We start from the raw sequence: 57,671 nt of genomic DNA, 5'->3' as shown, positions 1-57,671 counted from the left end.
TGGACTTCTGTTTCTTTACCGTCTTTGATTTTCCTGTAAAGTTTGAAGTAAATAGTTGGTCTTGTTTCACCTGCTTTTAAATCGCCTTCCCAAACTTTATTAGCTTCTACATCTATTTTCTGATAGGTATTTGTTACTGTAAAGCCTTTATCTATAGATCCAGTTATTTTGTTAGTATAATTTTTTGGAACATTTTCTTCTTTTACATAATATTCAAATTCCCTACCACTTGGGTCGTGTTTTGGAAGGTTTTTGAAGATATGAGACTGCTCATTATCTCCCCCATCTATTGTAATAAAGTCTTCAATTCCTTTCACTTTTTCATCAATAGTCTTTCCATCTAAAGCTTGACCTTTTCTCCAAAGTTTAATGGTAGTAGCCGGCTTCTTGCCTCCGTCCCAAACTTTCTTAACTGTAATATCTATAATATTTTTATTCGGAGTTTCAGCTTCTCCCGGTTTGACGTTTTTGTTTACCACGGTTAGGGTCTTTTCATAGTCTTTTTTATTATCAGTTTTTTCCAATTTTACTTTTATTGGATCTTTTGATAATTTTGAACTAGCCTTATCATAGTCACCTTCAACATAATAAGCTGTATAGCCTTTTGCATCTACTTCTTCGACAGTATATTCGCCGTCAAATAGATTTTCTAATACTTTTGTTTCGCCAGCAGCCAATTCAAATTCTTCTGTATATTCTGTTGGCTCATTATTTTTAGATCCATTTATCTTTGGTCCTGTAACTTTGAATTTAAACTTCAATGGATCTGGAACTGCCGTCCTGGTCATCATTGACTTTTTCTCAACAGGTTCGTTTTCTAGGACTTTTTTGATGGTTAGTTTGCCCTGTGGTTTTTCAAATTTCGCAACATAAGTGTAATTCTCACATACACCTTTATCTTTACCTAAAAGACCTTTTGATTGATCTTCTTGGCGTTCCCAACCTGCAAATTGATAGTCTTTATCAGGTACGATTTCTACACCTGTTTTGTCTGAATTATGTTCCATAGTATCAGGAACTGGGATATTAGAAAATTTTAAGCCCTTTACAACGTCGTAGGAAACAGTTTTGTCTTTACCACCTTCTTCGAGTTTGCCGTTTTCGCCAGCCTTGAAGGTTACTCTTACATAACCTTCTGGTGTTTTGCTATTTTCTGGCACTTCTATTATCCTTACGTCTTTATAATAGAAAGTAATTTCATCAGACCCTGTGCCATTGATGCCCTTAAACTCATTTGTATTCTCGTCAACATCAAAGAAAAGTTGTTGTTGTGGCTTTTCTCCCTCAGCTAGAACCCAGCCCGGAATTTTTTTGTAATTTCTGGCATCATAGTGACGGTTGCCGTTTATCACTTTTTCTTGTTCAATAATAGAATACTCTTTTATTATTTCTTTCTTTTCGGCTTCAGATGACGCCGCTTTTAGTTTTTCTTTGGCTCTTTCATCTAAGTAATTAACCTTATACTCACGCTTCCTAAAAGGCCTATAAAAGAATTTGAAGACATTATTTTTAAAATCAGGGTTTTCCTCCATTTTACCAGATTCTGGGTCTAAGATTTCCTTTGGTTCTACCCTAAGGGTTTGGAAGTAAGAGTTGTTTAAATTATTTACTCTTTTGTTGTATTCTTCATAAGTTGTTTTAAGTTCCCCTTGTAGATTTTTATCAAGTTCGTCATGGGTAGCTAAGATATAATCAGCATCCTGCTTATCCCCAGTAGTCGATGCCATATAGTTAGCCCTTACATTTTCTAATTTCTCTTCCAAAGGATTTTTCTTTATATTATTATCTAAGTTATATTCCTTGTCTAAGTTATATTCCTTGTCTAAGAAATAATGTTTAACCTCAACATCGACCCTTTGGTTTGGTACCCAAATTGCTTTTAGGTAGATTGGAGCTACAACGTCAGTACCAAAGGAGTATAATTCAGGGACCCCATATTTTTCTCGATATGATTTATCCTGTTCGTTAGTATAGTTGCCATCATCACCTTTTTTATAACGGATTACTTCCCAACCTAGAAAGTCATATCCTTTCTTTTTTGGTTTTTGAGGTTCTACTAGCTTTTGTCTTTGGATGACAGTAAAGATTTGCTTATCGCCTTCGTCATCTCCTTTTTTGGCGTAGGTGATTTCTTTCTCATCACCTATGTCACCTTCTTTTATTTTTTTTCTTTCTGTGGTGATATTTGCTTCATCTATTGAATCTAGTTTTCCCCCATCAGGGTCAAAGGTTACCTTCCATTTATAGTCAAGCTCGCCCCATATAGCATATAGGTTTACTGGGTGGTCAGGCATTTTTTCGCCCGGGTTTTCCCAAACCATCTTTTTGCCATCTGGATCAAGGGCCCAGCCCTTAAATACCATTTGGTCTGAAAGACCTTGTGGTCTTTTGACTCTCAATTTCCCATTTTTATCTTCTTCTACTAAATCTGTAAGGCCTAATTTTTGTAAGTTTTTTGGATTATCTAAAAAGTTTTTTGGATCTTCTTTGAAATATTCCTTATCTTTCCTTTCTAATTTTGAATCTACTAAATCTGGGCTTAGGACCTTTAGTGGAAATTCATAGAAGGTGTCTAATGAGTTAGTTTCATTAAATTCATCGTCACCCTTTATCACTCTTGGGTCGTAGTTAAACCTTAGAGGATACTTGTTACGTTTGTATTTGAAACGAAGGTAGCCATTTTGTTCAAATGCTTGACCACCTTCCTTTACGTCTCCAAATTCGTCGGAATCGCTATAGAAGACTGGTATAAAGTCTAGCTGGCCGATAGGGAGTTTGATTCCATTGTTGTTATAGTATGTCCCACTAGTGTTAGGGGTGATTTCATCACGCTCATCGTTTAGTTCACCAATTCTATCTTCATCAACACGGCCATCTTCCTCGCTTCCCTCTTGAATAGCAGGCCATGCAGCTTTAGGATTATAGCCATAAGGAGTAAAGCCTGTAACTATAGGGTATCTGTGGCCATAGTCTAGGGCATCTGTATCTGCCTTGGTCCTAACAAGGTCGTAGCGTATGATGGTTTCGCCATCCTTAAAGCCGTCCATCCAAAAGTCCATGTGGTGAGGGATAGATGGATGATACTGTTTTATACCAAAGGAAAGGGTTGTAAAATCGAATCTATCTAAATCGATGGTTGTGCCATCGCCCTTATCTATCTTCTTAGTATAGCCGCCCCATCTATCGTAGTTATCCATGTCCAGGAACTCATCTGCATTTAATCTATAAGGAGGAGTATCTAAGTGAAGAGGCCAGTTTGGATTAGCATAGTTAGGTCCCCAGCCAAAAGATTGGTAGCCAGGTGTGAAGCCCTTAGTTTGTTTAGCATCGTTTGGCCACTTATACATCATTTCATTAAATCTTGCCTTGTAGTGGTAAGGATTACCGGGGCCGCCCTTCATTACCGCTTTACCTTTTGATTCGTCATATCCCCAAATTTCAGGATAGAAAGTGTTCTCTTGTCTTTCTTTTTTAAAATAATTGGACTCAGTAAAGTATAGGTCATAGACTTGTCTGTCGTAGTAGATATTATAGACAGTTTGACCTGTTGGAGACACTGACTTTATCACATTTGGATTTTGAGGATTAGAATTTTCTTTGTCTGTTAGGTCTTTGTTGTAAACATAGAACTTGTTTAGATAAAGGTGTTTGTTAAAATTAAATTTATCGCCTTTCCATATTTTATCTAGACGATTTTGGTCTAGGTCAGGGAATTTTAATCCCTTTACAGGTTCCTTATCTAAATCTGGTTTATATCCTGCATCAGCATTTTTATAAACACGAGTGCCCATATAGTCATACTTTTCTAAAAGTGATGCACCATCAGCGTGGTCAGCCTTTTCTGTCCAAAATTGGATGGCGTAGTCAGCCTTTGATTCATCTTTCCATTGTGCTGTGAAAGTGACATCTTCTGCCGGCATGATTAAACCATCAGTTAATTCTGCTTCAGTAATTAAATCACTTGGTTTAATTGTGCCACCGTCTTTTTTCTTTATTTCAACAGATGGTTTCCAACCCAAAAATGTACTTCCTTCTTTTTTTGTAATGCTGTTTGCATCAATTTTTGGGATTTCTTGTTCATAGTAGATGGTACGGCTAGGAATTGATGTGCCGCCGTCGGTGTTAAAGTTGACATTGAAATGGGCACGGTTATAGCGGTATTCTAAGACAAAATCTGTCGCATTGTCCGGAACTTGCATCTCTATATAATATTGTTCAGGAACAAAGCCCTTTCTTTCTCCCTCTATCAAAGGCTCGACTCTTGTCTTTGAACCAGTGTTGCCATCTTTAGTTGTTACCTTTTCATGTTTTTTTATCTCACTTTCATCAACTTTACTTTCGTTTCCATCAGCATCTATCAAAGTACCATCAGGACTAGTTATAGTACCATCTGGGTTTGTGTACTTACAAAAATCTTCAAGTTTTTGGAAGATATGCTTTACCCTAAATTTATTTGACCTGCCTGGATAATTAAATTCTTGCTTTTCTTCATACCTAAAGCCATCTTTTTCATTACCAGTCTCATTTTTATTTTCTGCTGCATTTTTTATAATATCATAAGAAATTTGATAAGAATCAGTTGGTTTATTGTAACCAGAAAGGTCAGGTAAATTAATGGTCTTATTTACCTTAGCTTTTTCATCATCTGTTGCGGCCTCGCCAACACTTGCTTTGTAGGGTTGGTAGTTTACTACATATTTTGGATCTCCCTTATCATCTACTCCCCTTTCTACCAGATAATCTTTACGCAAGGTATAGATATTAGGTTGGTCAGGATTTTTTGTGATACTTTCTGCCGTTTCTCCTTCTCCAGGTTTTACTGGCTTTGCAGGAATATTAGCTCCTGCCACAATAGGGCATTTATCGTTATTACTAACCGATTTTGGCACCCCTCCAACCCCATCAGTCGCAAAAACCGGGGCGATATTTGATGCCATCGTGATAGTAGCTATCAAAAGCGCAATAAACTTTTTCGTTTTTTTCATATTTACCTCTCTTTTCACAATTTTTCTTTATCTTATTAGTTCTTTTTCTTCTTCAGTTCTATTGTCATCAATGTCAAAAGATTTAGAGTTGTTGTACCTATTAACCCATTCTCTTATTGTTGACGGTGCTGTGTCGTATTCTTTTGCTAATTTTCTGTATGTTTAATTTCCTTGGTTAAAGATTTCTACTATTTGCTTTTTGAAGCCTTCTTCGTAATGTCTAGCCAATGTAAAATCTCCTATGATCTCTTGTTATTTATTATATCATATTTCCATTTTGATAAATTTAAAAAGGTAAATATGATGAAATAAATATTCTTTTACACAAGAATCGTAAACTCATATTTATTATATCATATTCCCACTTTAGATAAAATTTTTCAATGTGAATATGATGAAATAAATACACTTTTATACAATACCCATAAAACTGTATTTATTATACTATGTTTTCAATTTATGTTTTTTTTTATGTAAACATAGTGAAATAAATATGCTTTTGCAAAAGAACTGCAAAACCATATTTATTATAACATATAATCAGAATTTTCACAATCTCCTAAGGCTACCTCATGTAGTTTTAGGAGACTTTTATAGTTTATACTCATTTCTTGGTAGTGTCAAGTTTTTTGTATAAATTATTTTAAATTTCTTGTAAAAACAAGTGGTCCTAAATTGCAAGAAAAAATAAGCTATGAGATAAATTTCTCACAGCTTATTTTTTTGCTTTTCAGCACTTTATTACTTATTATTAAAGGCAATTATTAAATTATTTTCTTCTTTTCTTAAAAGATACTGCAGATAGTGCTAAAGTAAGAAGTGAAAATAAAGAAGAAGTAGCTTGTACATTTGTTTTTGGCACTTTGTTTTTATTGACATCTTTATTATTGTTGTTGTTATTGTTGTTACTGTTATTATTGTTATTATTGTTGTTATTGTTGTTATTGTTGTTATTGTTGTTGTTATTATTTTCGCTATTTTGAACAACTATTGTAGTTTTTGTAAAACCTTTATTAAACTTAAACTTAAATTCATGAGAACCTTCTTTTAAATTCTTAGAAAAAGCTTCATTAAAACTTATAATTGTACTTCCTCTTTTTAAAGAGTAATTTGAAGGAGAAATAAGCTTTCCATCTAGATAAGCTCCTTTAAAATCAGTTACATCTGTTGAAATTCTAAAAGAAATTCTATTTTGTTTTGATTTATCAAAAACTTGATTTTTTCCTTTTAACACTTTAATATCTTTGTTTTCTGTATTTTCCTTTTCTTCTTGTTCTTTTCTTTGTTTTTCCTTTTCTTCTTGTTCTATTAGTGCATTAAGCGCCATGATTTGAGATTTAACTTTTTGTATTTCTTCTTTTAAAGATGAAATTCCTTTTGTTAAACTTTCCATTTCTCTTTTTGCTAACTCAACTTCTTTCTCTTTAGTATTTATAGCTTTTTCTAACTCTTCTTTTTTAGCTTTTAACTTTGTTTGTTTATCTAAAGAAGAATTAAATCTTTTAGTAAGATCTGCAATTTCTTTTTCTAAATTACCAATCTTCGTATTATTTTCATTTATAGCATTTGTAGTTTCTTCTTTAATTTTAACTAAAGCTTCCTTTTCTTTTTTAATACTTTGATTATTTTTAATTTCTTTATCTTTTTTAGCTTCTATATCTTTTGAAGATAAAAGTACTTGTTTCTTTTCATTATCAAAATTTTCTTTTTCTTTTGTTAGATTTTTAATATTTTCTTCTAAAGAAGAATTTTCTGTTTCAAGTTTTCTAGTTTCTTGTTCTAATCTATCAATTTCTGACTGTAGATTATTTTTTTCACTTTCTAAACTATTACTTTGTTGATTTAATTGTTCCAACTCATCTTTATAACTATTTTTTATTTCTGCTTCTTTAGTTTGCAATCTAGTAGTTTTTTCATTTTCAAGTTGTGATTGTTGACTTTTTTTATCTTTTATTTGCTTTTCAATTTCTTGTGCATTTGGAATTTGTTTTTCAGTTTGTTTTTGTTGTTGTTTTGTAACTAATTGTTTATTTAAATCAGCTATTTCTTGTTCTAAAGTAGAAATTTCATCTTTTACAGAATCAATTTTTCCTTGTAAAATAGTCATTTGTCCGTCTAATTGATTAGCTTCATCAACTTTTTGTGAATTTTTACTTAATTCTTTCCATTTTTCTTGTAATTGTTGGTATTGTTGTTCTAAACTTTTCTTACTTTTTTCTTTTTCTGTTTTTTGTTGAGTTTTAGTTTCTATATCTTTTTGTATATTTTTTATTCCTTGTTCTACTGCATTATTTTTATCTTTAATTAAGTTATTTTCTTCAGTTATTTGTGGAATAGTTTTTTTCTTATTTTCTAATTCTTCTATTTCTTTTTGTAAAGTAGCTATTTGTTGATTTATTTCTTTTTCTATCTTTTGTTTTTCTTGGTTAATCTTTTCATTCATTTCTTGTGTTTTTTGTTCGATAGCTTTTTTATTTTTAGATAAGTTTTCTTCTTTAGATTGTTTTTCTGAATTTAATTTATCAATAGCTTTTGAATTTTCTGTGATTTTTTCTGAATTATTTCCTTGCTTTTGTTTTATATTTTTTATTTCTGTATCTTTAGAATTTATTTTTTCTTCTAAATCTTTTATTGTCTTTACTTTTTCTTCTAAAGATTTATTAAACTCATCTATTTTTCTTCCAGATTCTTTTATTTTTGTTTCTTTTTCTTGTAAGTTTCTATCTGTTTTTTCTAACTCTTTATTTAATGTACCTTTTTGTTGTTGTAAATTTTCTTTTTCTAACTCTTTCTTTTCTTTATCTGAAGATAAAGTTCCAGAGTTTTGTAGTTCGTCATGATATTTGCTTTCTGTATTTGCTTTTTCTTGTTGCAAAGATTTAAGTTCATTTTGCAAATTAGAAAGTTTATTTTCATTAAGTTTTTTAGTTTTTGCTTCTAAGTTTTTGTTTTTTTGTTCTAAATCTTTTTTTAAATTATTTAATTGTTCATTATTTGTAAGTTTTTGTGCATGTACACTTTGTGTTACTAAAACTGCAGCAGTTAGTGATAATCCTATAATTTTTCTAGTTTTCATAAATTAATCTCCTTATTTTTTTATTTTATTTTTTAAATTTTATTTTCATTTTTTCATTAGCGGTATTATTTTAACAATAAAATATGAAATATTTATGAAATGAAAAAAATTTTTTTAAATCTTTCATAAAAATTAAGGTGCTACAGCTGAAAAAGAAGTCTCTTAAATTACCTTTGATAGTCTTTTGGAGTTCTTCTTTACTTTAGATGCTGACTATAGGAAAGACGCTGTGTAGCTTATGAATGATAAGACGATGCTTTTCCTGCACAAGCTAAAGGATTCCAATGGCAACTATATCGGAGTAGTGATATCAATCAAAATATAGAAAAATCGGCATAACTAGTATTTCTACTAATCACGCCGATAATTTTTTAAGAAATTAAATCCCTAATTTACAGCCCCTGAGAGGGTTTCTCCTCTTTTTTTGTTAAATTATTTTCTCTTTTTAAGAGCAAATACGCCAACAGTTGATGCGATTAAACTTAATATAATCGAACCTTGGCTTTCTATTCCCGTTTTTGGAAGTTTTGCCTTTTCTTCTTGTCCTTTTCTTTGTTTTTCCCTTTCTTCTTGTTCTTTTCTTTGTTTTGCCTTTTCTTCTTGTTCTAAACTAGCCAATAATAATTTTTTCTTTGCAACTTTTTCTCTTAGATTTTTAATCTCTATATCTAACTTTTTGATTTGTTCATCTATCTCTTTTATTCTATCTTCAAGTGCTTTTCTATCTAGTTTCACTTGTTTTAGTGATACTGCCATTGGCATAGTACTTTCAAGTCCCATTTTTTCTTCTAGTTTTGAAAGTTTTTCTTTTAGAGTTTTTATAGAAGCTTTAGCATTTTGGTACATTTCTTGTGCTTTTTTGATTTCTTGATTTAATCTTTCCAAGTCATTTTTGTTTGTCTCAATTTTCTTTTTAATAGCCTCTTTTTCTGACTCAAGTTTTTTTAGAGTTTGATCTTTATCTTTCAAAGCATCTAATTTCATTTCGTTATATTTTATGCTTTTCTTTATTTGTACAAGTTTTTCTTCTTCTTCAGATAAATCTTTCTTTGCTTTTTCTACAAGTTCTTGTTGAGTATCTCTTGCCTTTTTCGCTTCTTCTACTTGCTTCTCGAATTTTGGCTTGCTTGTATTTATATCCTTAATTTCTCTGTCTAGACGTTGAATTTCTTTTTCAAGGTTAGCTTTATCAGCCAATAAATTTTTAAGTTTTTCCAATTTTTCTTGATTTTCTTTTATTGACTTCTCAAAGTTCTCTTTTTCTCTTTGCCAATTTAAAAGAAGAGTTTCTCCATTCTTAACCTTATTTTTTTCATCTTCTATTTCTTTTTCTAATTTCTTAATTTGTGATTCCACATCGTTTGTTAGATGTTCTTTGCGTAATTTTTCTAATTCAGCCGTTTTTATTTTTATTTTATCTTTAGCTTGTCCAGATAGTCTTTTAGCGTTTTCTGTGCTCGTTTTATTTATTTCTAACTTTCTTTCAAGGTCTTTATTTTCATTATTAAGCTTATCTTTAATTGCATTTATATTATTTATAGCTTGTTCTGTAGCTTGTTTTTTCTCTTTTGCTTTAGCTATTTCTTTTTCAAAATTTTCTAAATCTTTCTTATATTTTTCTAAAAGAGCATTTTCTTTTACATAATCAGCTTCCTTTTTCTTTAATTCTTCACTAGCTTTTCCTAGGCTTTCCTCAAATTTTTTCTTTTTATCTTCACTAGCTTTTTCTTTTTTATTATCTTCTTCTATACTTTCTTCAAGGGCCTTCTTATCCTTTGCCGGATCAAGTTTTTTTATTTCATCTATCATTTGGTCTTTTGCCTTTAGATCTTTTGCTAAAGTTTCTTTTTCTTCATTAGCTTTTTGAAGTTTTTCTTTTAAAGACTCAAGCATTTTTTTATTTTCTTCTTGTTTACTTTCAAGTTCTTTGATTTTATTTTTTAATTCATCAATTTCCTTAACTGATTTGTCATTTCCCTTGGATAATTTATCAGAAATTTCAGATTTTTCTTTAAGCAATCTTTCTCTTTCATTTATTTTTTCCGATAATTCTTTTTCCATTTGTGCTATTTCTTTTTTTATGCTTTCAATTTTATTTTCAATCTTAGCCTTGTAGTCAATTTTTGTAGGATTTACCTCAACATTTTCTTTAGCCTTTGCCAAATCTACTTTTGACAAAAGTATGCTTGATGACAAGGCTAGAACCATTGCACATTTTTCTATTTTTTGTTTTTTCATAAACTAATCTCCTTAATTTTTAATTTTATTTTTATTTTTATTTTCATTTTGTATTTGAGGCATTATTTTAACAATGAAATATGAAATATTTGTGAAATAAATATAAAATGTTTATGAAATGAAAAAAATTTTTTTGAAATCTCGCTTGGATAATTATCGTAAAAAAGTGTTGTTATGTTTTTTTGTAAAAAAAGAGCATCTAAAACTAGATGCTCAAATAAATTTTACTAAAATTTCTTTCTGCTACCAGGTTTTACAAGTTCGATTTTTCCTTCTTTACAAAGTGGACATTCTTCTTTTTCAAAAGCTTGTACATTCAATGCGATTGCGGGAAAAAGTGGATATTCGATATTTGATTTTCCGTTTGTTCTATCTACGATTGATGCGATTCCTACAACATTGGCTCCATGTTCTTTTAATACTTTGATTGTTTCTAATGAAGATTTTCCAGTTGTAACTACGTCCTCAACCACAAGTACATTTTCTCCCTCATTGATGAAAAATCCTCTTCTTAATGTCATTACGTCATTTTCTCTTTCGGTAAACATGGCTCTAACACCTAATGCTCTTCCTAATTCGTAAGCAATTACGATTCCACCCATTGCAGGTCCAACTACTGCGTCAACTTTTATTTTCGCATCTTCTATTTTTTTCTTAATTACTTTACAAACTTCTTCTGCTTTTTTTGGATACATCAAAAGTTTTGCACATTGAACGTATTTGTCGCTGTGTTTTCCTGATGATAATAAAAAATGTCCTTCTAATAACGCTTCGCTTTCTTTTAATAATTCTAATACTCTTTGTTCCATAATTTTCCTCCTATACTAAAATTAAATAATCCCTCTTATTTCTTGTAAGTTTTTTATGTTTTGTTCTTTACAGAATTTTTCCATTCCCTCAATTATGTCAATGCAAACTTTCGGGTTGATGAAGTTCGCTGTACCGACTTGCACTGCTGTTGCTCCTGCCATAATAAATTCTATTGCATCTTTCCAATCCATTATGCCACCCATTCCAATTACAGGAACATCTACAACTGAGGCAACATCTCTAACCATTCTAAGTGCTATCGGTTTTATGCAAGCACCTGAAAGTCCTGCTGTTACATTGTCGAAAACTGCTTTTCTTTTATAAATATCAATCGCCAATGCATTGAATGTATTTACAAGTGAAAGGCAATCAGCTCCTGCCTCAACGCAAGTTTTTGCCATTTCTTTTATATTTTCGGCGTTTGGAGATAGCTTTACCATAAGGACTTTGTCTGTATTTTCTCTAACTTTTCTAACAATTCCCTCTGCTATATCGCATTTTATTCCAAAAGCCATTCCACCTGATTTTACATTCGGACAAGAAATGTTCAACTCAATTATTTTTATATTTGTCTTATTGATTAGTTCAACAGATTTCAAATAATCTTCTAGCTGTGAACCTCCAATGTTAGCCAAGATTTGTGTATCATAGCTTTCCATAAAAGGTAAATCTTCTTCAATAAAAGTCGGTACGGACGGATTTTGAAGTCCTATACTGTTCATTATCCCGGCAGGTGTTTCGTAAATTCTAATTCCCGTATTTCCGTCTTTTCCTGCAAATGTAAGTCCTTTTGTTGAGATTCCACCGAGTCTGTTTAAATCGATATACTCTGCATATTCTCTACCAAAACCAAAAGTTCCTGAGGCTGCGATAACCGGATTTTTAAACTTTACTCCACAAATATCCACTTCTAACATTAAAAATTCACCTCCTTAACTTCAAAAACGGGCCCCTCTTTACAGATTCTTTTCATTCCATTTTTTGTTTTACAGCTACAAGCTAAACAAGCACCTACTCCACAACCCATTCTGCTCTCAAGTGAAACATAAACCGGTATGTCAAAGCCTAAATTTTTAACGGAATTCATCATCGGATTTGGTCCACAACAATAAATTACATCATAATCTTCTTTTATTATTTCTGTTATGAAACCTTTATGTCCAACACTTCCTGTATTTGTTGCAATATATGTATTTTCTGTAAACTCCTTAAATTCTTCAGTAAAATATGTTTCATCTCTAAACCCTGCGTATAAATCAGTTTTAGCATCTAATTTTTTCGCCAAATACAACATCGGTGCAATTCCGATTCCTCCTGCAACAAGTGCAACTTTTTTGCCCTTAAACTCATCAATAGAAAATCCGTTACCTAAAGGTCCTAAAATTTCTATAAAGTCGTGGGCTTTCTTTTCGGACATAATCTTTGTTCCCTTGCCGACAACTGCATAAAGAAAAGTAAGCTTGTCATCTTCCATATCGCAGATGCTTATAGGACGAGGAAGCATGTTCCCGTCCTCAAAGCATTTAACCATATAAAATTGTCCAACTCTAGCTTTAAACTCTCCCTTAACCACCATTTTATAAATATCTGTGGCAATTTTTTCGTTTAAAATTATTTCAACTTTTTCGTATGATTTATTTTCCATAAATATCCTTTCTCATTTTTAAAACAGCCTCTCTAGTGTAGTGAGCAAATCTTTTTTCGCCGTCTTCAAATTTTTGGTAATATTTTATGATACCTCTTGAAGAGTTTACAACTCCGCCATTAAAGTCGTTCAAATATGTTCTAATGTCCTCTGCTTTTGCTCCTTGCGCACCATATCCGGGTAACAAGAAGAAAATATTTTTATATCTTTCTCTAATTTTTTTAGCCTCTTCGCTATGAGTTGCTCCAACAACATAGCAAAGTGGAGAATATCCACATTCTGAAGTTAAACTATCAGCAAATTTTTTAAGCTCATCTCCAACTTTAAAATAAAGTGGTTCATCTTGATATTCAAGACATTCAATGTCCTTTGCACCCTCGTTTGAAGTTCTAAGTAAAACGAAAACTCCCTTTTCCCCCGTCTTTAAGTAATCTAAATACGGAGTTATGCTATCCATTCCCATATATGGGTTAAGAGTGATGAAGTCTGCCTCAAACTCTCCTTTAAAATGCGCCTTTGCATATTCCTTTGCAGTACTTGCAATGTCGCTCCTTTTAACATCGCCGATACTTAAAAGTCCTTTTTCTTTAAGATATCTTAAAGTTCTTTGATATGCGATAAGACCTTCAAGTCCGTTTGCCTCATAGTATGCAATTTGTGGCTTGTAGATTGCAACAATATCGCTTGTTGCATCAATTATTTCCTTATTATATTCAAAAATTACATCAGAAATTTTTTCATATTTTTGTTTTATATAGTTTGGAATGTAGTCCAAATGACTATCAAGACCAACACAAACAAATCCTTTTTCTTTTACTGCCTCATATAATTTATCTATTATCATTACATTTCTCCTTTATATTTTATTTCTCCGGCTTTAATTGTCATAAGCACTTCTCCGTAAAGCTCCATTTTATCAAAAGGTGTATTTTTACTCTTTGATGCAAATTTACTTGAATCTACAACAATTTTTTTATTCTCATCAACTATAACCAAGTCTGCGTCATATCCCTCTTTGATTAAGCCTTTTTTAATTCCCATTAAATTTGCTCCACCGTAGGACATAACTTTTGAAAGCACTCTCATATCGATATTTCTTTCTTTTACAAGCTTTGTATTACAGATTGCAAATGCCGTTTCAAGCCCAACAAGTCCCGGACTTCCGTTTGCCTTATCCTCCATTGTATGTGGTGCATGGTCTGTTGCGATAGCATCAACAGTTCCGTCTAAAATTCCCTCTATCAAAGCATCTACATCAGCCTTTTCTCTTATCGGTGGATTAACTCTGTATGAATTATCCCAAAGTGCAATATGATGAGGAGTTATTTCACAAGTAACACGGACGCCCTCTTTTTTCCCACGTCTTACAGCCTCTAACGAATCAACCGTACTTACATGGCACATGTGTATTCTTCCATCAAGTCTTTTTGCAAGGTAAATATCCCTTAAAGTCATTAAGTCCTCTGCAATTCTGTAATCAACCTTTGAAAGTTCACTTTCGGCGTGAATCATAATCACCTTATCAAACTTTTTCGCCTCCAAAATCGCCCTATACATTGTAGTTTCAGAAAGTACACCTTTACCATCATCGGATAAAAATTTTGCATTTTCAAATTTTGAATAATCAACTAAATTTTCTCCGTCAAAGTTTTGAGTTACTGCAACAATCTGATTTATATCAACTAAGTCAAGCTCCTTAGCTCTTTTCATTATGTCGTTGTAAGTTTCAAGGTCGCTACAAATCGGTTTTGTATTTGCCATTGTGTTTACAGTTGTGTAACCACCTCTTAGTGCAGAAAGTGAGCCCGTCTTTAAATCTTCCTTATAAGTAAAACCCGGGTCTCTAAAGTGAACATGTAAATCTACAAAAGCCGGCATAACAACTTTTCCCTTAGCGTCTATAACTTCAAAACTTTCATCAAAACTTAAATTTTCTCCAATTTCTATAATCTTTCCGTTTTCAATTTTAATTTCTCCGAATTTATTTGTATCCTTATCCACTAAGATTGCATTTTTAATTATTTTTTTCACTATGTCCTCCACAAGTATATAAGTTATCACAATAATTACATCTGTAAATTCCCTTTTCTCTATTTACAAGCACAAATTTATTTTGCACATTTTCATGACAAGTTATACAACGTGGGTTTTTACATTTTAAAAAACCTTCAACCTTTTCAGGTAAAATCATTGAAAGTTTTTCTTTAATTTTTTCATTTTCAATTATATTTACAGTTAAAGTTCTGTCGATTAATCCCAAAATCGCAAGATCAACATCTATTACATTTTCAATTTTTATCATATCTTTTTTTCCATATTTTTTAGAATCGGCATTCATTATAAGTGCCACTGTGTAATCAGCCTTATCCAATTCTAAAAGTTTAAAAATTTCATAACCAAGACCAGGTTTAATATGGTCGATTACAATTCCGTTTGAAATACTATTTATGTTTAACATTATTTTACCTCCAATAATTTTAAGATTAGCGCCATTCTGATTATCATACCAAATTTAACTTGATTGAAATACTTTGCTCTCGGGTCAGAATCAACCTCAGTTGCAATTTCATTTACTCTTGGTAGTGGGTGAAGAATTATCATATCATCTTTTGCATTTTTCATCTTTTGATTATCTAAAATGTAAGTATCTTTAAGTCTTACATAATCAGCCTCATTGAAAAATCTTTCTCTTTGAACTCTTGTCATATACAAAATATCAAGCTTATCCATAACTTCTTCAATAGTTCTAACTTCTATAAACTCAACATTTTTTTCGTTTAGATACATTTTTATATATTCAGGAATAACAAGCTCAACAGGTGAAATGAAGATGAATTTATTTCCCCTAAACTTTGAAAGAGTCTTTACAAGAGAGTGAACAGTTCTACCAAATTTTAAATCCCCACAAAGACCGATAGTCATATTTTCCAAAGTTTTCTTAGTTTGAGAGATTGTAAGTAAATCTGTAAGAGTTTGAGTTGGGTGTTGATGACCGCCGTCCCCTGCATTGATGAAAGGAACAAGTGTTACTTCCTTTGCAAGTTCAGCAGAACCCTCATGTGGGTGACGCATAGCAATTATGTCTGAATAACAACCAACAGTTCTTATAGTATCTTGCAGGCTTTCTCCCTTAGTTGCTGATGAAACCTTTGGGTCAGGAACTGTTATACAACTTCCACCAAGTCTAAGCATAGCCGCCTCAAAACTAAGTCTTGTTCTTGTTGAAGGTTCAAAGAATAGAGATGCTAAAACTTTACCTCTACATTTTTCAGAAAATTTTTCAGGATTGTTAAAAATTTCTGACCCTAACTCCATAAGTTCAAGTAATTCTTCACATGAAAAATCTTCACTACTAACCAAATTTCTAAATTCTTTCATACATTTCCTCCTATTAAATTTATTTAATCATATTTTGTCATACATAAAAAAAGGAAATAACAAAAGTTATTTCCTAAAATTAAAATTATTAAAGACAAATATTGAATTAAAAGAAAAGCCGGTAATCCAACTTTTAAAAAATGAATTTCCGGCTAATATATTAAAATTATTAAAATGAGAAAATTTAAAACCAAAAACAGAAAAGTCGGTTAAGTAAGTCTTATTGATATTAGTAACCAATTTTTTAACTGTATTTGACATAAATTTTACCTCCGTTCAATTTTTCTTTGACTATTATACACCAATAAAATTATATTGTCAATACATTTTTGACAGTTTTTCAAAAAATAATCTAAAAAAAAATTATATCCCGACATTTCTATATTTAAGTAATTAAACACTTATATTCGATTGTAATCAAATCAATTTAAAGCAATGAAAAGTCCTCCATTTTCCAAATTTCTGTTACTATGTCTGTGTAAAAGTCTTTTTCGTGTGAGATTAGGAAAATTCCTCCTTTATATTCTCTTAAAGCTCTTTTTAGTTCCTCTTTTGATTCGGGGTCAAGGTGGTTTGTAGGCTCGTCAAGCATTAATATATTTGTCTTTTCATTTAATATTTTACAAAGTCTTACCTTTGCCTGTTCTCCACCACTTAGTACCCTCATTTGTGATTCAATATGAACAGTTGTCAACGAACATTTTGCAAGGGCGGCACGAATTCTAAATTGCTCCCAGCTTGGAAATTTTTCCCACATTTCATCGATTGGAGTCTTGTTGTTATCATAATTTTCCTCTTGTTTAAAATATCCGATAGATAAATTCTGTCCGAAGTGAACAGAGCCTGAAATAGCTTTAATATTACCTAAAATTGTATTTATAAGAGTTGTTTTTCCAAGTCCGTTTGCACCGACAATTGCAATTCTGTCGCCTCTTTCCATGCGAAGATTTAAGGGTCTGCTTATCGCCTTATCATATCCGATTACCAAGTCCTCTGTTTCAAAAATCAGCCTACTCGTTGACGGAGCAGTTTCAAAATAAAATTCAGGCTTTGGTTTTTCTCTAACAAGTTCAATTTTTTCCATTTTATCAAGTTTCTTTTGCCTTGACATCGCCATATTCCTTGTAGCAACTCTCGCCTTATTACGTTGAACAAAGTCCTCAAGCTCTTGAATTTCCTGTTGTTGCTTTTTATATGCAGACTCCAATTGTCTTTGTTTTAACTCTTTTAATCTTAAAAATTCGTCATAATCCCCAACATATCTATTTACTTCACAATTTTCAACATGGTAGATTAAATTTATTACCGAGTTTAAAAATGAAATATCGTGAGAAATCAAAATAAAGGCATTTTCATAGTTTTGTAAATATCTTCTAAGCCAATTTATATGTTCTTCATCTAAATAGTTTGTAGGTTCGTCAAGAAGCAAAATATCAGGCTTTTCTAAAAGCAATTTTGCAAGTAGAATTTTGGAACGTTGCCCACCTGAAAGGTCTGATGCAAGTCTTTCAAGCCAGTCTTTAAGTCCCATATTATGAGCAATTTCATCAATCTTGGAATCAATCATATAAAAGTCATTTGTTTCAAGTAATTCTTGAAGCTCGGAAGCCTCAAGCATTATATCGTCAAGCTCTTTACCAGTTAATTCGCCCATCTTCATATAAATATCATTAAGCTCACTTTCAACTTCAAAAAGATATGAAAAAGCAGATTTTAAAACATCACGAACAGTCATTTCAGAAGAAATTACAGAATGTTGGTCAAGATAACCGATTCTAACACGCTTTGCCCATTCGATAGTTCCTTCCTCAGCCTCAAGTTTTCCCGTAACAAGATTTAAAAAGGTACTCTTTCCCTCTCCATTCGGACCGACAAAACCGATATGTTCACCTTTTAAAAGTCTAAAATTTACATCTTTAAGTATTTGACGCCCACCAAAACTGTGGCTTAAATTCTTTACAGTTAAGATACTCATTTTTTTCTCCTTTGTATGTTATAGCTCTACATATTTTACCATATTTTTTGTATTTAGTAAAAATTTTAAGGACTGATTTAAAAGAAAGTATATTCCAACAAAAAAAGCCGTCATTTCTGACGGCAATTTTTTAAATTAAAGTCTTTTAAGCATCTGATCTTGAAAATCCGTTTTTCATTTCACAACTTGCTGTGAAAAGTGTTTTATCAAGTAAATCATTTGTTTGGTCTTTTACAAAGTCTGTTATTTCATCATTTGCTTTTTCTAAAAATTCGTGAACATTCTTTATCTTTGATTTTTTCTTTAAAAATTCTTTATCATATTTATTTAAAATTGTACGACATTTTGATTGAACTGCATTTTGATATCTTTCAATATGAGATGCAGTTGATGGGAAATGCGCATCACAAATTACTCCGATAATACGATTTATCCAATAGAAATTATCTGTTGTTGGAGTAAGTGTTGTATTTTCTAAATATTCAGGTGTTTTTGTAATATTTGCATAATACGGAACGATTGCGTTAAATACATTTGATCCAAAAGATAGCCACTCAATACTTCTGATTTCTTCAGGCATGTATGGTCTTATTTGAACTAAAGCCAAAACATCATTACGATTTATACCTATAGGTCTAAATTTTCCTTTTTGTGATAAGTCTCCACTCTTTAGATATGGGTCGTAAGGAGTTCCTTGATAGTGATTAGACATAATATATTTAACATCTTCTATTGTAATCTTCTTTTCAGGAATCATACACCAAGGAAGATTATCACTATCCGGTCTAAAACGAGGATTTGCTCCACTCCAATCGAAAGTATTCGGATTAAAATATTTAAGCATTACCCAAGCACGAGGTGTATTGTAAGTATGATCCGCATCGGAATGGCTTCCAAAAGCAATTCTCGGATTGAAAGGATCTTTATAGTCTTTATCTTCATCATAGTCAAGACCTTCTTCAAAATCATCAAGAATTTTTTCAAGAGACATTTCAGTAGATAAGTCAAGGAAATTTTCTTCAACAAATTCTTTCAAGTCTGATGAACACATAAATTCTTCCTTTTCTCCATAAGCATCTTCAAAATCAAAATGATCAAGTCCGAATTGGTTCGGCATTACAACATAAACATCGTCAGGAACTCTTCTTGCTATCCAATGATGACCGCCTATTGTTTCAAACCACCAAATAGAATCAACATCTTGAAAAGCAATACCGTTACTTTCATAAGTTCCATATTTTTCTATTAGAGCGCCAAGTCTTTCAACGCCTTCTTTAGCACTATTTATATATGGTAGAGTAATTACAACAAAGTCTTCTTCCCCTATTCCACCTTTTTTTATAATACCCGGTTCAAATTCTATTAGAGGATCCGCTCCTAAAACCCTTTCATTAGTAGTAATAGTTTCTGTTGCAGTCATTGAAACATTTTTTTCATTAACGCCACAAGCTCCCCAAACTCCACGCCATTTTTTTACATTTGGAAGACAAGTATAACGCATAGGGTTTTTAGGTAATTCAATTTCACAATCTGTACGAACAGATTTGTAATGAATTGGTTGATCTTTAGGTTCAACAACAATAAATTTTTTTGATTTAAACATTCCTGCTGAAGAATCTTCAATACGAGCAACTAAAGTTGACCCATCATAACTTGCTTTTTTTCCGATAAGAATTGTAGTACACATAACAAACCTCCTTAAAATTATGTTAATAATAATTATTAACCATACTTATATTATAACTCAAATTTACAAAAAAGTAAAAATATTTTTTGTTGTTTCACAAAAAAAACAATTAACGGTTTCTCCATTAATTGTCTTTCATAATATAAAACTATTTATTTTTTAATAATCTATTAACTTCTTTTTGAACTTCTCCATAGTTGTAACCTGCGTTTTCAAGTTTTGCACGTCTTAGTTCTCCGTTGCCCCAGTTTCCCTGTATGACCTCTTTTGCTATGTCATTTATAGCTTTTTCGTTTATGAAAGCTCTGTAATCAACCCAGCCTTTAAGCTCCTTAACATAGTAATAACTTCCCCATTTTCGAGTAAGTGTAACTTCTTTATTTTGGTGTTTTTCAGTCGTTCCAAGCATACTTTTATCTTCACAAAACCAGGGTAAACTATCTATCGAATAGACTCCTTTTACCTTGCTTTTTACATTCAAAAGCTCCATATATTCCTCTCCTTGTTGTTCCTTTAATCTATACACATAAAAATGTGGTTTTCCTGCATTTATCCACAATCTATCGTGGTTATCCACAGAAATTCCATTTGCAGAATAATTACAGTGGATAATTCTATTTTCATCAATAAAAATTCCCGTATGACCAAAACTTCCACTACTATTTCCCTTTCTTCCCCAAACAAAAATATCACCTCTTTTAGCATTCCAAGGAACATTGTCCGTAATTTTTTCAAAACCGTTTTGCAAAAGCCAAGAATGTTCACGCTCCGTATCTATCGTCCAGCCGTTACTTTTTGCTCCACCACTTCTAAGAGCATAGTAAATCGAAGATGAACAGTCGTAACTATAAAGTCCATTTCTGTTTTGCATAGAGTACGAAATCTTGCCTTTTCTATTTTCAAACCATTGTATCGTCTTTTCTATATCTATCATAAAATCTCCTATTTCAGTTTAACCACCAATTCATTTATTGCCTTTGTCAACTCATCAATCTTCTTTTCAAACCTGAGTAACAAAAATACAGATAAAACTACTGGAAAACCAACATTTGAGATATTTGAAATTATATTTTCCATATTAACCCCTTTCGTTTATAGTAAAAAAAGACCAAAAGGTCTTTTTTACTAAAGCACTGTAACTTCTTCGTGACTTGTTGAAATTATATCCGCCTTTTTAATTCCAACAACTTTTAAGTCGTCTTTTGCTAAAACAGACTTAAAATCAAAAGCCTTTATAATATCAGAAGCCTCATCAGCTGAAATATTTTTAATATTTGCAATTGAAAATTTTGCATTTTTTCCGTCCTCTAAAGTTAGAGTTAAGCTCAATGTCTTTCTCATATTCTACCTCCTAAGCTAAAGTTGTTTCTACAACTTTGATTGTTGCAGTTTTTGTTCCATCGATGAATTTTTCAACAAATTCACCTAATTTTTTTAAATTCTCATCAGAACATTCACTTTGAACATCTTTTACTGTTATGTTTCTTTTTTTAGAATTAGCAAGGTTGAAACTAACCTTTAAATACTTTTTAGCCATATCTTTTCTCCTTTTTTTATTTTGTTGTAAGCCTTACACTTATATAATAAAATTTAGAATAAAAAAGGGGGGATAAAAGCAAAAATATTATTCCTTTAACTTGTTTGGTTAGTATAAATATGATAAAATAAATATGAATTTACGATTCTTGTGTAAAAGAATATTTATTTCATCATATTTACCTCTTTAAATTTATCAAAAAGGAAATATGTTCAAATAGTTGATAATAAGAGATTTGGAGGCAATATGAACAAAGGACTACTTGGAATTTTTTCCTACATAATTTTATTTATTTATACGATTTTTACAACCTTTAATTTATATATGATATTACAAAAAAAAGATACAGAAAGAAGTTTTTTCAACGTTTTTCTAATGCCATTATTGGCATTATTTTATTTTTTAGCATTTAAAAACCACAGTATTTTTATATATTTGGCAATTTTTTCTTTTTGGCTTGGAGATATATTCTTCACACAAAAAATCAAAAAAAATATAATCTTAGGATTTAATTTATTTTTTATCGGAATAATTTTTTACATAGTAAAACTCGCTACTCTAATAAAAATTTCAAACCTAAACTACTTGATGACATTGTTTATTATCATCTTGTACTTTGGACTTGTATTTTTTGAATTTGCAATTTCCTATGAATATGCTAATAAATACTTTAAAAGAGATATAATATTTTTATACATTTTTGCAGGTTTAAACTCAATACTATGTATATTTACAATTTTAACAGCAATTTCTGCTTATCAAAACGGAATATGGTATTTGATTTTAGGAAGTAATTTATTTTTACTTTCAAACTCAGTTTTTTCCTATTCGATATTTATAAAAAACAATAGATTTTTTAATATATGTGCTACATTAATTTACTCAATCTCACAATTACTAATAATTATAGGATTTGGAATATTTTTAATTTAAACGACTAGATAGTCGTTTTTTTGTGGATAAGTTATTCTTGCAATTTAACACTCAATTTTTTTTAAAATTTTTGTGCTTTATAGTTTTTTAATCGAAATGTCGCAATATATAATTAAAAGTAACTTTCAACAAAAAATTTTTTTCATTGTGTTTTTAGTTTTTTTATGTTAAAATAAATATGATTTTACGATTAGTGTAAAAGAATATTTATTTCATCATATTTACCTTTTTAAATTTATTAAAATGGAAATATGATAAAATAATTTCAGTAATTATTTGTTGGAGGTATTTATATTGGAAGAAAAAAATTTCGGAAAATTTAAAAAGGACATTGGTTTGGAAAACTTCCTTTGTCTTGGTTTATTTCTAACATTTTTCATTTTGATCGGTAGAAAAATGGGTGGAATAAATATGGTTAAAACTATGATGAATACAGGTTTTGACCTACTTATTAATGTATGTCTTTATTTAATGGCGATTGCCGTATTGGCTGGAGCGATTTCAGGTTTGTTCTCTGAATTTGGAGTTATAGCACTTGTAAATAAATTTCTGTCAAAAGTTATGAAACCTATTTATGATTTACCAGGTGCATCATCTCTTGGTATGTTAAATTGCTACCTTTCAGATAACCCGGCTATCTTAACATTAGCTCATGATGATAACTTTAGACGTTATTTCAAAAAATACCAAATGCCTGCTCTTACAAATCTTGGAACTGCTTTTGGTATGGGACTTATCACTACAACTACAATGATGGGAATGAATGTTAAAGGTGCTGTTACAAGTGCATTAATCGGAAATTTAGGAGCCATTGTTGGCAGTATCGTTTCTGTTAGACTTATGATTCATTCTTGTAAAAAAATGTATGGAACAACTGAGTTTGTAGAAGTAAATAGCAAAGTTGAAATTCCTGAAAATTCAAGAATCGTAAGAGAAGGAAGTGTCGGCTCAAGGTTTATCCAATCTATCCTTGACGGAGGAAAAGTTGGTGTTGATATGGGAGTTTCAATCATTCCAGGTGTTGTAATAATCTGTACTTTAGTTATTATCCTAACAAAAGGGCCGGGGGCAAACGGTATTTATACCGGAGCAGCTAATGAAGGCGTCGAAGTTCTTCCTTGGATAGGAAAAAAATTGTCCTTCATTTTAACTCCATTATTCGGTTTCAGTTCACCGGAGGCCATTGCCGTTCCTATAACTGCACTTGGCTCAACAGGTGCTGCAATCGGAACCGTTACAAAAATGGCAGAAGTTGGAAAAGTTAGTGGAAACGACATCGCAGTATTCACAGCAATCTGTATGTGTTGGAGCGGATATATCTCAACACATATCGCAATGATGGACGCTCTTGGAACAAAAGAAGCAACAGGAAAAGCGCTTATAAGCCACACAATCGGCGGACTTGTTGCAGGTGTTTCCGCACATATTATATATATGTTGTTCCATTTATTCTAAATAAAAAATTTCGGTAGCATTTCAAATGCTACCTTTTTTATGCCTTAATTTATATTTAATAAAATTATCCTTTATTTTTATATTTACTAATTAAACATTTATTAAATTCAATAAATAATTAATTATAAATGCCAATTTTAAAATAATACTATTTTCACATTAATTTCAAGTGATGACGATCTTGTAATATCTGTGAGTCGTTTTAAAGTGATTGTTATACTAAAAAACTCATCTTTCGATGAGCCTTTTAAATCAATTTATTTTGTTTTGCAATTTTTTTAATTTTTTCCAAGTCGCTTTTGTCGTATTCTTGGCGTAAATCTCTTATCGCTTTGAAATTTACCATTACTGTATTTTTCCTTTTTTCAATCGAAAAAGTTCTAATCTTTTCCCATTTATATAGCTTTGCGATTAATTGCCATGGGTGAACAAATCCTTTTTCAGTTATTCCTGCACTCATTATGCTTGTGAAGAACGCAAGCCACCAAGACATTATAACGACATAGCCACTCAAGTCGTTTCTAAATTTGTAACCTAAAGAGAGCATTACAACCAAAACGATTAAAAGGGTAAAGAATGTAAATTTTGTAAATTTCGCCTTTACTACACAAGTTAGTCTTCTATACATATTGAAAACACACAAAAGTAAAGGTAATAAAATTATCGGTAACATAATTTCTCCTTAAAACTCCATTTTTATACTTCTTTTAAAAAGATTTTCCAAAACTTCCTTTGGATTCTTTTCATTATATATTATTTCGTAAACTGCATTTGTTATTGGTAACTCAACATCGTATTTTTCGGATAAATCCATTAATGCCTTCGTTGTGAAATATCCCTCTGCAAGTTTTTCAAAGCTTTCGCCTTTTACAAATTTTTCTCCAAATCGTCTATTATTGCTAAATTCAGAAAAAATAGTCGCCTCATAATCGCCAAGATGACAAAGTCCATAAGCACAAGTTTTATCTCCACCCATTTTCTCGATAAGTCTTGCAATCTCTCTCGTTCCTCTTGACATAAGCGCACCTTTTAAAGAGCTTAAATTCATTCCGTCAAGCATTCCGGCAGCAATACCGATGACATTTTTAGCACCTGCGCCAATCTCATTTCCCAAAAGATCAGTTCCATAGTAAAATCTGATTAACTCACTTGAAAAACTATCAACTAAATTTTTAACCAATTCCCTATCATCAGAATCTATTACCATACAGTTTGGAATTCCATTTGTAAAGTCTTGAACATGACCCGGTCCAATCCAAACGCCACAAGAGTAATTTTCTCCCAAAATGTCCCTTACAATGGCAGTTGGAGTAAAGCCTGTCTTTATTTCAATTCCTTTCATACAAAGAATGATTGGAATATTTTTTTCTTTAAAAAGTTTTTCATTTTCGATAAGCAAATCTCTAAGGCCTTGAGTTCCAACAGAGATTATGATTAAATCTTTATCGAAAATATCTTTTATATTTGTAGTTAAAGCAATGGATTTTGGAATTTCAAGAAAATTATTTTTTCTACTTTCTAAAAAATTTTGCATATTTTTTGAATTTTCTCTACCATATAAAGTTACATCGTTGCCTATCTTATCCAAATACCAAGCGATAAAACTTCCCCATCTTCCACAGCCTATAACACCTATTCTCATAAAAACTCCTAAACTTCTTCTAACATATCAATTCTTCTTTGATGACGACCACCCTCGAAGTCCTCTTCAATGAAAGTCTTGACAATATCCTTTGCAAGTTCAATCCCTGTAACTCTTGCACCCAAGCAAAGAACATTTGCGTTGTTGTGCTTTCTAGTCATTTTCGCAGAAAAACTTTCGCTACAAAGCCCTGCACGAATACCTTTAACCTTATTACAAGCAATAGAAATCCCAATTCCCGTTCCACAGATTGCAATACCCAAAGAATTTTCGTTTTCTAAAACTTTTTTACAAACAGCCTTACCGAATGTCGGATAATCAACACTTGCACTGTCATCAGTTCCTACATTTATCACATCATGACCCATTTCTTTCAAAAATTTTACAAGCTCATTTTTCATTTCAACCGCTGAATGGTCATTACCTATTATTATCTTCATAAAACTCTCCTTAAATATGTTATTTACTTACCTTATAATAATATATTTCCAAGTTATAGTCAAGTAGTAACTTATAAAGATACTAAAATATAAAAATATAAATTTAAGTAACTTTACAATTGACTTAGTATAAAAAAAGTAGTATAATTATCTCATAGAATTAGCAAAACTTAACCCAACTACTGTATGCCGTCATATCTAGGAGGAAAAATGTACGATAAAGAACAAATTGTAAAAGACTTTAGCCCTTTGATAAAAGCGAGTATAAAAAAATATTTCGCAAATCACACAAGCTATGAAGATGCGTATCAGGACGGAGTTGTAAAAATTTTAGAGCTTTTAGAAAGCTATGTTGGTGGTGGAAAAGTTTCACTTGAATGTTATTTAAAATATCAATTAAAATTTTTTTATATGCAAAAATTTGCCAAAAGAAAAAGGGAAACAGAAAAAGCAATCACAAAAATCTATCAAACAAAAGATGATGAAACAATCGAAGTCTTAGACCTAATTGTAGATGAAAATGCCAATACCGAAAAGGAAATAACAGAAAATGAAATGAGTGAAAAAGTAAAAGAAATTGTAAATACCCTACCCCCAAAACAAAAACAGGTGATAGAATATAAATTTTATGAAAACTTAAAAAACAAAGAAATCGCAGAAAAAATGAAAATAAAAGAAGATACAGTCAAAGAATATTACAAAATCGCAAAGAAAAAACTAAAAACAAAATTTTTAGAAAATGATGTCAATGTTTTGTGAATTTTAAAGAACTCTACAGTCTGAAAAAAATAAAAGTGTTAGAATAATTGAGTTAGAATACTTTTTTTGGGCTTGTGTTGGAGAGTATCTCATTACTGAATGCTTAATTGAAGTTTTATAGCTATTTCTTTTTAATTCTCTAGATATAGTTGATACGTTTCTATCTAAAATTTTAGCCATTTCTCTTAAGCTCATATTCATTTCTTTAAATTTTGCTATACAAGCACGCTCTTCTATGGTAAGATGTATATAGTTCATATTTATTACTCCTTAATGTATGATTGGACACCTACATTATATCATGAGTAGTAAATATGAACTCTTTTTATTTAATTTATTAAGTGTTGCACTTGTTATTATAAATCATCATACTAAAACAAGAAATGTTTTATTAAGTAGATTTTAAAAACTATAAAGATAGGATTAAAACAAAATTAAAAGGAATGTCCCCCTATAATTAAATTTACTTTAAAGAAATTATCAAAAAGAAAATTTAATTTCACGTATTATTTACCTTAATTAAAGTTATCAAAGTGTAAATAATCGTATAGGTTACATTCCTTTTAGTACATTATTAAATTTGTTTCCCGTATTTACAGGCTTACTTCAAATTTATATCTAAACTTTTTTATAGTTTTTTTCTTTTTAAAATAATAGTTAAAGATAAAGAAATTAAACTTAACAGTATATAGATATAAATATTACTATTTATTGATGTTTTTGCTAAAGCTCTACTATTTGAATATACAACCGATTTTTTTATTTCTTCTTTAGCTTTTTCATCGCCTTTTTTGTTTAGAACTAAAACTTTAGTTTTTGAAGTTCCATTTTTAAAGTTAAATTTAAATTCATGTTGTCCTTCTTCTAATGAGTCTGTAAATTCTTTAGTAAATTCTATTATAGTGCTACCAGATGTAACTTTATACATTGATTTATCAACTATTTTGTTATCTACATACACATCTTTAAAGTTTTTAACATCGTCGTTTAATTCAAATATTAACTTTTTATCTTCTTCTTTTATAAATGTTTGATTTTCTCCTTTTATAAAATTAATAATTTTTTCTCTATCTTGGTTACCTTCATCAGAGCCATAACCTGAACTAGAACCTGAACCAGAAGGAGTAGAAGGATTAGATTGATCTGAACCCGAACTAGAACCTGAGCCAGAAGGAGTAGATGGATTACTTTCATGATGTTCTGGAACTTCTGGATTTTCGGGAACTTCTGGATTTTCTGGATTTTCTATTGCTTTTCCATTTGTCCTTACTATTATAAAATTATTTCCATTTTCGTTTAATTTTTCATTATCAGAAATAACTTTAACTTTATTTGGATTTTCGTCAAATGCGTCTTTTTCAATTTTAACTATAGAATCTATCAATTTAACTTCTTTTATTTTATTATTTTTAAATACTCTATTTGTAATTTCTTTAAGTCCATCATCAGAACTTTTTTTAATTGGCTCATTAAATAAAAGAGTTTCTATTTCGTTATTCATAAAAGCTTCTTCTGCTATTTCTTCTATGCTAGATGTGATAGTTAAATTTTTAATTTTATTATTTTTAAAAGCACATTTTCCTATATGGCCTGTGTATTTGCCAAGGCTTAAATTTTCTATTTTATTATTTTCAAAAGCTTTAAGTCTTATAACGTGAGTTATTTCTGGAAATTGTACATCTTTTAATTCATTATCTTTAAAAGCATAGTCTTTTATTAACCTAAGTTTTGCTTCATTTAAATTAGAAACATCAAATTTTAAATTTTTAAGCCCAACATTTAAAAACGCACCATTACCAATAGTTTCTATATGTCTTGTAAGTACAACAGTTTTTATATTTTTTCCATAGAAAGCAAAATCAGAAATTTCTTTTATATTTGTAGAATTTCCAATAGAGTTTGGAATTTTTATTTCATCTTTATTTTCTCCAACATATCTTAAAATTTTGTTATCTTGTTCAATATAATCACCTGAAGTTTTTAACTTTGTAACATTTAAACTTAAAGCGTCTTTATCATTTACTAAAAACTTAATTTTTTCATTTTCTTTTAAGGATAAATCTTCAAAAGAGAAAAATCCGTCTTCATTTGCAGTTACAGTTTTTAATACATTTTCTATATAGATAGAAATTTTTGCATTAGGTAATGAAAAACCAACAATATCTTTATCTGTATCTAAAATAGGCAATCTAATTTCCGGTTCTAAAGGATAATATTTAAAACTTAAAGTATTTTCTTTTTCTAAAGTTAAAGTAATTTCTTTGTCATTACTTACATAGATTTTATTTGTTTTATCATCTTTAAAACTTGGAGCTTTTATCGTAACTTTATCTTTCATTTTATAAAATTCATCACAATTTTCAGTTCTTTTAATAGATTTTGGATTTTTTTCTCCATATTTTAATCCTATTTTATAAACTTTTTCTAAGTCTTTAGCATCTATCATATTAATTGTAACCAAAGCTGGATTTATAAGATATTGTCCTTGTTTTGATGTAAGAGTTTTATTGTCTGTAAAAATTTTAGCATAATTAAAACTATCTGCTCCACTAAAAGCTTTATCAGAAATTTTCTCTAAATTAGGAGCATTTATTTCTACATCTTTGTTAGATGCAAATGCTCTATCTTTAATTTCTTTAACATTTTTAGCTCCATTTACAATTAAAGGGCTTCCGCTACTTTCAAAAACAGATTCTTCTATAACATTTAGTCCATCTGGAATATTTATCTTAAAACTTTTATCTTCCAAAGAGCTTTTCCATTGACCATAAAAGGCTCCTTTTTCAATTTTCTTTAAAGTTTTTGGCAAAACAACTTCTGTTATATCATTGTTTTTAAAAGCATTTTCTCCAATTTCTTCAATACCTTCAGAAATTATAAGCTTTCTTATTTTTTCTAAAGATTTATTAGTTTTATCAAAAGCTCCTTTAGCAATTTTTTTAACTTCTATTCCATCTATTTTTGACGGAATTGTTAAGTTTATTTCATTTCCTTTATATCCTGTAATAGTTTTTGTTTCTTTATCAAAGATAAATTCTGTTTTCATCTTAGGACGTATAATGCTTCCATCAAAGTTATTTTCAGAACCTTCGTCTATTTTTTCTTCTTCATTTTCTTTAGCATCTTTATTGTAAAGAAAAGTAGTTTTTACAGCATACCCACCAACAGCTGGAAGAATAGAAGTTTTTATAAATGCACCGTCATAGATAAATGAATGTTTTTTTGCATCATCACTTGCATTTACATCATAGAACACACCAGCACTTTGAGAAATTTCTTTTTCATATCTTGTAGCTATATAAATTGGCTTATCTGTTTTTATATTATATTTAGTAAAGTCAATTTTATTCCATGAATTTATCTTTACGTCTTTAACTTCTTTAAAAGGTACAATTTCTCTTAATCTTCCATATTCATCATAAGATAAAACACCAACTTTTATATGATTTCCAGCGTAATATTTATTATTTACAAGGAAAATATCTGCATCTTTTAAAATGGCTCCTTTGTATGGAGATTGAAATTTTACAGCTGTTCCTTTTAAGCTTCCCTCAAAATGTATAGTTTGATATATGCCGTCTTCTTTTTTTACATTAAATCCATAATCTAATATTTTTTCCTTTAAGCTTTCTCTTTTTGTGATAGTTATATCTTTTAAAACTAAATTATCTTTTTGTAAATCAATATCTACAACTTTTGGAACAAATCCGTCTTTAAAAATTCTAATTTTATATTTTCCAGTAAAGATATCTGAAAGTTTAAATTCTCCTTTATCATCTGTTGTGGTTTCAATGCTATCATCATCTACAACAGTTACTGTAACATCTTTTAGAGGTTTTTTATTTTCATCTAAGATTTTTCCCATAACAGAAGATGTAGATGCTTTTTTCATAAGGAAATCTTCTGTTACATTTATTTTTTCACTTAAATCGACCTTTTTTTCTAAAGTTTCATAACCATAAGCTGTAACTTTTAAAGTGTATGGCTTATTTTTTTCATTTACTGCTGTTTTTATATTAAATGAACCATCTATTTCACTTGCAAATGTAAATTTTCCTGTTTCTAAAATGGTAATTTTTGCACCAAGTGGAATTCCTTTAAAACTTTCTTCTGAAGTAGTTTGTTCATTTATTTTATTTTCATTTTTATCTTTAACATTCTCTTTACTTTCAAATTTTATTTGTTTACTTCCAACAGAAATATTATCTATATACCAACCAAGCTCATAATCAAAAATAACTCCACTTGAACTTTCCATTCTAAAACGTACTTGTACATCTTTTGATTTATATTCTTCTAAGCTTTTAGATAAATGGATCCATTGATCTTTAGTTTTTGAATTTTTTATTTCATTTTCAGAAAATAAAGTGTTCCAAGATTCTTTTTCCTTTTCCTTAATTTCAACTATAAATGTTACTCCATTTGTAGTATTTGCAGTAGAAAATGAATCCATATAGAAAAAGCATTCACTATCTGGCACTTTAAACTCAGGCATATAAAGAGAAGTAGACATATTTTGTGAATATTGGCTATTAAGCTTTGTTGCCCAAAGTTTTGTTATCGGATTAAGTCCATCCCATGCATTTCGTGGAAGAAGCGTTAAATCACCCTCTGGTCTTTGTGGCTTTCCATATTCCCAATCACTATTTTCTATATCGGCTTTAAATCCACCGTCGTTTTCTTCAAAATCATAAGAAATTATTGGTTCAAATTTTGAATAATCTACATCTAAAATTTCAGAGTATTCACTTTCATTTTTTGCTAAATCTAAAACTTTAACTCTGTAAGAATATTTTTTATTTTTATCTAAAGAATCATCAAAATAATTTATAGTATAATGTGTTTTTTCTCTTCCATTATCAACAAATTCTTCTATACATTTTTCATTAAAGTCTTTAATCTCTTCAAAATCTTTCCCTTCTTCTTTTCTTTGAACAATATATTTAAAAAAGTCCGTATCCTCATTTTTCTTAAAAGATAATTTTAACCCCTTTGATGTAGTTAATCCCCAAAGTTTTGTAACTTTTGTAGGCTTTATACTATCTTTTGTATCTATAGACATATTGTCTATATACCAACCACAACCACTATCTGAGTCATGCCCTCTAAAATAAAGTCTTAAAAGAAGTGGCCTTTTTTCACCTGAGAATTGTTTTAAAGAATAAGTATTATACTCCCAATTTCTTTGTGTAATATCAGGGCGTAAAATTACATTATGAAGATCTTTAAATTCTTTACCGTCAAGAGAATATTGAATTTTAGCTATAGAAATTCCAGTAAATCCCTTATATTCATTCATAGAGAAAAATACATCTGTATCTTTTTCTAAAGACGATAGGTCAATAGGAGGTAGATAAAGATAGTTATCAACTCTCTTTTTAAAATCAGAGCTTCCTGCATCTACTCCAATGTATTTTTTACTACCATTTAATAATTCAGGTTCATTTTTTGAAATTTTTGTTGAAACTTTAAAATTTCCTTCTATTTCAAAACCATTTAAAGTGCTTTCAAAATCTTCTTTCCACGGAAGCTTTATGCCGGAGAGAATATTTAACTCTTTTTGTACTTCAGTTACATTTTCTCCAAAGTCAACAATTTCTGCTTTTAAAATAAGTTTTCCTTCTTTTAATTCATTACTATCTATTTTTGTTTGATAAATACCGTCATTTTGTTTATCTACAGTTAGTTTTAAATCTTTTTGTTTAAAATCTGTATCATTTTCAAATTTATAAAATAACTTTGCACTTTTTATTGAAACATCATCTGAAATTTTTAAAGAAATATTTGCATCACGACCAACATAAAGATCTTTTAAATTTAAAAACTGTGCTTTCGCTTTTTCTTTATCTTCTCCGTCTTTATAAACTTTTCCACAAATTGAACCAATTTTTTTGCCTAATGCCTTTGAAACCGCATCATAAGCATTAACCATACCATAACCATAAGCCATATTTGGACTTTTATCAAATTCTGTATCTTTTAAAGGTTCTGCTGTTTCTTTTATAATATTTTCTATTTCATCTACAGATAAATTTTTATTAGCCTCTTTTAAAAGTGCAACAACACCTGTAACATGAGGAGTTGCCATACTTGTTCCGTTCCAGCTTACATATGTTCCTGTAGCATCTACAGAACGAACTTGAACACCTGGAGCTACAACATCTGGCTTTATTACTTTTTTTGTTTTATCAAAAATTGAAGGACCTTTTTTTGAAAATGAAGCTATATTTTTATTTATATCAACTGCTCCAACTGCAAAAACTTCCATTAAATTTCCAGGGTTAGCAATGCTACCAAAACCTGCACTATCACTAGATGAAATTTTATTTCCAGATGCAAAAACAGCTACTATCCCTGCTTTTCTCCAAGCTTTTGCTATTTCTTTAAACCAAGTGTTATCATCATTTGTGCCACCCCAAGAGTTATTTATTACATCTACCTTTTGTTCTAAAAGCCATTGTGCAGCAGCTAAAAGATTAGAAGTATCTCCCCCATTATCATCTAAAGCTCTTGCCGAGATAAACTTTGCCCCAGGAGCAACTCCAATTTGATTTACATTTTCTTTTTCTTTTCCAAGAATAGAGCCCATTACATGTGTTCCATGATCATTTACGTGCTTTTTTTCTGGAATTTCAAGGCCGTCAATAAAATCTTTATAGTATTGTTTATTAGTTATTGAATCTGTTTTTTCATCATAACCTTTAAAGTTTTTTCTAAGTGCTAAAAGATTATAATTAACTCCTGTATCAATGATACCTACAGTTACGCCTTTACCAGTTATGTTAAAATCACGCCACACTTTGTCAGCACCAATATTTGAAACGCCCCATTCAATATTTTTTTCATCTGGAACAAAAATTGCACTACGTGATTTTCTTTTCTTCTTAACTGGCTCTATCTTTTTTATGCGATAATTTTCTGTAATTTTTTCGACATTTTCTAAATTTATAATTTTTCTTATTATATTTTTATCTTTTACAACAGCATGTATAGCGTTTACTATGTAAAAGGATTCAATCTTTTCTACTTTGTTTTCACTTTTTGCTTTGTAAAGAATATCAAGAGCTTCTTTTTGAGAAGCCCTTGTCAATTCTTTTTTATCCTCTGTTGAACTTTCAATATTTTTAAATTTTATTAATATATCATATTCATCTTTGTTTTGTGAAATCAAAGTTTCAACATCTTTTATTTTTTCATCTGCAAAAACAGATTTACTTACAAAAAACGGTAAAATAAGTGATAACACAAGTAGAAAAGAAAAATTAAATTTTAAAAATTTATTTAATTTTCTCATATATTAATTCCTTTATATTTTATTTTTATGGTTGAACTGAAAATTTAACTGTATTAGGCTCAAAGCCTGGAATTTCTAAAGTTAATTTTGTAATAGGAAATCTTTCGTCATAGCCATCTTTAGTTTCTTCAGGACTTAAATTTTTGTAAATAATTTTTCCTAAATTTTGATCTGTTGGAACATAAACTATAAGCTTACCATTTTTTTCTGAAACAGTAAATGTTCCATAAAATTCATTTTCATTTACGCTTTGTATCTTAACAGATAAATTTTTTTCTAAAAATTCTTTTGTTAATCCATTTTCTTTAGAAACTTCAATTTTCATAGAATGATTTTGTCCGTATGGGCAAAATGGAATCTTTTGTAAAGGAGTTGTTCCATCTTCTTCATTTTCGATAGCTTTTGCAGTTATTTTTTTATTTTGAATACCCTTTTTAGTTATAGTAAAGAAAAAGTCTTTACAGTTTTCACATTTTCCTACAACTTTTATCCCGTTTACACTATCTTTAAAAAATCCACTAATTACATCTTTTGAAATGTAAAAATAATCATCATTTGTTCCGTTATCATCGTTATATTCATTTGTTCTTTTTAATATTTTAATTTCATCTTGACCGTTAAAGAATTTAACTTTGTCTTTATTTTTAATAGATTCATCGTCGAAAACCATGCTTACTTTTACATCACTATTATCAAATTCATAATTTGTAGGATTTACATAAACTCTTGGTGTTTTTTTGTAATTAATCGTTACATCAACACTTACATCAGCTTTTTTTATAGTTATATTTAAAGTTTCATCTTCAGTAAATTCTTTATTTGCTTTTTTAAATATAGCATCTGTATAAAGAGTTACACTTTTTGGATAACCTAAATATTTATAATCTCTATCTTTTTTTAATGTAATATCTCCATTAGTTGAATGGATTATTACATCAGCTCCAAATTGTTCATAATTTTCAAGTGTTATAATAGGGTTATCTCCGTAAAAATAATATTTTTTATCTAAAGTTGCAATTGGCTTAACTTCTACTTTTTTTGGGACTACTTTAACTGTTGCTTTTAATTTAACACCTTCTTTTACTTTTATACCATTTGGAAGCTCATATTCAAGAGTTATTGGATTTTCTTCATCAACCCAAGTATTGATGTATCCACTATATGGTTTTAAATTTAAACTGATTTTTTCTCTAGTGCTTAATGTTGCATTTACAGTTTTAGGAATTTTTGCCATCCACTCTTCTTTAGGGCAACCATGAGGAACTTCGACAGTTATATCTTCAAATGAAACAATTTGTTTTTCTTCTACAGCCTTTTTTTCTTTAACTATAACTTTTAAAGTTATATCCGTACTTCCTTTAACTCCTTGTGGCAAAGTAATTTCTCCTGCTATCTCACTTTCTCCAGATTTAAATGTATTTAGATAAGATTTTTCATGCCATGTAACGGTAGCTTCTTTGTTTTCTCCATTGTTTAATACTAAAGTTACTTTCTTTGGCAATTTATCTTTTATATTATCCCAATTCCAGGCGGAGCCATATTCTACTTCAAATGTATCTACTTTAACCTCTTTTATTTCAAGTTCTTCTTTAGGAGCTGGTTTTTCTTTTTTATTAACAGTTATATTTAAAGTACATTTAGCGTTTGTATAAGAAATTTCAACGCTTGTTGTATCTTTAGTTAAAGGAGTTTTAACAGCTACAATTACACCCTCTTGTGTAAATTCACTTGCTTTAACATCTTTAGTTAAACCGTTTATATCTTTAAGAGTAACAACCATACCTGATGGATCAAAGCTTTCTTCTTCAGTATAAACTGTTTTTGTTGGATTTTGTTTTATAGTTATTTCTTTAACATTGTTTTTGTCAAACACATTTGGAGTTTTATAATTAATTCTTACTATATCACTATCTGCAAAATTTTCTTTTGTTACATAAAATGTAATTTCTTTTGCATCTTTTATTTTATATTTAATATTTTTTAAATTTACAGTAAAAACTCCATTTTTTTCTGTTATTTCACTTTGAGGTACTTCAAAATATTCTTCTGAAAAGAAATTTTTCTTTATAAATTTAACATTAAGCTTTGATCCGCTTTCACCAGATATTTTAAATGAATCCATATTTGTATAAACATAGTCATTTTCTTTTGAAAGGTTAGCTGTTTTTGTTCTATCAGCTATATTTATATCTATAAGTTTATCATTATAACCTTCTTGAACAAGTTTAAGTTTGTAATTTCCATTAGTTTTAAAAAAGTCTTTTTCTATTTGTAAAGATTTTTTTCCCTCTTTAGAATCTATAACTCTAAAATCAGTTTTTTCAGTTTCTTTACCACTTTGATCAACAATAAAAAGTTTAAGTCCATTCATAGGATGAATATTTTCATCATTTAATGTAACATAAATAACTTCATCTTTAGCATAAACTTTTTTAGTGGCATAAATATTCATATCTTTTTTAGGTGCTTGTTTATTTACAAATACAATTGTTCCGTTTTCAAAATACACTCCGTCTGAAAATTTTACATATACAACAGGTTTTACAAGTTTTACATTTTCTTTCATTTTCTTTATTTCAACTTCATATCCACCGTCTACTTTTGTTAATGTGTAATCTGTTGTTGGAATTTCTTTTCTATCGTATTTTGGTGTTGGCGATGCTATCGCATCTAAAGCGTTATTATATTTATTAAATTCTTCTTCTGTTACATAATTTAATTTAAAATATACATCTTCACTTTCTTTGTTTTTCTTAAGATTTTCTAAAGATGTTTTTATTAACATTTTATTATCTTTTAAGCTTTTATACTTTTTATTTGTATGTGGATTTACAACTTCATCTCCTGATTGTACATCAAAATCAAGCTTTACCTTTTTAGCTAAATCTCTAAAAAGTCCACTCTTTTTATTAGCCGTCTTTTTAAATGGTATTTTTTTAATCTTTTCTAACTTTTCTTTGTCTATATTTTTATCTTCTAAAAGAGCTTTTGCTTTTTGTATTTCACTTTTTATTGTTTCTAAAACTTCTTTATTTTTTTCTGTCTTTATTGCTTTTAATTCTATCGAATTTTCTTTTATTGTTTTAAGGTAAGTTTTAAGCTCTTCTTTTGCCTTTTCTACTTCTTCTTTACTTGGTAGATTTGTATCTGGTTTTTGATTTTCACTTGGATTTTGTGTTCCACTTGGATTTTGTGTTCCACTTGGATTTTGATTTTCGTCTGGTTTTGGATTTTCATCCGGTTTTGGATTTTCATCCGGTTTTTGATTTTCGTCCGGTTTTTGTTCGTTATTTTCTATATTTTCTTTTTCAGTATCATTCCATAGAAGATTACCTTTATATTCAAAAGTTTTTCCTTCTACTTCTATATCTCCTTTTATATCTACTACATGGTCGTAAGATTTACTTGCTTTTACATTTGTGCCTATTAAAGATGTTCCAACTAATGCTAGTGCAAGTGCTAAAGACATTGTATTTTTTTCTCTCTTTTCTTTAACTAAAACATAGATAACCCCACAAAGCCCTGCAATTGTAATTGGTATAAGTACTTTACTTACTCCGTTTATACCAGTTTTTGAAAGTCCTTTTTTCTTTATTTTATCTGAAATTTTCTTTTCGATTTCAAACTTTAAAGAAGTTTTATCTAAAACTTTCTTCTCTGACTTTTTAATCGTTCCAATAGATAGAATATCACCATCTATTACCTTTAGTCCTTTTATATCTTTCGACTTAAGTTTTACATCATACATATCTTTATCTGTATTGTTTAAAACGCTTACAGAAAAATCTCCATTCTCGTTTGATGTAAGGCTTAGTTTTATTCCGTCTTTATCATAAAGTACAGACTCTGTATCTGCAAAGACTAACCCTGAACTAACCATAATTCCAAAAGCAAGTGTCGCTTTTAATAAATTACTTTTTTTCATATCTTCCTCCTTTAAAAATAACTAATATGTAACTAAATGTCTTAAAATATAATTGATAGAAATTATCTATAAAAACTCTTCTCAATTTTATCATATAAATTACATTTTGTAAATTATAATTTTTATCAATAAAATACAGAATTTGTATTATTTTATAACAATTATTTTGTTTTAATTTTTTTATTCTATTTATAATATTAACATTCATTTTATAATTGAAATTTAATATCATTATAGATATAATTATACTTTATGTTTTTACATTTTTTAATTTTTATTACTATATGCATAAATTTATTTTATGATTATTTTTTTAAAAATTTTTAATACAAAGTTTCTTTTATTTAATTCATTTTTATTTCTTTTCATGTAAAAATAATTTTTCTATGAAATTTTTACAAAAATATGGTACAATATAATATGTATATTTATTTAAATTTTTAAGGAGAAAAAATGACAAATTTTATAGATGAAAAATATGATGTTGTTGTAATCGGTGCTGGACATGCCGGTTGTGAGGCGGGTCTTGCAAGTGGCAGACTTGGTCTTAAAACAGCGATTCTTACAATAAGTATGGATTCAGTTGCAGATATGCCCTGCAATCCAAATATAGGTGGTACAGGAAAGGGACATTTAGTTCGTGAAATCGACGCTCTTGGTGGAGAAATGGCGATTAATATCGACAAAACTTTTATCCAATCCAGAATGTTAAATACTTCAAAAGGTCCTGCCGTTCACAGTTTGCGTGTTCAGGCAGACAAAAAAATGTATCACACAGAGATGAAAAAAGTTTTGGAAAGCGAAAAAAATATAGACTTAATTCAAGCGGAGGTTAAGGAAATCTTAACTGAAAATAATGAAATAACAGGAGTTTTGACTACTTCAAACGAGATTTTCCCTGCAAAAGCTGTTATAGTTTGTACGGGCACTTACTTAAAATCTATGATTTTAATGGGAGAAAATTGTTATGAAAGTGGTCCAAACAACTGGAAATGTTCGACTTTTTTAAGCGAAAGTCTAAAGAATTTAGGTATTCCTCTTAGACGTTTCAAAACCGGAACTCCTGCCCGAGTGCATAGAGATAGTATCGACTATTCAAAAATGGATATTCAAAAAGGCGATGAAAATATAATTCCCTTTTCTTTTATGAATGAGGGAAAGGATATTGGAAATCATAAGGAAGATTGCTTTTTGACTTATACGACTTTGGAAACTAAAAAAATTATCGAGGATAATCTGCATAGAAGTCCAATGTATGCAGGTATCGTTAAGGGTGTAGGCCCTAGATATTGTCCGTCTATTGAGGACAAAATTGTTCGCTTTAACGAAAAAGATGAGCATCAAGTTTTTATTGAGCCTGAGGGCTTAGACACAGTCGAAATGTATGTTCAAGGGGTTAGCAGTACCCTACCTCTTGAAGTGCAAAAACAAATGTATAAGAGCATTTTAGGTCTTGAAAATGTTAAAATAATGCGTCCTGCTTATGGGATTGAGTACGATTGTATCGACCCTACTATCTTAAGAGCGACACTTGAACACAAAGACATTAAAAATCTTTTCTTTGCCGGACAAATCAACGGTAGCTCGGGATATGAAGAGGCAGGAAGTCAAGGTATCATTGCCGGAATAAATGCGTCTTTGAATATTTTAGGAAAAGAGCCTTTTATTCTTACAAGAAGTGATGCATATATCGGGGTTTTGATTGACGATTTGATTACAAAAGGAACTGATGAGCCTTACAGAATGATGACTTCACGAACTGAATACAGACTTTCTTTAAGACAAGACAATGCAGATTTAAGACTTACAGAAAAGAGTTTTAACATAGGGCTTGCTACTAAAGAACGTTTTGAAAAATGTATAAATAAAAAGAATTTAATCGAAAATGAAATCAAAAGATTAAAAGAAAATATCCTAACTCCAAAGGAAAATATCAATAACACTTTGGAATCCTTAGGAAGTATGAAACTAAAAACAGCTGTTAGTCTTTACGATTTAATCAAAAGACCTGAGCTTGACTACGAAATGGTAAAAGACTTGGATACAACTCGTGAGCCTTTGGACAGAGAAATTAAAATGCAAGTCCAAACTATGATAAAATATGAGGGATATATCGAAAAACAAAGTCATCAAATTGAGGCTTTCAAAAAACTTGAAAACAAAAAACTTGAAAATATCGACTACAATTCCCTATCAGGTCTTAGAATCGAGGCTGTTCAAAAACTTTCAAAATTCAGACCCGAAACAGTTGGACAGGCAAGTAGAATTTCAGGAGTTAGCCCGGCGGATATAAATGTTTTGCTTATACATCTTGAAACCATGAGGAGAAAAAATGGATAATTTAAAAACTTTGACCCAAAAAGAGGATATAATTTTAAGTGATGAGGCTTTAGAAAAATTTGAAACTTACAGAAAATTAATCGTTGAGTGGAATGAAAAAATAAATTTAACGGCAATAACTGATGAAGAATCAATGAATATAAAACATTTCTTAGATTGCCTATTGCTTACAAAAACGGGATTTTTTGAAGATGATAAAAAAGTTTTAGACGTTGGAACAGGAGCTGGTTTTCCTGCGATACCACTTAAACTTTATAACGAGAAATTAAATGTAACAATGCTTGACAGTTTAAATAAAAGAATAAAATTTTTAAATATTGTAATTGATGATTTGAATTTAAAAAACATTTCTGCAATTCATGGACGTGCAGAAGAAGTTGGCAGACAAGAAGGCTATAGAGAAAATTTTGATATAGTTAGCTCAAGAGCGGTTGCATCTCTTTCTTTACTTTTAGAATTTACAATCCCGTTTTTAAAAGTCGGTGGACTTTTCCTTGCGATGAAAGGTCCGTCATATCTTGAAGAAATTGAAAATTCAAAAAACGCATTAAAAAAATTAAATTGCAAATTGGAAAAAGTTTTGAATTTTAAAATTTCACAAAATGGAGAAACTTCTGAAAGAAATATTTTAATTATAAGAAAAATAGAAAAAACTTCTGAAAAATTCCCAAGGAATATGGGACAAATAAAGAAGAAACATTTATAGAGGAGGTATTATGAGTAACGAAATAAAATCATATTTAGCAATGCTTATTCAATCTGTTTCTATAGGTTTTTCGTTTTTATTCATAAATATAGCGTTAAAAAGTACAAATACCATAAATTTATTGGCTCATAGATTTACAGTAACATTAATCTGTATGATATTATTTATGCTTTTTAAAAAAGAAAATTTGAAAATAAAAATGGAAGATTTTAAACGCATTGCCCCTCTTAGCTTAGCGTTTCCGATTATATTTTTCTTAAACCAAACAGTCGGTTACACAATGGTTACTTCATCACAATCAGGAATAATCTATGCACTTACTCCGATTTTAACATTTGTATTTGCAAAAATATTCATAAAAGAAAGAAACAATTTAAAACAATTTTTATTTATGATTCTTTCGATTTTAGGAATAGCCTTTATAAACTTAATGAAAGATTCAAACAGTGCGGATTTTAATTTACTTGGAAATATTATAATTTTAATTTCAGCAGGGGCATTTGGGATATATAATGTATTTGTTAGAAAAATAGCAAGCAAATACTCTCCTATTCAAATAGCTTATGTAGTTAATTTATGTGGATTTGTGTTTTTTAATGTAGTTGCAGTTGGAGATGGAATGATGAATAAAAATTTGCATTTATTTTTTAACGGATTTACAAATGTAGAATTTTTGATTTCATTATTTTATCTTTCAGTAATAACTACTTTTTTAACTATGATACTTGTAGCTTTTTCTCTTTCACATTTAGAGTCAACAACAGTTTCTCTATTTCAAAATGTAACAACGGTTGTAAATATATTAGTTGGAGTTTTTATCTTTGGAGATTTGCTAACAATTTATGATCACATAGGAATAATTGCAGTACTAATTGGTACAATAGGATTCAATCTTGCAAGAAATAAGGGTAATAGTTTAAAATCGTAAAAAATTAGCCTTATTTTAAATTTTACATGTTTTTGATGTAATTATATGAATTAATGAAAAATATTTAAAAAACGAGGGTGTTTTTGCCCTCATTTTTTTGTGTAATTTTATTTTTTTATTAAAATTTTATTTTTAATTACTTATCAAATTCCAATAGAAAAAGACGGTGTAAAAACCGTCTTTCAATTCATAGTTATTTTTTAATTACTTTATAATTCTAGTAGCTCCACAGAATGTATTTCCAAAGTAACTTCCAAAAAGATTACTTACGATAACACCTGTTCCAGGACTTGATGCGTGAACGAATTTATTGTTTCCAATATAGATTCCAACGTGTCCAACACTATCTCCACCATTGTTAAAGAATACTAAATCACCTTTTCTCAATTCTGATGCTGAAATTCTAGTACCGTCATTAATTTGAGTATATGATGTTCTACTTAAATTAATTCCAACTTGTTTGTAAGCATAATATACTAAACCTGAACAGTCAAATCCAACATTTGGATTAGCACTTGCCCAAACATAAGGCTTTCCAACTTGTGCTAAAGCAATATCTACAACTGTTTCAATATCAGCGCTATAAGATTTATTTTCTTGTTTTGGCGCTGGAGTTTTATTTTCTTCTACCTTTGGAGTTTCAGCTTTTTCTTCTACCTTTGGTTGTTCAACAACCGGTTTAGTTTCAGAAAGATATGATTTTATAACATAAGCAGTTTGTCCGTTAAATTCAAATTCTACCCAGTCTCCTTTATCAATACCGTTGACTTTTTCACCTTTTGATAAAAGTCCAAGTTTGTTTGAAGTTGCTGATTGTTCAGCTCTAACGTTTAAAGTTTCTGTCGCATAAAGACTTACTTTTTTAACAGGAGCTTGTTTAGGTTCTTCCGCTTTCTTTTCTTCCACCTTTGGAGTTTCAGCTTTTTCTTTCTCTTTCTTTTCTTCAGGTTTTACTTCAGTTTCTTTCTTTTCAGGTTCAACTTTTTCTTTAGTTAATACTGAAACGTCTATAACCCCAACTTTTCCATCAACAGAAACAGTTGCCTTTTTATCCCCACTCATTTCAACCTTAACAACAGCACCTTTTTCAATCTTTGCTATTGGTGTTTCTGTTTCGGCTAAAACAGGTTTTAATTCAACATCTTCTTTTATGTAAAAAGAATTTTCTTCTAATTCCGGCATTATAGTATCTTCTTCAGTAACTAATGAATATATATCATTTCTATTTGATAATTTTTGTAATCCTAAAACAGAAGGAGCCGTAACGAAATTTTCTGATTTATTACTTATTGAATTGTTTATTTCTTCAATACTTGTACTATGAATTTTAACTTCAACCTTTTCCATTTCATCTGCATAAGAATTTGCTACCGGTAAAGCAGTACAAACTAATGCACATAACATAGATGTTGTTAACACTTTTTTTAGTTTCATAATTACCTCCTAACTTATAGACTTATTTTACAACAAGCATTGAAAAAAGTCAACAAAAAGTTACAAAAAAATTACAAAAAGTTACAAATCGGTTACAAAAATTGTTTTTTGTTGTTTTTAATGTTTCACGTGAAACAATTTAAAGAATTTAATTTCTATTTTTTATTCAATCATTTAATGACGTTTTTAATCAAGTGCTATCACGAGAATATTATTCATAAAAAACAAAACCGAATGTTTCACGTGAAACATTTTATAAATTTTTATTTGGATTTAAACTTTTTAAAAGAAAATATGGTATAATTAATATAGCTTTAAGTATATAAAGGTATATTAATTATAAAAGGAAGATATTATGAAAATTTTTGATGCTTTTAAAAAGAAAAAAGAAATGAGAATAATCTCTGTCTTTAATCAAAAGGGTGGTGTAGGAAAAACTACAACCGTTGTAAATTTAGCATCTGCTTTGGGTTTTAACAAGAAAAAAGTTCTAGTTATAGATATGGACCCTCAAGGCAATTCAACTTCAGGCTTAGGTGTTGAAGATGTTAATGCTACTGTTTATGACGTTCTAACTGGAGAAAAAGACATAAACGAAATTATTTATAAGACAAAATCTAAAAATGTTGATTTAATTCCTTCAAATTCAGACCTTTGTGGTCTTGAAATTGAGCTTTTAAGTGCTGATAAGAAAGAATTTTTATTAAAAAGCGAATTGGAAAAAATCCCTCAAAATTATGATTATGTTCTGATAGATTGCCCTCCGTCTTTAAGTATTTTAAGTATAAATTCTTTAGTTGCATCTCAAAGTGTGCTTATTCCAATTCAATGTGAATATTATGCACTTGAGGGAGTTAGCCAGCTTATGAATACTATTAATATAATAAGGAAAGGTTTAAATCCTGAACTTGAAATTGAGGGAGTTCTCCTTACAATGTACGACTCAAGAAATAATCTATCTGACGATGTTAAGGTCGAAACGGAAAATTATTTCAAAGATAAATTATTTAAGACTGTTATTCCTAGAAATATTCGTCTTGCTGAGGCGCCAAGTTTTGGAGAAAGTATAATCTATTATGATAAAAATTCTAAAGGGGCTGAAAGTTACCTATCTTTAGCTAAGGAATTAATTAAAAATAGGAGGAAGTGATGAAGAAAAAAGGTTTAGGTAGAGGTCTTGGCTCTCTTTTAAGAGAAGAAGACTTTATTACTGATGAAAATTTATTAACTGTTGATTTGGATAAACTTGTAGCAAGAGAAGACCAGCCTAGAAAAAACTTTGATGACGACAGTTTAAAAGAGTTGGCAGACTCAATCAAAGCAGACGGAGTTATCCAACCGATAGTTGTTAGAAAAGTTGGAGCTAAATACGAAATAATAGCAGGGGAACGTAGATTTAGAGCCTCAAAACTTGCAGGTCTTGAAAAGGTACCTGTTGTTGTAAAAAATGTTGATGATAGAAAGGCAAGAGAACTTGCATTAGTTGAAAATATACAAAGAGAGGACTTAAATCCTATTGAGGAGGCAATTTCCCTAAAAACTCTAATGGAGGAATACCAACTTACTCAACAAGAATTATCCGAAATAATTGGAAAGAGCAGGTCGTATATTGCAAACAATTTAAGACTTTTAAATCTATCCGACTATATAAAGGAATATTTAATTCGTGGAGAGTTAAGCTCCAGCCAGGCAAGAACTTTACTTTCTTTAGAAAATGAAGATGAAAGAAAGAAATATCTTGAAAAATTATTAGTTAAGGAAGTAAATATTAGAGATGTTGAGAAAAAGGCAAAACAAACTAGAAATAAAAGCGAAGATATTTTTGTAAAAGATATTTGCGAGAGATTAACTGAAGTTTTGGACGCGAAGGTTAAAATTCACGCTAAGAAAAAAGGTGGAAAAATAGAAATCGACTATCTAAATGAGGCAGATTTGCAAAGAATAATTGACAGTTTGATGAATATTTACGATTTGGAGGATTAATATGATTTATGTAGATAATGGAGCTACTACTTTTCCTAAGCCTAAAGTAGTAACTGACAAAATTATGGAATGTTCTTTATATTACGCAGGAAATCCCGGTCGTAGTGGGCATAAACTTGCTATGAAAATGGATTTAGAAATATACGAAACTAGAGAAAAAATTTGTAAACTTATAAACGGAACTGAGCCACTTAATGTAATCTTTACTTTTAACGGTACGGACAGTCTTAATTTGGCGATAAAGGGAGTTTTAGAAAAGGGCGACCATGTGATTACAACTTCTATGGAGCATAATTCCGTTTTAAGACCTCTTAATCAGCTAAAAAAAGACGGTATAATCGATTTAAGCATTGTATATGCAGATGAGCATGGCTATGTGGATACACAAAAAATCTTTGATGCCGTTAAGCCGAATACAAAATTAATCGTAACAACTCATATGTCCAATGTTTTTGGAACTATTGTAGATATAAAGAGCATTGGTGCTTTTTGTAGTGAAAAAAATATAATTTATCTTGTAGATTCTGCACAATCTATCGGAGTTTTGGATATTGACGTTCAAGATATGAATATAGACTTGCTTGCTTTTCCGGGACATAAAGCCTTATTCGGTTCAATGGGAACGGGTGCTCTATATATAAAAGAAGGAATTAAAGTAAAATCATTAAAACAAGGCGGAACGGGTAGCTATTCACATAGTATCGACCAACCTGAATTGTACCCTGACAGCTTAGAAAGTGGAACTCCTAACGGTCTTGGAATCGTGGCTCTAGGCAAGGGAATTGACTTTATAAACGAAGTTGGGCTTGAAAATATCAGAAATCACGAGATAAGTTTAAAAAATCATTTTATAGAATTGTTAAAAGATAATGAGGATATTATTTTGTATGGAACTTTAGACGACAGACAAGGTGCCGTTGTCAGCTTAAATATAAAAGATATGGACAGCTCTGAGGTTTCCTACATTTTAAATAATGAATTCGACATTTATACAAGACCGGGTTTTCATTGTGCACCACTTGCACATAAAAGCCTTGGAACTGAAGAATTAGGTGCAGTCCGTTTTAGTTTTGGGTATTTTAATACCATTGAAGAAATTGAAACTTGTGTAAATGCTTTAATTAGTATAATAGAAAGGAATAAAAAATAGTGAATGCAATATTAGAATTTTTAAATTCATATTCAGGAATATTTTTAATATTGGTGTTATTTGTCTTTATATTTATAGCATATACATTCAACCAAATTAATAAAAAATTAAGTTTGCAAAAGAAAAAATACGATATGCTTTTAAGAGGACGTGGTGATTTGAATATGGGAGAATTGGTTCAAGCACATTCTTCAGATATTTTTGAGCTTAGCAAAAAAGTTGATGAGTTCAAGTCTGAAATTGAACTTGCAAAGAACAAATCAGCCTTTTCAATCCAAAAAATCGGATTTGTAAAATATGATGCTTTTTATGATTTAAAAAACAAACTATCTTACTCAATCGCTATGTTGGACAGCTTTAATAACGGACTATTGCTAACTACAATTTACGGAAGAGAAAGTTGTATAACTTACGCAAAAGAAGTAAAAGCAGGCTCTGTTACTCAAGAGTTGTCAAAAGAAGAAGAAACAGCACTAAGGACGGCTTTAGAAAGATAATGAGAAAGTTAATGTTTATTTTAAATCCGAACGCCTCAGGTTTTAAAAAATTTGATTTTAAAGAGGGTATCGAAGAGTATCTTAGGGGTAAAAAATTAAATTTTGAATATGAAATCAAATGCACTTCAAAAGAGGGAGATTCCGTTTTAATAGCAGAAAATGCAGTCAAAGACGGTTTTACAGAATTAATTGCAGTCGGTGGCGACGGAACGATAAATGAAGTTGGAGATGTGGTTGTAAAAAACAATCTTAAACTTGGTGTAATCCCTGCAGGTACAGGAAATGACTATATGAACAGTTTAGGCGAAACTTGTAATTTTATAATCTGTATGGAAAGAATCATAAAGGGTGAAACAAGATTTGTCGATTATGGAGAATTTTTAGGCAAGTCGTTTTTCAACATTGCATCTGTCGGTTTTGATGCAGAAGTTAATGATTGTGCTTTAAAAGTCAAAAAATTTATAAAAAGTGGTCTTTCTTACAAAATTGCAATAGTTTTGGCTCTTTTCAAACACAAGAGAAAGAGATACAGAATAATCGTTGATGATGTAGAATATGAAGACGACTATTTTCTAATAGCTATTGGGATTGGTAGCAAATACGGTGGAAAGATAAATATATTGCCTTTGGCCGATATGTATGACGGACTTCTTGATATATGCGCTATCAAATATAAGTCAAAATTTGATATAATAAAGAAGATAAAAACAATTGTAAATGCAACTCATGTTAAGGAGGATATTACCTCATATTTCAAGGCTAAGAAAATCAAAATTTTCTCAGAAAATATTGAAATAAACTTTGACGGAGAGTATATGTCGGGAGTTAATGAGGTTGAATTTGCAATAAGTGATAAAAAAATTGAAGTTATAATGTAGGAGGAAATTATGGATATTTTTAAAGAATTAGTTGGAAAAATCGAAGGAACAAACAAAAAAATTGTTTTTCCGGAAGGAGAAGATGAAAGAGTTTTAGGAGCCTGTGTTAGATTAAAAAAAGACGGACTTATAACTCCGATAGTGTTGGGAAATGTTGAAGAAGTTAAAAAAACTGCCGAAAAATTAAATGTTTGTATTGATGATATAGAAATTATCGACCCATTAAAAGCAAGTGATTTTGACGAAATGGTTGATAAATTCGTAGAGTTAAGAAAAGGAAAGAACACAAAAGAACAAGCCGTTGAATTTATAAAAGACGTAAATTACTACGGAACAATGTTAGTACAACTTGGAAAAGCTGACGGAATGGTTAGTGGTGCAGTTCACTCAACAGGAGATACAGTAAGACCTGCTTTACAAATCGTAAAAACTAAACCAAATGTTTCAAGAACAAGTGGAGCAATGGTTATGCTTGGAAAAAATGGAGAAAGATATGTATTCGCCGACATAGCGATAAATATTACATTAGAGGCTAGACAATTAGCTGAAATAGCTGTTGAAACTGCAAAAACTGCCGAAATTTTTGGAATCGACCCAAAAGTTGCAATGCTTAGTTTCTCAACAAAAGGCTCTGCAAAACACGAATTCTCTGAAAAAGTTGCAGAGGCTACAAAAATAGCAAAAGAATTAGCTCCTGAATTAGCATTGGACGGAGAACTACAATTTGATGCAAGTATAGTTCCATCAGTTGCAGAACAAAAAGCAAAAGGTTCAAAAGTTGCAGGATATGCAAATGTATTTATCTTCCCGGATTTACAATCAGGAAACATAGGATACAAAATTGCACAAAGACTTGGTGGATTTGAGGCAATAGGACCAATCTTACAAGGACTTAACAAACCAATCTCAGACCTTTCAAGAGGCTGTAACGAAGAAGATGTTTACAAACTTGCAATAATAACAGCAGCTCAAAGTTTATAGAAAAAACAAAAAAGTAGGAAATTTCCTACTTTTTTTATAGAATAAATTTTATTGTTAAACAACAAGGTTTCCTTAGTATATAACTGATGCAAAACATCACTTAAAGGTACAGCTACTACTATTTTGTAGCTAAAGTTAAGCAAAGTACTACAAAGTGAAATATTATTTTTAAAATACTTGATTTTATTTTGTTTTTGATGTATAATGCTTTAAGATAATTTAATAGAAGATAGAGGAGCGAAACTTATCAGTAGCTGATTAAATGGATTAAAGCGTCCACAGTGAAAGGAATTTTCGCCGAAGTGTATGGCTTGCTTTAGGGTCATATTGCTGGGCGTTCACAGAATATGTGTTCGACTGTCACGATTTTTATTGTGTTGGGCTATCATTGGAGTATGTATTTTACACCTCGAATGTCCTTCGAGGTGTTTTTTTATCCTATGAATTGAATCCTCTATGAACAAATTATCAAAATATTTTTAGGAGGGTTCAATATGAACAGAAAAAATTTAATTTTTATTTCTTCTGCTGTTCTAATTTTTGTTTTTGTATGTGTTTTTGAAACTCAAATTAGAGAGCTTGTAAATGCAAATGGAATTATCACGATAGTTCCACCACTTTTAGCTATTGTTTTAGCTTTTATCACAAAGAATGTAGTCGTTTCCCTATTTTTAGGTATTTTATTCGGCTCATTAATTTTACAAATCAGGTCGGGTATGAGCTTTTTGCCAAGTCTTGTTTTTGCTTTTATGGATTTAATCTCACGTTGTTTAAACTCTTTAGCTGACCCTTGGAATGCAGGAATAATCTTGCAAGTTTTATGTATCGGTGGAGTTATAAACTTGGTTGGGAAAATGGGTGGTGCAAAAGCAGTTGCCGAATCTCTTTCAAAAAAGGCAAAATCCTCAAAAGGAGCTCAAATCATTTCCATACTTTTAGGAATTTTAGTTTTCTTTGATGACTATGCCAACTCTCTAATCGTAGGTCCTATTATGCGACCGGTTTATGATAAAATAAAAATTTCAAGAGAAAAACTTGCTTTTGTTATCGATGCAACTGCTGCTCCAATCGCAGGTCTTGCAATCATTTCAACTTGGATTGGTCTTGAAGTTGGACTTATTCACGATGCTTTTAATGGCCTTAATATTGAAGTAGATTCCTTTGGTATATTTTTAAGCACAATTCCTTACAGATTTTACAATATTTTAATTTTGATTTTTATCGTTGCCAGCGCTTTAATGGTTAGAGAGTTTGGTGCTATGAGAAAAGTTGAATATATAGCAAGAAGAAAAGGCAATGGAAAAACAACTACAAACAGCGAGCAAATGAATGATTTAAAACCTAAAGACGGAATAAAACTTAGCATCTGGAATGCTATTATCCCAATCGGGGTGCTTATCATAAGCTCACTTATGGCTTTTTATTACAGTGGATATTCAACAATTTTATCTGGAGAAAATAAGGAATTAATCGTGGACTTAACTAAAAATCCATTCTCTTTTAGCTCAATTAGAGAATGTTTTTCATCAGCTGACGCCTCAAACGCTCTTTTCCAATCATCAGTATTTTCATCAATAGTTGCCATTTTCTTAGCTAAGGTTAAAAATATTTACACTCTATCCGAGTCGATTGATGAGTGGATAAATGGAATGAAAACATTGATAATTACAGGAGTTATCCTTGTTTTAGCTTGGTCTTTAAGTTCTGTAATAAAAGAAGTTGGAACGGCAAAATTCTTGATAAGTTATCTTTCAGGAACCTTACCAAAATTTATATTGCCAAGCATAATATTTATTTTAGGCTCAATCATATCTTTTTCAACAGGAACTGCCTTTGGTACAATGGGAATTTTGATGCCACTTGCAATACCTCTTGCACATTCAATTTCCCCTGATATGAACTATATAATAGTTTCAACTTCAGCAGTTTTAACCGGAGCAATATTCGGCGACCACTGTTCTCCAATATCCGACACTACGATTTTATCCTCAATGGGAGCAAGTTGCAATCATATCGACCACGTAAAGACACAAATGCCTTATGCGATTTATATTGCAATAATAACTATTTTATGTGGATATATCCCTTCTGGTTTCGGATTACCTTTATATGTAATACTACCCGTTGCAATATTTGTTGTAGTTGCAGGACTTAGAATTATAGGAAAGAGAACTGACATAGATGATACAAAATTTGAAGAAAAATTAAGAAAAGAAGGATTTGAAATTTAGGTGGTAAGTTTAACTTATCACCTTTTTTGATGCTAAAGTTTCATAATATTTACTATTTAAAGATTATCTAAAGAGGAAATGTGATATAACTAATATAATTTTATTGTTATTGTATAAAATTATATTAGTTTCATCATATTTACCATTAAAAAATTATCTAAAACGAAAATATGATATAATAAATACAGTTTTATGGTTATTGTATAAAAGTGTATTTATTTCATCATATTTACCATTAAAAAATTATCTAAACTGAAAATATGATATAATATTACAAAGGATAATATTACAAAGGAGTGATTTTGTGAAGATTTTAATTGTTGAAGATGATGAGAATATTTTTGAAATGCTAAAAAGGGAGCTTTTGCTTTGGAATTATGAAGTTTGTGGTATTTCAAATTTTAATAAAATAGTTGAAGAATTTTTGGACTGCCAGCCACATTTGGTTTTAATGGACATTATGTTGCCATACAATAATGGCTATTTTTGGTGCGAAGAAATTCGTAAGCTTTCCAATGTTCCGATTATTTTCATTTCTTCAAAGAGCGAGAATATCGACATTGTTATGGGTATTCAATTCGGCGCTGACGACTATATCACAAAACCTATCGACTTGAATGTTACTTTGGCAAAGATTAAGGCGATTCTTAGAAGAAGTTACGACTTCACAAAAGACATTGATTTTTTAAACTTTGGCGAAGTTTATCTATATCTTGACAAAAACAAAATAAAATTTAAAGAAAAAGAAATTTCATTGACAAATACAGAAAAATTAATCTTGGAAACTCTTTTTAAAGCCAAAGGCTCTATCGCATCGAGGGAGTCCATTATGGAAAAATGTTGGCATGGAGATGATTATATAGACGACAACACTTTGGCAGTTAATATAACAAGACTTAGAAAGAAGTTTTTTGATATTGAGTTGAAAGATTTTATCCAAACTAAAAAAGGAAGTGGATATTATCTAAATTTTAAGGAGTAAAAAATGGATAAATTGAAAAAATATTTTGTAAAAGTTTTACCCGTAACTGTTGCTACAATCCTAATATTATCTATTTTTTTGATTGTTTTTTTACTTTTAAATATAGACCTGCAAGGCTATTTTTTAGCCTTTGACATTATTGTTTTCTTCTATTTCATCTACTTAATATTTATGGTATTTTTACACAATCGAGAAGAAAATTTAAAACAGCAAATAAAATATTTGGAAAAGAAAAATTTAAGCCTTAGAAATGAATTTTTAGCAAAAGAAAAAGAATTACAGGAATATTTTTTAATCTGGATTCATCAGATAAAGACTCCGATAACTGCCGGGAAACTCATTTGTGATAGCGACGTAGAAAACGAAAATGCTAAAAATGTAAAAAAAGAATTAATCTACATTGAGGATTATACAAATATGGCTTTAAGCTATCTAAAAATGATGAATCACAATACGGATATGGATATTTCTTTTGTAAATTTAGACGATATAATAAGTCCGTTAATCAAAAAATATGCGATTCTTTTCATTTCAAACAATATAAAGCTGGAATACAAAAAGCTGAATACAAGAGTAATTACAGACAGCAAATGGTGTATGGTGGTAATCGAGCAACTTATATCAAACGCAATAAAATACAGTAAAAACGGAGTTGTTTCAATAACTTTTAACAAAGACGAAAATTACCTTGAAATAAAGGACAACGGAATCGGGATAAAAGAATCCGACCTTCCAAAAATTTTTGACAAAGGATATTCAGGCTTTAACGGACGACAAAACCAAAAATCAACCGGAATCGGTCTGTTTTTAGTAAAACAAATCTTGGAAAAACTTGGACAGAAAATACTATTAGAATCAAAAATAGGCGAAGGAACGACTGTAAAAGTCTATTTTAATATAGATTAGGAGAATTTTATGTTTTATAATGAGATATTTGATAAAAATATTTTTAATTCTAAACTTGCAATTGCATATGGTTTTTCAAAGGTTGGAGATTATTATATTTTACAATCAGATATTGATGTAGAAAATTTTAATGTGATTGTTAAAATAGGCAAGGACTCTTTTGAGGTAAATGTTATTGAATTACCTTTTAATGAAGAATATATTTTATTCAATGTTTTAGACAGCAAGGGTAAATTCGTTTCACAAATTAGAAAAAAAGTTAATGAACTTATTGAGGATATTGTAAAAAGCTGTTTTACATCTTTGGATTATAGAAAAATATTACTAAACTATGTAAGGGAAAAATACGGAACAATTCCTGAAGAACCTTGGGAAGATAATAATCATGCGACGATAAAGACTTCGAATAGTAAAAAATGGTATGGAATTTTTATGTCCATTCCTTATAAGACTTTGGGACTTGATAAAAGTGGAAAGATTGATGTTTTAAATGTAAAACTTAATCCGGAACTTATAGAAAGTCTGATTGATAAAAAGCATTTTTTCCCTGCCTACCATATGAATAAAAAATACTGGATTTCAATTGTTTTGGATTCAGATGTTGATTTAAATTTAGTAAAGAGCTTAATCGACGAGAGTTTTAACTTAGTTGAAAAATAGTCTAATACTAACCTTGTCGTTAGAACTGTTTTTATCCCCAACATTTCAATAACCTTACAAAATTGTAAGGTTATTTTTATTTTTGTAATGTTAGATAAAGGTTTGGCTTTTAAAAATCTGCTAAAATATTATTGTAAACAAAATTAATACTTTGGAGGTAATTATGAATATATTAGATGTTAAAAATTTAAAAAAGATTTATGGAGGAATGGGTCGTGTTAAGACTGAGGCTCTTAAAGATGTAAACTTTTCTGTTGAGGAGGGAGAATTCATCGCTGTTATGGGAGAGTCCGGAAGTGGTAAAACAACTCTTTTAAATATAATCGCAACTTTGGATAAGGCAACAGAGGGTACTGTTTTAATCGGAGGAAAGAATATCAGCTCTCTTAACAATTCACAAATCGCAAGTTTTAGACGTGAAAAGCTGGGTTTTGTCTTTCAAGATTTTAACTTGTTAGACTCTTTTTCAAACAGAGATAATATCTATCTTCCTCTTGTGCTGTCAGGTGTTAAGCCTAGAGAATTGAACGAAAGAGTCGGAGAGATTGCTCCTATTTTAAAGATAAGTGAAATTTTGGATAAATTTCCTTATCAAGTTTCAGGTGGTCAAAAGCAAAGAGTTGCTATCGCAAGGGCAATCATAACTAAACCGGACTTGTTGCTTGCTGACGAGCCAACCGGAGCTTTAGATTCAAAATCTGCCGATGTGGTTATGAAAACTTTTTGTGATATAAATAAAAATGGTCAAACTGTTTTAATGGTTACTCACTCTGTGAAATGCGCATCTTTTGCTAAAAGGGTAATTTTCATAAAAGATGGTAGGGTTTATCACGAAATTTACAAAGGCGACGATGATAATTTAACTTTCTTAGAAAAAATAAATCAATCTCAAATTATGTTAAACGGGGTGAACGATTATGAACAATAAAATGGCTTTTAAATTTGCTTTTAAAAATATGAGAGCTAATTCTTTATTATTAACTCCATTTTTAATTGCAAGTAGTATTATGAGTGCGTTATTTTTCATAATGTCATCTCTTGGACAAAATAAATATGTTGAAGAAAATTTTGAATACATTCTTATGCTTATAAGATTTGGAAATATTTTAGCCGGAATTTTTACTTTTATATTCATCTTATATGCAAATGGATTTTTAACTAAGAGGAGAAATAAAGAGTTTGCCCTCTACGGAATTTTAGGTTTAGAGAAAAAACATATTGCAAAAATCGTATTTATCGAATATATATTAAACTTTTTTGTAATTAGTATTTTTTCAGTAATTGGTGGTTTCGTCTTAGGAAAATTATCCTTTGTTATACTCAACAGAGTAACAAAAAATATAACTGCAAAAGTAATAGATTATGGCTTTTCAACCCCTTCAGCTATTTTAACGTTCGCTTTTTTGGGAATTACATTCATTTTTATATATTTATTGACAATATTTAAAATCGGAAAATCAACTCCTATAGAATTGCTTTCAAGTCAAAAAAAGGCGGAGGGAGAGCCAAAAAGCAAATTTATCCTTGGAACTTTAGGCTTTATCATCTTGTGCTACGGATATTATATTTCAATAACTTCAGAAGGAAGATTGGAAAGCTTTTACAAATTTTTTCCTGCAGTTATTCTTGTAATATTTGGAACATATCTTCTATTTATAGCTTTTAGTATCTTGATTTTAAAACTGTTAAAGAGAAATAGAAATCTATATTACAAAGCAAAAAATTTCCTTTCAATTTCAGGAATGTTATACAGAATGAAGTCAAATGCAGTTTCGCTTGCAAGTATTACGCTCCTTGCAACTTCAATCATCGTTACATTATCCTCAACTTTAACTATAAACTCAGGAATAAAAGAAGTTGCAAAGTCAATCGACCCTCAAGATTTTTTTGTAGAATTTTTAATTGACGATAATAGAGAGAAAGATTGGATTGAATTAGGAAATAGAAAAAAAAGAGAAGTTGCTGAATTTCTAAATACAATTCTAAAAGATGGCGAAAAAATTAAAGATTTGAAAATTTACAAACATATTTTCCTACAACCCGTTTTAAATGAAAATGGAAAACTTGTTCCACTAGGCAAAAAAAGAGCCGTAGCTCAATATTTATTCGTTGAAATACTAGATGAGTACAACGAAAAAAACAATACAAATTACACTCTAAAAGATGACGAAGTTTTATACTCATCAAATTTAAAAAGTCTTTACAAACCTGATAATTTAGAATTAGCAGGGCAAAACTACAAATTAGTAAAAATCCCTGATGAAACTCCAAAACACATAGCTGCCGATTCAATTAAAATTATAGTAAAAGACGATGAAACTTTTGCCAAAATGGAAAAAGCGTATGAAAAAGGAGCTGGATATTTTTATTACCTAAGATTCTCTTTTGATACCGAAAATGTAAAAGATAAAGGTGAATTTTTTGAAAGATTACAAAACAATTTTTTTAACTATCGTGATACAGACAAAAAAGATGGTATGAGAATACGCTTTTCATCAAAAGAAATAAATAAAAAGATTATGTATGAAATAAATGGAGGATTTTTATTCTTAGGAGCAATAATTTCTCTAATCTTCATAACAGGAACTATTTTAATAACTTACTACAAACAAATCTCAGAAGGCTTTGAGGACAGACAAAATTACCAAATAATGAAAAATGTAGGACTTCCGGACAAGATGATTAAAAATAGCCTTAAAACACAAATACTTTGGATATTCTTCTTACCACTCATCGTTGCAATGACACATTCAGCATTTGCATTTCCAATTCTTTACAATATGCTAAGAGGACTTGGATTAAACAATTCAAAACTATTTGCAATGAACTTCGGAGTAGTCGTATTAGCCTTTACAGTTTTATACTTTATAATATACACAATAACCTCAAGAATTTATTACAAAATTGTAAAATAATACTCAATGTGGATATATTTATTTAAACAATCAAAAATCACTGTTACTCCCAGTGATTTTTTTGCTTACTTGAAATATAAATTTATTTGTGATAAAATGCTTTTGAAATTTATTTTTAATACGGGGGGATTGTTTTGAAAAAATTCTTTTTATTTACTATATGTTTTATTAGTTTAATGATATTGCCAAAAAGTATTTTTGCTCAAGATAGAATTCATGTTATAACTGTTTCACTTAGCTCAGATGCTATTATTTTAGAAAGTGATGGTCATTTTGCGATGATTGATACCGGAGAGGATTATGAATATCCTGACGGTTCAAATCCAAAATATCCTTTTAGAAAAGGAATCACTACTAATCCTAATGACATAACTGAAGATAGATTATTTGATAAAATAAATGAGCTAGGCATTACTAAATTTGATTTCATTATCGTAACACATTCACATAGCGACCATATAGGTGCTTGTCATAAGGTAATGAAAAAAATTCCTACTGAAAAACTTTATTTGAAAAGATATTCTGATTCAAGAATAACTGATAAGGCTAGGTTGTGGGATAATTTATATGGATATGATAAAGCCTTACAATCAGCAAAGGAAAATAATGTTAAAGTTATACAAGATATTTCAAAAAAAGATTCTGTAATTAATCTAGGAAATATGAAAATTTCTATGCTCAATTATGAAAATGAATATGAGCCTAATCTTCCAAAAGAAGATAAAAATTTAAAAAAAGTTTATGATGATAATTTTAATTCCATTCTTTCTATAGTAGAAGTTAATGGTAAGAGATTATTTTTTGGAGGAGATTTACAAAATGATGTTTATGGTTTAGAAGATAAATATGCTCCGTTAATCGGAAAAGTAGATTTTATGAAATTTAATCATCATGTAGATACAGCTAAATCAAATTCAAAAAACTTTATAAATACATTAAATCCAAAATATATGCTTAAAACTTCCAATTATAATGTAGATGATAATTATCTTAAATTTTTAGACGCTAAAGGAATTGAAGTTTTAAATGCCGGAAGAAATGATGTTACAGCTTTAACTTTTGAAATTACTAGAAACGGAATTAACGATATAACAAAAGTAAAGTATGGTGTTTATAAAGACGGAAATAAATTAAAATTCAAAAATTGGAAAGGTGAATACACAAGCGGTTGGGAGTTCTCTAAAGATAATTGGTATTATATAAGAAATGGTTCAGTTGCTATTAATGAATGGATTGGTGACTATTACTTAGGTAAAGATGGAAAAATGTTAACTAATACTACTACACCTGACGGTTACAGA

General features: G+C 29.9%; 43 protein-coding genes, 1 pseudogene and 1 riboswitch (1 of these 45 only partly in view). Of the genes and pseudogenes, 19 read left to right on the top strand and 25 right to left on the bottom strand.

What is annotated here, in order from left to right; all coding sequences use genetic code 11:
• From HMPREF3181_RS04205 to HMPREF3181_RS04130, 18 genes and pseudogenes are all read right to left on the bottom strand, one after another.
• On the bottom strand, window positions 1–4,985 hold the 5' portion of the coding sequence (locus HMPREF3181_RS04205) for a Cna B-type domain-containing protein (RefSeq protein WP_068473451.1). 1,240 nt of this gene lie to the left of the window's left edge; only the first 4,985 of its 6,225 coding nucleotides appear in the window; its start codon is at window positions 4,983–4,985; its stop codon lies off the left edge, out of view.
• A gap of 33 nt (window positions 4,986–5,018) precedes the next feature.
• Window positions 5,019–5,213: pseudogene (locus HMPREF3181_RS08115) on the bottom strand (transposase); the annotation flags it as partial.
• A 541-nt stretch (window positions 5,214–5,754) separates the two neighbouring features.
• Window positions 5,755–8,061 carry a hypothetical protein gene (locus HMPREF3181_RS04200; protein WP_068473448.1) on the bottom strand — a complete coding sequence of 769 codons (2,307 nt, stop codon included), beginning with the start codon at window positions 8,059–8,061 and terminating at the stop codon, window positions 5,755–5,757.
• Window positions 8,062–8,493: 432 nt separating this feature from the next.
• Entirely contained in the window at window positions 8,494–10,299 is a 1,806-nt protein-coding gene (locus HMPREF3181_RS07685) for an LPXTG cell wall anchor domain-containing protein (RefSeq protein WP_068473445.1), read from the bottom strand.
• 227 nt (window positions 10,300–10,526) lie between these two features.
• Complete coding sequence (gene pyrE / locus HMPREF3181_RS04190) at window positions 10,527–11,108, bottom strand: orotate phosphoribosyltransferase (protein ID WP_068473442.1); 582 nt, start codon at window positions 11,106–11,108, stop codon at window positions 10,527–10,529.
• Window positions 11,109–11,129: 21 nt separating this feature from the next.
• A complete protein-coding gene (locus HMPREF3181_RS04185; RefSeq protein ID WP_068473440.1) occupies window positions 11,130–12,026 on the bottom strand; it encodes a dihydroorotate dehydrogenase in 897 nt (298 codons plus the stop codon).
• Complete coding sequence (locus tag HMPREF3181_RS04180) at window positions 12,026–12,754, bottom strand: dihydroorotate dehydrogenase electron transfer subunit (protein ID WP_068473437.1); 729 nt, start codon at window positions 12,752–12,754, stop codon at window positions 12,026–12,028. The genes HMPREF3181_RS04185 and HMPREF3181_RS04180 overlap by 1 nt, the downstream gene beginning before the upstream one ends.
• On the bottom strand, window positions 12,744–13,598 hold the full coding sequence (gene pyrF / locus HMPREF3181_RS04175; protein ID WP_068473433.1) for an orotidine-5'-phosphate decarboxylase: 855 nt from the start codon (window positions 13,596–13,598) through the stop codon (window positions 12,744–12,746). The genes HMPREF3181_RS04180 and pyrF overlap by 11 nt, the downstream gene beginning before the upstream one ends.
• A complete protein-coding gene (locus HMPREF3181_RS04170) occupies window positions 13,598–14,785 on the bottom strand; it encodes a dihydroorotase (RefSeq protein WP_068473429.1) in 1,188 nt (395 codons plus the stop codon). Before HMPREF3181_RS04170 ends, pyrF begins: the two co-directional genes overlap by 1 nt.
• Window positions 14,769–15,212 carry an aspartate carbamoyltransferase regulatory subunit gene (locus HMPREF3181_RS04165; RefSeq protein WP_068473426.1) on the bottom strand — a complete coding sequence of 148 codons (444 nt, stop codon included), beginning with the start codon at window positions 15,210–15,212 and terminating at the stop codon, window positions 14,769–14,771. Before HMPREF3181_RS04165 ends, HMPREF3181_RS04170 begins: the two co-directional genes overlap by 17 nt.
• Entirely contained in the window at window positions 15,212–16,132 is a 921-nt protein-coding gene (gene pyrB, locus HMPREF3181_RS04160) for an aspartate carbamoyltransferase (RefSeq protein WP_068473423.1), read from the bottom strand. The genes HMPREF3181_RS04165 and pyrB overlap by 1 nt, the downstream gene beginning before the upstream one ends.
• Before the next feature lie 66 nt (window positions 16,133–16,198).
• On the bottom strand, window positions 16,199–16,393 hold the full coding sequence (locus tag HMPREF3181_RS04155; RefSeq protein ID WP_068473420.1) for a hypothetical protein: 195 nt from the start codon (window positions 16,391–16,393) through the stop codon (window positions 16,199–16,201).
• Between the two features lie 166 nt (window positions 16,394–16,559).
• The gene (locus tag HMPREF3181_RS04150; protein ID WP_068473415.1) at window positions 16,560–18,107 is read right to left on the bottom strand and encodes an ABC-F family ATP-binding cassette domain-containing protein; all 1,548 of its coding nucleotides are present in this window, start codon (window positions 18,105–18,107) and stop codon (window positions 16,560–16,562) included.
• Between the two features lie 145 nt (window positions 18,108–18,252).
• Window positions 18,253–19,794, bottom strand: coding sequence for a C69 family dipeptidase (locus HMPREF3181_RS04145; protein ID WP_068473413.1), 1,542 nt, complete (start codon window positions 19,792–19,794; stop codon window positions 18,253–18,255).
• A 148-nt stretch (window positions 19,795–19,942) separates the two neighbouring features.
• Entirely contained in the window at window positions 19,943–20,728 is a 786-nt protein-coding gene (locus tag HMPREF3181_RS04140) for a peptidoglycan amidohydrolase family protein (RefSeq protein WP_068473410.1), read from the bottom strand.
• Window positions 20,729–20,736: 8 nt separating this feature from the next.
• Entirely contained in the window at window positions 20,737–20,871 is a 135-nt protein-coding gene (locus HMPREF3181_RS07535) for a YvrJ family protein (RefSeq protein ID WP_082713903.1), read from the bottom strand.
• A gap of 48 nt (window positions 20,872–20,919) precedes the next feature.
• A complete protein-coding gene (locus tag HMPREF3181_RS04135) occupies window positions 20,920–21,135 on the bottom strand; it encodes a DUF2922 family protein (protein ID WP_068473406.1) in 216 nt (71 codons plus the stop codon).
• Window positions 21,136–21,145: 10 nt separating this feature from the next.
• Window positions 21,146–21,331: a hypothetical protein gene (locus HMPREF3181_RS04130; RefSeq protein WP_068473402.1), complete on the bottom strand. Its 186-nt coding sequence runs from the start codon at window positions 21,329–21,331 to the stop codon at window positions 21,146–21,148.
• Window positions 21,332–21,577: 246 nt separating this feature from the next.
• Here HMPREF3181_RS04130 and HMPREF3181_RS04125 point away from each other — a divergent pair, with 246 nt between their 5' ends.
• Window positions 21,578–22,264 (top strand): lysoplasmalogenase family protein, encoded by a 687-nt coding sequence (locus HMPREF3181_RS04125; RefSeq protein WP_068473399.1) that lies wholly within the window; start codon window positions 21,578–21,580, stop codon window positions 22,262–22,264.
• A 294-nt stretch (window positions 22,265–22,558) separates the two neighbouring features.
• Window positions 22,559–23,719 (top strand): CD0519/CD1768 family membrane protein, encoded by a 1,161-nt coding sequence (locus tag HMPREF3181_RS04120; RefSeq protein WP_068473396.1) that lies wholly within the window; start codon window positions 22,559–22,561, stop codon window positions 23,717–23,719.
• Window positions 23,720–23,966: 247 nt separating this feature from the next.
• On the opposite strand, the gene HMPREF3181_RS04115 is transcribed toward HMPREF3181_RS04120, so the two are convergent.
• The 3 genes from HMPREF3181_RS04115 to rpiB are packed head-to-tail and all read right to left on the bottom strand — an operon-like array spanning window position 23,967 to window position 25,801.
• Window positions 23,967–24,392 (bottom strand): hypothetical protein, encoded by a 426-nt coding sequence (locus tag HMPREF3181_RS04115; RefSeq protein ID WP_231723264.1) that lies wholly within the window; start codon window positions 24,390–24,392, stop codon window positions 23,967–23,969.
• Between the two features lie 9 nt (window positions 24,393–24,401).
• Window positions 24,402–25,361 (bottom strand): NAD(P)H-dependent glycerol-3-phosphate dehydrogenase, encoded by a 960-nt coding sequence (locus tag HMPREF3181_RS04110; protein ID WP_068473393.1) that lies wholly within the window; start codon window positions 25,359–25,361, stop codon window positions 24,402–24,404.
• An 8-nt stretch (window positions 25,362–25,369) separates the two neighbouring features.
• On the bottom strand, window positions 25,370–25,801 hold the full coding sequence (gene rpiB / locus HMPREF3181_RS04105) for a ribose 5-phosphate isomerase B (protein ID WP_068473391.1): 432 nt from the start codon (window positions 25,799–25,801) through the stop codon (window positions 25,370–25,372).
• A gap of 210 nt (window positions 25,802–26,011) precedes the next feature.
• Between rpiB and HMPREF3181_RS07530 the strand changes: the two genes are divergently transcribed.
• On the top strand, window positions 26,012–26,560 hold the full coding sequence (locus HMPREF3181_RS07530; RefSeq protein ID WP_082713902.1) for an RNA polymerase sigma factor: 549 nt from the start codon (window positions 26,012–26,014) through the stop codon (window positions 26,558–26,560).
• Between the two features lie 3 nt (window positions 26,561–26,563).
• Here the strand turns inward: HMPREF3181_RS07530 and HMPREF3181_RS07525 are convergent, their stop codons facing one another.
• From HMPREF3181_RS07525 to HMPREF3181_RS04085, 3 genes are all read right to left on the bottom strand, one after another.
• Window positions 26,564–26,818 carry a helix-turn-helix domain-containing protein gene (locus HMPREF3181_RS07525; protein WP_082713901.1) on the bottom strand — a complete coding sequence of 85 codons (255 nt, stop codon included), beginning with the start codon at window positions 26,816–26,818 and terminating at the stop codon, window positions 26,564–26,566.
• 370 nt (window positions 26,819–27,188) lie between these two features.
• Window positions 27,189–33,854, bottom strand: coding sequence for a S8 family serine peptidase (locus tag HMPREF3181_RS04090; protein ID WP_068473387.1), 6,666 nt, complete (start codon window positions 33,852–33,854; stop codon window positions 27,189–27,191).
• Window positions 33,855–33,879: 25 nt separating this feature from the next.
• Window positions 33,880–37,779: an Ig-like domain-containing protein gene (locus tag HMPREF3181_RS04085; RefSeq protein ID WP_068473384.1), complete on the bottom strand. Its 3,900-nt coding sequence runs from the start codon at window positions 37,777–37,779 to the stop codon at window positions 33,880–33,882.
• Window positions 37,780–38,232: 453 nt separating this feature from the next.
• On the opposite strand from HMPREF3181_RS04085, the gene mnmG reads away from it, so the two are divergent.
• The 3 genes from mnmG to HMPREF3181_RS04065 are packed head-to-tail and all read left to right on the top strand — an operon-like array spanning window position 38,233 to window position 41,753.
• Window positions 38,233–40,119: a tRNA uridine-5-carboxymethylaminomethyl(34) synthesis enzyme MnmG gene (mnmG, locus tag HMPREF3181_RS04075; protein ID WP_068473378.1), complete on the top strand. Its 1,887-nt coding sequence runs from the start codon at window positions 38,233–38,235 to the stop codon at window positions 40,117–40,119.
• A complete protein-coding gene (rsmG, locus tag HMPREF3181_RS04070) occupies window positions 40,112–40,825 on the top strand; it encodes a 16S rRNA (guanine(527)-N(7))-methyltransferase RsmG (RefSeq protein WP_068473375.1) in 714 nt (237 codons plus the stop codon). Before mnmG ends, rsmG begins: the two co-directional genes overlap by 8 nt.
• 10 nt (window positions 40,826–40,835) lie before the next feature.
• The gene (locus tag HMPREF3181_RS04065; protein ID WP_068473372.1) at window positions 40,836–41,753 is read left to right on the top strand and encodes a DMT family transporter; all 918 of its coding nucleotides are present in this window, start codon (window positions 40,836–40,838) and stop codon (window positions 41,751–41,753) included.
• Window positions 41,754–41,957: 204 nt separating this feature from the next.
• On the opposite strand, the gene HMPREF3181_RS04060 is transcribed toward HMPREF3181_RS04065, so the two are convergent.
• The gene (locus HMPREF3181_RS04060) at window positions 41,958–43,187 is read right to left on the bottom strand and encodes a C40 family peptidase (RefSeq protein ID WP_068473369.1); all 1,230 of its coding nucleotides are present in this window, start codon (window positions 43,185–43,187) and stop codon (window positions 41,958–41,960) included.
• 355 nt (window positions 43,188–43,542) lie between these two features.
• Here HMPREF3181_RS04060 and HMPREF3181_RS04055 point away from each other — a divergent pair, with 355 nt between their 5' ends.
• The 13 genes from HMPREF3181_RS04055 to HMPREF3181_RS03995 form a co-directional block, all read left to right on the top strand.
• Entirely contained in the window at window positions 43,543–44,337 is a 795-nt protein-coding gene (locus tag HMPREF3181_RS04055) for a ParA family protein (protein WP_068473366.1), read from the top strand.
• The gene (locus HMPREF3181_RS04050) at window positions 44,337–45,170 is read left to right on the top strand and encodes a ParB/RepB/Spo0J family partition protein (RefSeq protein ID WP_068473363.1); all 834 of its coding nucleotides are present in this window, start codon (window positions 44,337–44,339) and stop codon (window positions 45,168–45,170) included. The genes HMPREF3181_RS04055 and HMPREF3181_RS04050 overlap by 1 nt, the downstream gene beginning before the upstream one ends.
• A gap of 1 nt (window position 45,171) precedes the next feature.
• Complete coding sequence (locus HMPREF3181_RS04045; protein WP_068473360.1) at window positions 45,172–46,320, top strand: aminotransferase class V-fold PLP-dependent enzyme; 1,149 nt, start codon at window positions 45,172–45,174, stop codon at window positions 46,318–46,320.
• A complete protein-coding gene (locus tag HMPREF3181_RS04040; protein ID WP_068473357.1) occupies window positions 46,320–46,817 on the top strand; it encodes a DUF4446 family protein in 498 nt (165 codons plus the stop codon). The genes HMPREF3181_RS04045 and HMPREF3181_RS04040 overlap by 1 nt, the downstream gene beginning before the upstream one ends.
• On the top strand, window positions 46,817–47,695 hold the full coding sequence (locus tag HMPREF3181_RS04035; protein WP_068473353.1) for a diacylglycerol/lipid kinase family protein: 879 nt from the start codon (window positions 46,817–46,819) through the stop codon (window positions 47,693–47,695). The genes HMPREF3181_RS04040 and HMPREF3181_RS04035 overlap by 1 nt, the downstream gene beginning before the upstream one ends.
• 9 nt (window positions 47,696–47,704) lie before the next feature.
• Entirely contained in the window at window positions 47,705–48,676 is a 972-nt protein-coding gene (gene pta, locus HMPREF3181_RS04030) for a phosphate acetyltransferase (RefSeq protein WP_068473350.1), read from the top strand.
• Between the two features lie 222 nt (window positions 48,677–48,898).
• A riboswitch (Lysine riboswitch) is annotated at window positions 48,899–49,069 on the top strand.
• A 101-nt stretch (window positions 49,070–49,170) separates the two neighbouring features.
• Window positions 49,171–50,907: a Na+/H+ antiporter NhaC family protein gene (locus HMPREF3181_RS04025; protein WP_068473346.1), complete on the top strand. Its 1,737-nt coding sequence runs from the start codon at window positions 49,171–49,173 to the stop codon at window positions 50,905–50,907.
• Window positions 50,908–51,211: 304 nt separating this feature from the next.
• Window positions 51,212–51,889, top strand: coding sequence for a response regulator transcription factor (locus HMPREF3181_RS04020; protein ID WP_068473343.1), 678 nt, complete (start codon window positions 51,212–51,214; stop codon window positions 51,887–51,889).
• 3 nt (window positions 51,890–51,892) lie between these two features.
• A complete protein-coding gene (locus HMPREF3181_RS04015; protein ID WP_068473340.1) occupies window positions 51,893–52,795 on the top strand; it encodes a sensor histidine kinase in 903 nt (300 codons plus the stop codon).
• A gap of 9 nt (window positions 52,796–52,804) precedes the next feature.
• A complete protein-coding gene (locus tag HMPREF3181_RS04010) occupies window positions 52,805–53,455 on the top strand; it encodes an MmcQ/YjbR family DNA-binding protein (RefSeq protein WP_068473337.1) in 651 nt (216 codons plus the stop codon).
• 163 nt (window positions 53,456–53,618) lie between these two features.
• A complete protein-coding gene (locus tag HMPREF3181_RS04005; protein ID WP_068473332.1) occupies window positions 53,619–54,383 on the top strand; it encodes an ABC transporter ATP-binding protein in 765 nt (254 codons plus the stop codon).
• On the top strand, window positions 54,373–56,370 hold the full coding sequence (locus HMPREF3181_RS07520; protein ID WP_082713900.1) for an ABC transporter permease: 1,998 nt from the start codon (window positions 54,373–54,375) through the stop codon (window positions 56,368–56,370). Before HMPREF3181_RS04005 ends, HMPREF3181_RS07520 begins: the two co-directional genes overlap by 11 nt.
• A 134-nt stretch (window positions 56,371–56,504) precedes the next feature.
• Window positions 56,505–57,671: MBL fold metallo-hydrolase (locus tag HMPREF3181_RS03995; protein WP_068473329.1), on the top strand; the 1,167-nt coding region annotated here is incomplete at its 3' end.

This window comes from Parvimonas sp. KA00067, from assembly GCF_001553085.1.
GTDB lineage: Bacteria > Bacillota > Clostridia > Tissierellales > Peptoniphilaceae > Parvimonas > Parvimonas parva.
This window is presented reverse-complemented; position numbering and strand designations above follow the sequence as displayed.

What these genes read in the sequence shown, in the direction of transcription:
- HMPREF3181_RS04200 (WP_068473448.1), bottom strand. Translation starts at nt 8,061, where the DNA reads ATGAAAACTAGAAAAATTATAGGATTATCACTAACTGCTGCAGTTTTA.
- HMPREF3181_RS07685 (WP_068473445.1), bottom strand. Translation starts at nt 10,299, where the DNA reads ATGAAAAAACAAAAAATAGAAAAATGTGCAATGGTTCTAGCCTTGTCA.
- pyrE (WP_068473442.1), bottom strand. Translation starts at nt 11,108, where the DNA reads ATGGAACAAAGAGTATTAGAATTATTAAAAGAAAGCGAAGCGTTATTA.
- HMPREF3181_RS04185 (WP_068473440.1), bottom strand. Translation starts at nt 12,026, where the DNA reads ATGTTAGAAGTGGATATTTGTGGAGTAAAGTTTAAAAATCCGGTTATC.
- HMPREF3181_RS04180 (WP_068473437.1), bottom strand. Translation starts at nt 12,754, where the DNA reads ATGGAAAATAAATCATACGAAAAAGTTGAAATAATTTTAAACGAAAAA.
- pyrF (WP_068473433.1), bottom strand. Translation starts at nt 13,598, where the DNA reads ATGATAATAGATAAATTATATGAGGCAGTAAAAGAAAAAGGATTTGTT.
- HMPREF3181_RS04165 (WP_068473426.1), bottom strand. Translation starts at nt 15,212, where the DNA reads ATGTTAAACATAAATAGTATTTCAAACGGAATTGTAATCGACCATATT.
- pyrB (WP_068473423.1), bottom strand. Translation starts at nt 16,132, where the DNA reads ATGAAAGAATTTAGAAATTTGGTTAGTAGTGAAGATTTTTCATGTGAA.
- HMPREF3181_RS04155 (WP_068473420.1), bottom strand. Translation starts at nt 16,393, where the DNA reads ATGTCAAATACAGTTAAAAAATTGGTTACTAATATCAATAAGACTTAC.
- HMPREF3181_RS04150 (WP_068473415.1), bottom strand. Translation starts at nt 18,107, where the DNA reads ATGAGTATCTTAACTGTAAAGAATTTAAGCCACAGTTTTGGTGGGCGT.
- HMPREF3181_RS04145 (WP_068473413.1), bottom strand. Translation starts at nt 19,794, where the DNA reads ATGTGTACTACAATTCTTATCGGAAAAAAAGCAAGTTATGATGGGTCA.
- HMPREF3181_RS04140 (WP_068473410.1), bottom strand. Translation starts at nt 20,728, where the DNA reads ATGATAGATATAGAAAAGACGATACAATGGTTTGAAAATAGAAAAGGC.
- HMPREF3181_RS07535 (WP_082713903.1), bottom strand. Translation starts at nt 20,871, where the DNA reads ATGGAAAATATAATTTCAAATATCTCAAATGTTGGTTTTCCAGTAGTT.
- HMPREF3181_RS04135 (WP_068473406.1), bottom strand. Translation starts at nt 21,135, where the DNA reads ATGAGAAAGACATTGAGCTTAACTCTAACTTTAGAGGACGGAAAAAAT.
- HMPREF3181_RS04130 (WP_068473402.1), bottom strand. Translation starts at nt 21,331, where the DNA reads ATGGCTAAAAAGTATTTAAAGGTTAGTTTCAACCTTGCTAATTCTAAA.
- HMPREF3181_RS04125 (WP_068473399.1), top strand. Translation starts at nt 21,578, where the DNA reads ATGAACAAAGGACTACTTGGAATTTTTTCCTACATAATTTTATTTATT.
- HMPREF3181_RS04115 (WP_231723264.1), bottom strand. Translation starts at nt 24,392, where the DNA reads ATGTTACCGATAATTTTATTACCTTTACTTTTGTGTGTTTTCAATATG.
- HMPREF3181_RS04110 (WP_068473393.1), bottom strand. Translation starts at nt 25,361, where the DNA reads ATGAGAATAGGTGTTATAGGCTGTGGAAGATGGGGAAGTTTTATCGCT.
- rpiB (WP_068473391.1), bottom strand. Translation starts at nt 25,801, where the DNA reads ATGAAGATAATAATAGGTAATGACCATTCAGCGGTTGAAATGAAAAAT.
- HMPREF3181_RS07530 (WP_082713902.1), top strand. Translation starts at nt 26,012, where the DNA reads ATGTACGATAAAGAACAAATTGTAAAAGACTTTAGCCCTTTGATAAAA.
- HMPREF3181_RS07525 (WP_082713901.1), bottom strand. Translation starts at nt 26,818, where the DNA reads ATGAACTATATACATCTTACCATAGAAGAGCGTGCTTGTATAGCAAAA.
- HMPREF3181_RS04090 (WP_068473387.1), bottom strand. Translation starts at nt 33,854, where the DNA reads ATGAGAAAATTAAATAAATTTTTAAAATTTAATTTTTCTTTTCTACTT.
- HMPREF3181_RS04085 (WP_068473384.1), bottom strand. Translation starts at nt 37,779, where the DNA reads ATGAAAAAAAGTAATTTATTAAAAGCGACACTTGCTTTTGGAATTATG.
- mnmG (WP_068473378.1), top strand. Translation starts at nt 38,233, where the DNA reads ATGACAAATTTTATAGATGAAAAATATGATGTTGTTGTAATCGGTGCT.
- rsmG (WP_068473375.1), top strand. Translation starts at nt 40,112, where the DNA reads ATGGATAATTTAAAAACTTTGACCCAAAAAGAGGATATAATTTTAAGT.
- HMPREF3181_RS04065 (WP_068473372.1), top strand. Translation starts at nt 40,836, where the DNA reads ATGAGTAACGAAATAAAATCATATTTAGCAATGCTTATTCAATCTGTT.
- HMPREF3181_RS04060 (WP_068473369.1), bottom strand. Translation starts at nt 43,187, where the DNA reads ATGAAACTAAAAAAAGTGTTAACAACATCTATGTTATGTGCATTAGTT.
- HMPREF3181_RS04055 (WP_068473366.1), top strand. Translation starts at nt 43,543, where the DNA reads ATGAAAATTTTTGATGCTTTTAAAAAGAAAAAAGAAATGAGAATAATC.
- HMPREF3181_RS04050 (WP_068473363.1), top strand. Translation starts at nt 44,337, where the DNA reads ATGAAGAAAAAAGGTTTAGGTAGAGGTCTTGGCTCTCTTTTAAGAGAA.
- HMPREF3181_RS04045 (WP_068473360.1), top strand. Translation starts at nt 45,172, where the DNA reads ATGATTTATGTAGATAATGGAGCTACTACTTTTCCTAAGCCTAAAGTA.
- HMPREF3181_RS04035 (WP_068473353.1), top strand. Translation starts at nt 46,817, where the DNA reads ATGAGAAAGTTAATGTTTATTTTAAATCCGAACGCCTCAGGTTTTAAA.
- pta (WP_068473350.1), top strand. Translation starts at nt 47,705, where the DNA reads ATGGATATTTTTAAAGAATTAGTTGGAAAAATCGAAGGAACAAACAAA.
- HMPREF3181_RS04025 (WP_068473346.1), top strand. Translation starts at nt 49,171, where the DNA reads ATGAACAGAAAAAATTTAATTTTTATTTCTTCTGCTGTTCTAATTTTT.
- HMPREF3181_RS04015 (WP_068473340.1), top strand. Translation starts at nt 51,893, where the DNA reads ATGGATAAATTGAAAAAATATTTTGTAAAAGTTTTACCCGTAACTGTT.
- HMPREF3181_RS04010 (WP_068473337.1), top strand. Translation starts at nt 52,805, where the DNA reads ATGTTTTATAATGAGATATTTGATAAAAATATTTTTAATTCTAAACTT.
- HMPREF3181_RS04005 (WP_068473332.1), top strand. Translation starts at nt 53,619, where the DNA reads ATGAATATATTAGATGTTAAAAATTTAAAAAAGATTTATGGAGGAATG.
- HMPREF3181_RS07520 (WP_082713900.1), top strand. Translation starts at nt 54,373, where the DNA reads ATGAACAATAAAATGGCTTTTAAATTTGCTTTTAAAAATATGAGAGCT.